Origin of the sequence: Georgenia phoenicis (assembly GCF_047302425.1) — a bacterium.
GTDB lineage: Bacteria > Actinomycetota > Actinomycetes > Actinomycetales > Actinomycetaceae > Oceanitalea.
The window spans coordinates 54892-110593 of the sequence record NZ_CP154855.1 but is presented as its reverse complement, the minus strand read 5'-3'; the positions used below and the strand labels follow the sequence as shown (position 1 = coordinate 110593).

General features: G+C 73.9%; 56 protein-coding genes, 2 tRNA genes and 1 pseudogene (2 of these 59 running past the window's edge). 38 read left to right on the top strand and 21 right to left on the bottom strand.

Annotated features, from left to right (window positions below; all coding sequences use genetic code 11):
- From ssd to AA0005_RS00575, 7 genes and pseudogenes are all read left to right on the top strand, one after another.
- Window positions 1-186: the 3' portion of a septum site-determining protein Ssd gene (ssd, locus tag AA0005_RS00605; RefSeq protein ID WP_413451504.1), read on the top strand. Its footprint begins 801 nt before the window's first position; 186 of the gene's 987 nt are visible here — the last part of the coding sequence; its start codon lies beyond the left edge, outside the window; it ends in the stop codon at window positions 184-186.
- Window positions 183-1334, top strand: a complete 1152-nt coding sequence (locus tag AA0005_RS00600; RefSeq protein WP_413451503.1) for a TadA family conjugal transfer-associated ATPase — start codon at window positions 183-185, stop codon at window positions 1332-1334. The genes ssd and AA0005_RS00600 overlap by 4 nt, the downstream gene beginning before the upstream one ends.
- Window positions 1331-1996, top strand: coding sequence for a hypothetical protein (locus AA0005_RS00595; RefSeq protein WP_413451502.1), 666 nt, complete (start codon window positions 1331-1333; stop codon window positions 1994-1996). Before AA0005_RS00600 ends, AA0005_RS00595 begins: the two co-directional genes overlap by 4 nt.
- Complete coding sequence (locus tag AA0005_RS00590) at window positions 1993-2541, top strand: type II secretion system F family protein (protein ID WP_413451501.1); 549 nt, start codon at window positions 1993-1995, stop codon at window positions 2539-2541. The genes AA0005_RS00595 and AA0005_RS00590 overlap by 4 nt, the downstream gene beginning before the upstream one ends.
- A 59-nt stretch (window positions 2542-2600) precedes the next feature.
- The gene (locus tag AA0005_RS00585; RefSeq protein ID WP_413453126.1) at window positions 2601-2879 is read left to right on the top strand and encodes a DUF4244 domain-containing protein; all 279 of its coding nucleotides are present in this window, start codon (window positions 2601-2603) and stop codon (window positions 2877-2879) included.
- A gap of 49 nt (window positions 2880-2928) precedes the next feature.
- Window positions 2929-3252 carry a TadE family type IV pilus minor pilin gene (locus tag AA0005_RS00580; protein WP_413451500.1) on the top strand — a complete coding sequence of 108 codons (324 nt, stop codon included), beginning with the start codon at window positions 2929-2931 and terminating at the stop codon, window positions 3250-3252.
- Window positions 3147-3584 (top strand): annotated as a pseudogene (locus AA0005_RS00575) (Rv3654c family TadE-like protein); the annotation flags it as partial. The gene AA0005_RS00580 and the pseudogene AA0005_RS00575, both read left to right, overlap by 106 nt.
- Window positions 3585-3618: 34 nt before the next feature.
- Here AA0005_RS00575 and AA0005_RS00570 read toward each other — a convergent pair.
- Window positions 3619-6030, bottom strand: coding sequence for a DEAD/DEAH box helicase (locus AA0005_RS00570; protein ID WP_413451499.1), 2412 nt, complete (start codon window positions 6028-6030; stop codon window positions 3619-3621).
- Between the two features lie 230 nt (window positions 6031-6260).
- Between AA0005_RS00570 and AA0005_RS00565 the strand changes: the two genes are divergently transcribed.
- The gene (locus AA0005_RS00565; RefSeq protein ID WP_413451498.1) at window positions 6261-8570 is read left to right on the top strand and encodes a sodium-translocating pyrophosphatase; all 2310 of its coding nucleotides are present in this window, start codon (window positions 6261-6263) and stop codon (window positions 8568-8570) included.
- Between the two features lie 81 nt (window positions 8571-8651).
- Here the strand turns inward: AA0005_RS00565 and AA0005_RS00560 are convergent, their stop codons facing one another.
- The 3 genes from AA0005_RS00560 to AA0005_RS00550 all read right to left on the bottom strand — a co-directional run bounded on the left by AA0005_RS00560 (window position 8652) and on the right by AA0005_RS00550 (window position 12123).
- The gene (locus AA0005_RS00560; protein WP_413451497.1) at window positions 8652-9092 is read right to left on the bottom strand and encodes a hypothetical protein; all 441 of its coding nucleotides are present in this window, start codon (window positions 9090-9092) and stop codon (window positions 8652-8654) included.
- Window positions 9089-9979, bottom strand: a complete 891-nt coding sequence (locus AA0005_RS00555; RefSeq protein WP_413451496.1) for a 3-methyladenine DNA glycosylase — start codon at window positions 9977-9979, stop codon at window positions 9089-9091. Before AA0005_RS00555 ends, AA0005_RS00560 begins: the two co-directional genes overlap by 4 nt.
- A gap of 116 nt (window positions 9980-10095) precedes the next feature.
- Entirely contained in the window at window positions 10096-12123 is a 2028-nt protein-coding gene (locus AA0005_RS00550) for a bifunctional metallophosphatase/5'-nucleotidase (protein WP_413451495.1), read from the bottom strand.
- A gap of 119 nt (window positions 12124-12242) precedes the next feature.
- On the opposite strand from AA0005_RS00550, the gene AA0005_RS00545 reads away from it, so the two are divergent.
- From AA0005_RS00545 to AA0005_RS00490, 12 genes are all read left to right on the top strand, one after another.
- Window positions 12243-13796 carry a methyltransferase gene (locus tag AA0005_RS00545; RefSeq protein ID WP_413451494.1) on the top strand — a complete coding sequence of 518 codons (1554 nt, stop codon included), beginning with the start codon at window positions 12243-12245 and terminating at the stop codon, window positions 13794-13796.
- A gap of 118 nt (window positions 13797-13914) precedes the next feature.
- Window positions 13915-14628, top strand: coding sequence for a YqjF family protein (locus tag AA0005_RS00540; protein ID WP_413451493.1), 714 nt, complete (start codon window positions 13915-13917; stop codon window positions 14626-14628).
- A 71-nt stretch (window positions 14629-14699) separates the two neighbouring features.
- A complete protein-coding gene (topA, locus tag AA0005_RS00535) occupies window positions 14700-17420 on the top strand; it encodes a type I DNA topoisomerase (RefSeq protein WP_413451492.1) in 2721 nt (906 codons plus the stop codon).
- A gap of 1 nt (window position 17421) precedes the next feature.
- Window positions 17422-17736, top strand: a complete 315-nt coding sequence (locus tag AA0005_RS00530; protein WP_413451491.1) for a hypothetical protein — start codon at window positions 17422-17424, stop codon at window positions 17734-17736.
- Window positions 17737-17745: 9 nt separating this feature from the next.
- Entirely contained in the window at window positions 17746-18765 is a 1020-nt protein-coding gene (locus AA0005_RS00525) for a Gfo/Idh/MocA family protein (protein WP_413451490.1), read from the top strand.
- A 71-nt stretch (window positions 18766-18836) separates the two neighbouring features.
- On the top strand, window positions 18837-19469 hold the full coding sequence (gene tmk, locus AA0005_RS00520; protein WP_413451489.1) for a dTMP kinase: 633 nt from the start codon (window positions 18837-18839) through the stop codon (window positions 19467-19469).
- Window positions 19466-20659, top strand: coding sequence for a DNA polymerase III subunit delta' (locus tag AA0005_RS00515; protein WP_413451488.1), 1194 nt, complete (start codon window positions 19466-19468; stop codon window positions 20657-20659). The genes tmk and AA0005_RS00515 overlap by 4 nt, the downstream gene beginning before the upstream one ends.
- 10 nt (window positions 20660-20669) lie before the next feature.
- The gene (locus AA0005_RS00510; protein ID WP_413451487.1) at window positions 20670-22208 is read left to right on the top strand and encodes an alpha/beta hydrolase; all 1539 of its coding nucleotides are present in this window, start codon (window positions 20670-20672) and stop codon (window positions 22206-22208) included.
- A 57-nt stretch (window positions 22209-22265) separates the two neighbouring features.
- Window positions 22266-22338 (top strand) — tRNA-Thr (locus AA0005_RS00505).
- 29 nt (window positions 22339-22367) lie between these two features.
- Window positions 22368-22565 carry a hypothetical protein gene (locus AA0005_RS00500; RefSeq protein WP_413451486.1) on the top strand — a complete coding sequence of 66 codons (198 nt, stop codon included), beginning with the start codon at window positions 22368-22370 and terminating at the stop codon, window positions 22563-22565.
- 86 nt (window positions 22566-22651) lie between these two features.
- The gene (locus AA0005_RS00495; protein ID WP_413451485.1) at window positions 22652-22987 is read left to right on the top strand and encodes a histone-like nucleoid-structuring protein Lsr2; all 336 of its coding nucleotides are present in this window, start codon (window positions 22652-22654) and stop codon (window positions 22985-22987) included.
- Between the two features lie 103 nt (window positions 22988-23090).
- Window positions 23091-23828 carry a phosphoglyceromutase gene (locus tag AA0005_RS00490; protein ID WP_413451484.1) on the top strand — a complete coding sequence of 246 codons (738 nt, stop codon included), beginning with the start codon at window positions 23091-23093 and terminating at the stop codon, window positions 23826-23828.
- A 57-nt stretch (window positions 23829-23885) separates the two neighbouring features.
- Here the strand turns inward: AA0005_RS00490 and phoU are convergent, their stop codons facing one another.
- Entirely contained in the window at window positions 23886-24563 is a 678-nt protein-coding gene (gene phoU / locus AA0005_RS00485) for a phosphate signaling complex protein PhoU (protein WP_413451483.1), read from the bottom strand.
- Between the two features lie 141 nt (window positions 24564-24704).
- On the opposite strand from phoU, the gene AA0005_RS00480 reads away from it, so the two are divergent.
- Genes AA0005_RS00480 through AA0005_RS00470 form a run of 3 tightly spaced genes read left to right on the top strand, consistent with a single transcriptional unit; the run spans window position 24705 to window position 27691 of the window.
- Complete coding sequence (locus tag AA0005_RS00480) at window positions 24705-25877, top strand: sensor histidine kinase (RefSeq protein ID WP_413451482.1); 1173 nt, start codon at window positions 24705-24707, stop codon at window positions 25875-25877.
- Window positions 25874-26572, top strand: coding sequence for a response regulator (locus AA0005_RS00475; RefSeq protein WP_413451481.1), 699 nt, complete (start codon window positions 25874-25876; stop codon window positions 26570-26572). Before AA0005_RS00480 ends, AA0005_RS00475 begins: the two co-directional genes overlap by 4 nt.
- A 42-nt stretch (window positions 26573-26614) precedes the next feature.
- Window positions 26615-27691: a phosphate ABC transporter substrate-binding protein PstS gene (locus AA0005_RS00470; RefSeq protein ID WP_413451480.1), complete on the top strand. Its 1077-nt coding sequence runs from the start codon at window positions 26615-26617 to the stop codon at window positions 27689-27691.
- Between the two features lie 9 nt (window positions 27692-27700).
- Here the strand turns inward: AA0005_RS00470 and AA0005_RS00465 are convergent, their stop codons facing one another.
- Entirely contained in the window at window positions 27701-28159 is a 459-nt protein-coding gene (locus AA0005_RS00465; protein ID WP_413451479.1) for a hypothetical protein, read from the bottom strand.
- A gap of 192 nt (window positions 28160-28351) precedes the next feature.
- Here AA0005_RS00465 and AA0005_RS00460 point away from each other — a divergent pair, with 192 nt between their 5' ends.
- Together AA0005_RS00460 and ispD are read left to right on the top strand one after the other, a co-directional pair.
- Window positions 28352-28834 carry a CarD family transcriptional regulator gene (locus tag AA0005_RS00460; protein WP_110851586.1) on the top strand — a complete coding sequence of 161 codons (483 nt, stop codon included), beginning with the start codon at window positions 28352-28354 and terminating at the stop codon, window positions 28832-28834.
- Between the two features lie 5 nt (window positions 28835-28839).
- The gene (ispD, locus tag AA0005_RS00455; RefSeq protein WP_413451478.1) at window positions 28840-29568 is read left to right on the top strand and encodes a 2-C-methyl-D-erythritol 4-phosphate cytidylyltransferase; all 729 of its coding nucleotides are present in this window, start codon (window positions 28840-28842) and stop codon (window positions 29566-29568) included.
- On the opposite strand, the gene AA0005_RS00450 is transcribed toward ispD, so the two are convergent.
- The 3 genes from AA0005_RS00450 to AA0005_RS00440 all read right to left on the bottom strand — a co-directional run bounded on the left by AA0005_RS00450 (window position 29555) and on the right by AA0005_RS00440 (window position 32289).
- On the bottom strand, window positions 29555-30346 hold the full coding sequence (locus tag AA0005_RS00450; RefSeq protein ID WP_413451477.1) for an RDD family protein: 792 nt from the start codon (window positions 30344-30346) through the stop codon (window positions 29555-29557). The two genes, ispD and AA0005_RS00450, sit on opposite strands and share 14 nt — an antisense overlap.
- A gap of 85 nt (window positions 30347-30431) precedes the next feature.
- Window positions 30432-30908, bottom strand: a complete 477-nt coding sequence (ispF, locus tag AA0005_RS00445) for a 2-C-methyl-D-erythritol 2,4-cyclodiphosphate synthase (protein ID WP_413451476.1) — start codon at window positions 30906-30908, stop codon at window positions 30432-30434.
- 19 nt (window positions 30909-30927) lie between these two features.
- The gene (locus AA0005_RS00440; RefSeq protein WP_413451475.1) at window positions 30928-32289 is read right to left on the bottom strand and encodes an MFS transporter; all 1362 of its coding nucleotides are present in this window, start codon (window positions 32287-32289) and stop codon (window positions 30928-30930) included.
- Window positions 32290-32362: 73 nt separating this feature from the next.
- Here AA0005_RS00440 and cysS point away from each other — a divergent pair, with 73 nt between their 5' ends.
- The 3 genes from cysS to AA0005_RS00425 all read left to right on the top strand — a co-directional run bounded on the left by cysS (window position 32363) and on the right by AA0005_RS00425 (window position 35804).
- Window positions 32363-33802 carry a cysteine--tRNA ligase gene (cysS, locus tag AA0005_RS00435; RefSeq protein WP_413451474.1) on the top strand — a complete coding sequence of 480 codons (1440 nt, stop codon included), beginning with the start codon at window positions 32363-32365 and terminating at the stop codon, window positions 33800-33802.
- Window positions 33802-34764, top strand: coding sequence for a 23S rRNA (guanosine(2251)-2'-O)-methyltransferase RlmB (gene rlmB / locus AA0005_RS00430; RefSeq protein ID WP_413451473.1), 963 nt, complete (start codon window positions 33802-33804; stop codon window positions 34762-34764). The genes cysS and rlmB overlap by 1 nt, the downstream gene beginning before the upstream one ends.
- Before the next feature lie 200 nt (window positions 34765-34964).
- Window positions 34965-35804, top strand: coding sequence for a DUF559 domain-containing protein (locus AA0005_RS00425; RefSeq protein WP_413451472.1), 840 nt, complete (start codon window positions 34965-34967; stop codon window positions 35802-35804).
- A gap of 345 nt (window positions 35805-36149) precedes the next feature.
- On the opposite strand, the gene AA0005_RS00420 is transcribed toward AA0005_RS00425, so the two are convergent.
- From AA0005_RS00420 to AA0005_RS00405, 4 genes are all read right to left on the bottom strand, one after another.
- Window positions 36150-37388, bottom strand: coding sequence for a DUF4032 domain-containing protein (locus AA0005_RS00420; protein WP_413451471.1), 1239 nt, complete (start codon window positions 37386-37388; stop codon window positions 36150-36152).
- A gap of 76 nt (window positions 37389-37464) precedes the next feature.
- On the bottom strand, window positions 37465-38592 hold the full coding sequence (locus AA0005_RS00415; protein WP_413451470.1) for an ABC transporter ATP-binding protein: 1128 nt from the start codon (window positions 38590-38592) through the stop codon (window positions 37465-37467).
- 180 nt (window positions 38593-38772) lie between these two features.
- The gene (gene otsB, locus AA0005_RS00410; protein WP_413451469.1) at window positions 38773-39630 is read right to left on the bottom strand and encodes a trehalose-phosphatase; all 858 of its coding nucleotides are present in this window, start codon (window positions 39628-39630) and stop codon (window positions 38773-38775) included.
- Entirely contained in the window at window positions 39627-41048 is a 1422-nt protein-coding gene (locus AA0005_RS00405; RefSeq protein WP_413451468.1) for an alpha,alpha-trehalose-phosphate synthase (UDP-forming), read from the bottom strand. Before AA0005_RS00405 ends, otsB begins: the two co-directional genes overlap by 4 nt.
- Window positions 41049-41153: 105 nt before the next feature.
- Here AA0005_RS00405 and AA0005_RS00400 point away from each other — a divergent pair, with 105 nt between their 5' ends.
- The 4 genes from AA0005_RS00400 to AA0005_RS00385 all read left to right on the top strand — a co-directional run bounded on the left by AA0005_RS00400 (window position 41154) and on the right by AA0005_RS00385 (window position 44343).
- Window positions 41154-42797 (top strand): protein kinase domain-containing protein, encoded by a 1644-nt coding sequence (locus AA0005_RS00400; protein ID WP_413451467.1) that lies wholly within the window; start codon window positions 41154-41156, stop codon window positions 42795-42797.
- Between the two features lie 40 nt (window positions 42798-42837).
- Window positions 42838-43320, top strand: a complete 483-nt coding sequence (locus AA0005_RS00395) for a hypothetical protein (protein ID WP_413451466.1) — start codon at window positions 42838-42840, stop codon at window positions 43318-43320.
- A gap of 91 nt (window positions 43321-43411) precedes the next feature.
- Complete coding sequence (locus AA0005_RS00390; protein WP_413451465.1) at window positions 43412-44182, top strand: thioredoxin domain-containing protein; 771 nt, start codon at window positions 43412-43414, stop codon at window positions 44180-44182.
- Window positions 44183-44270: 88 nt separating this feature from the next.
- Window positions 44271-44343 (top strand) — tRNA-Thr (locus AA0005_RS00385).
- 518 nt (window positions 44344-44861) lie between these two features.
- Here AA0005_RS00385 and AA0005_RS00380 read toward each other — a convergent pair.
- A complete protein-coding gene (locus tag AA0005_RS00380) occupies window positions 44862-45425 on the bottom strand; it encodes a TetR/AcrR family transcriptional regulator (protein WP_413451464.1) in 564 nt (187 codons plus the stop codon).
- A 119-nt stretch (window positions 45426-45544) separates the two neighbouring features.
- Here AA0005_RS00380 and AA0005_RS00375 point away from each other — a divergent pair, with 119 nt between their 5' ends.
- Together AA0005_RS00375 and AA0005_RS00370 are read left to right on the top strand one after the other, a co-directional pair.
- Window positions 45545-46387 carry an alpha/beta fold hydrolase gene (locus AA0005_RS00375; protein ID WP_413451463.1) on the top strand — a complete coding sequence of 281 codons (843 nt, stop codon included), beginning with the start codon at window positions 45545-45547 and terminating at the stop codon, window positions 46385-46387.
- A 109-nt stretch (window positions 46388-46496) separates the two neighbouring features.
- Entirely contained in the window at window positions 46497-47402 is a 906-nt protein-coding gene (locus AA0005_RS00370; protein ID WP_413451462.1) for a methyltransferase domain-containing protein, read from the top strand.
- Here the strand turns inward: AA0005_RS00370 and AA0005_RS00365 are convergent.
- On the bottom strand, window positions 47399-47950 hold the full coding sequence (locus AA0005_RS00365; RefSeq protein WP_413451461.1) for a hypothetical protein: 552 nt from the start codon (window positions 47948-47950) through the stop codon (window positions 47399-47401). The genes AA0005_RS00370 and AA0005_RS00365 overlap by 4 nt on opposite strands.
- 108 nt (window positions 47951-48058) lie before the next feature.
- Window positions 48059-48613 carry a TetR/AcrR family transcriptional regulator gene (locus AA0005_RS00360; protein ID WP_413451460.1) on the bottom strand — a complete coding sequence of 185 codons (555 nt, stop codon included), beginning with the start codon at window positions 48611-48613 and terminating at the stop codon, window positions 48059-48061.
- Between the two features lies 1 nt (window position 48614).
- Between AA0005_RS00360 and AA0005_RS00355 the strand changes: the two genes are divergently transcribed.
- The 3 genes from AA0005_RS00355 (at window position 48615) to AA0005_RS00345 (ending at window position 50503) form a co-directional block, all read left to right on the top strand.
- The gene (locus tag AA0005_RS00355; protein ID WP_413451459.1) at window positions 48615-48842 is read left to right on the top strand and encodes a hypothetical protein; all 228 of its coding nucleotides are present in this window, start codon (window positions 48615-48617) and stop codon (window positions 48840-48842) included.
- A gap of 37 nt (window positions 48843-48879) precedes the next feature.
- Complete coding sequence (locus AA0005_RS00350) at window positions 48880-49575, top strand: ribonuclease H family protein (RefSeq protein WP_413451458.1); 696 nt, start codon at window positions 48880-48882, stop codon at window positions 49573-49575.
- Between the two features lie 196 nt (window positions 49576-49771).
- A complete protein-coding gene (locus tag AA0005_RS00345) occupies window positions 49772-50503 on the top strand; it encodes a glycerophosphodiester phosphodiesterase (protein WP_413451457.1) in 732 nt (243 codons plus the stop codon).
- 15 nt (window positions 50504-50518) lie between these two features.
- On the opposite strand, the gene map is transcribed toward AA0005_RS00345, so the two are convergent.
- Entirely contained in the window at window positions 50519-51292 is a 774-nt protein-coding gene (gene map / locus AA0005_RS00340; RefSeq protein WP_413451456.1) for a type I methionyl aminopeptidase, read from the bottom strand.
- A 50-nt stretch (window positions 51293-51342) separates the two neighbouring features.
- On the opposite strand from map, the gene AA0005_RS00335 reads away from it, so the two are divergent.
- Entirely contained in the window at window positions 51343-52767 is a 1425-nt protein-coding gene (locus AA0005_RS00335) for an FGGY-family carbohydrate kinase (protein ID WP_413451455.1), read from the top strand.
- On the opposite strand, the gene flgN is transcribed toward AA0005_RS00335, so the two are convergent.
- From flgN to flgK, 4 genes are all read right to left on the bottom strand, one after another.
- Window positions 52764-53270, bottom strand: a complete 507-nt coding sequence (flgN, locus tag AA0005_RS00330) for a flagellar export chaperone FlgN (protein ID WP_413451454.1) — start codon at window positions 53268-53270, stop codon at window positions 52764-52766. The two genes, AA0005_RS00335 and flgN, sit on opposite strands and share 4 nt — an antisense overlap.
- A 147-nt stretch (window positions 53271-53417) precedes the next feature.
- Window positions 53418-53810: a flagellar assembly protein FliW gene (locus tag AA0005_RS00325; protein ID WP_413451453.1), complete on the bottom strand. Its 393-nt coding sequence runs from the start codon at window positions 53808-53810 to the stop codon at window positions 53418-53420.
- On the bottom strand, window positions 53807-54742 hold the full coding sequence (locus AA0005_RS00320; RefSeq protein ID WP_413451452.1) for a flagellin: 936 nt from the start codon (window positions 54740-54742) through the stop codon (window positions 53807-53809). Before AA0005_RS00320 ends, AA0005_RS00325 begins: the two co-directional genes overlap by 4 nt.
- A 16-nt stretch (window positions 54743-54758) precedes the next feature.
- Window positions 54759-55702 carry the 3' portion of a flagellar hook-associated protein FlgK gene (gene flgK / locus AA0005_RS00315; protein WP_413451451.1) on the bottom strand. It continues 478 nt past the right edge of the window, so 944 of the gene's 1422 nt are visible here — the last part of the coding sequence; the start codon falls outside the window, past its right edge; its stop codon occupies window positions 54759-54761.

The window sequence follows — 55702 nt, the reverse complement described above, 5'->3', positions numbered from 1 at the left end:
GCGGCAGGCACGCTGCTGCCCGAGGACGTCGCCGAGGTGTGCGCCCGGCCGCTGGCCGCGGTGCTGCGCCCCGAGCGCGCTTTCACGGCCGGCGTCGAGCGCGGCCTGGGCCCCGGGGACCAGCGGCGCGGTCCGCTGCTCGCCACGGGCCGGCGGCTGCTGCGGGCCGTGGGGCTGGGACCGTGACCACCGTTGCCGAGGTGCGGGCCGCCCTGGCCCGCGGCGAGGGGGAGGCTGACGGCGCACGGGTGAGCTCCGCCGTCGCCGGGCTGCCCGCCTCAGCCGCCCAGGGCTGGCGGGCGCTGCTCGAGCTCGACTCGCGCGCCCGCGCGGCACTCGTCGGGGCCGGCGAGCTGCAGGAGCTGCTCGAGGACCCCGCGGTCACCGACGTCCTCGTCAACGGGGAACGGGGGGTGTGGGTCGACCGGGGTCGCGGCCTGCAGCGGCATCCGGCGGAACTCGGCGGCGAGGCGGAGGTCCGGGCCCTGGCCACCCGGCTGGCGGCGGCGTGCGGGCAGCGGCTGGACGAGGCCTGCCCCGTCGTCGACGGCGCGCTGCCCGACGGCACCCGGCTCCACGCGGTGCTGCCGCCCGTCTCCGCGGAGGGCACCCTCATCAGCCTGCGGACCCAGCGCGGGCGGGCGCTGACGGTCGAGGAGCTCGTGGCCGGCGGGACCGTCGCACCGGCGCTCGCCGACGTGCTGCGCGGGCTCGTCGCCACCCGGGCCAACGTCCTCGTCAGCGGGGCCGCGGGCGCCGGCAAGACGACGCTCCTCGCGGCGCTGCTGTCCACCGTGGGCGAGCACGAGCGGATCGTGTGCATCGAGGAGGCGGTCGAGCTGCGCCCCGATCACCCCCACGTCGTCCACCTCCAGGTGCGCCGCGCCAACGTCCAGCAGGCCGGCGGCGTCGAGATGGCCGAACTCGTGCGGGCCGCGATGCGCATGCGCCCCGACCGCCTCGTCCTCGGTGAGTGTCGCGGGGCGGAGGTGCGGGAGGTGCTCGGCGCCCTCAACACGGGCCACGACGGCGGGTGGGCCACCGTCCACGCCAACGCCCCGGCGGACGTGCCCGCGCGGCTCATCGCCCTGGGCTCGCTCGCCGGGATGGGCGAGCACGCCGTCGCCGTCCAGGCGGTGAGCGCGCTCGACGCCGTCCTCCACGTCAGCCGCACGGAGAGCGGGAGGCGGCTCACCGAGGTCGGTGTCCTGGCCCGCCGCGGCCCCGACCTCGTGTGCGACACCGCGCTACGGGTCACCGCCCGGGGGGAGGTGCGGGAGGGCCCGGCCTGGCCGGTGCTCGCCGACCGCCTCGACCAGCGGGAGGGGCCGTGACCGTCCTCGTCCTGCTGGCGGCGCTCGCGGTCCTCGCCTGGGCGCCCGGCCGCCCGGCGTCGCGCCCGACGCGTCCGCGGCGCAGGTGGTCCCTCCCACGCCGGCACCGGCGGCGTCCGCCCGACCTCGCCGTCGTCGTCACCGAGGTGGCCAGCCGGCTGCGGACCGGTGCGACGCCCGCCGACGCGTGGGCGACGACGGTCGACAGGCTCCTGGGCCCCGCGCCGGGTGGCGAGCCGCCCGCGGACGACGGCGTGCCACCGGCGCTCACCCGGCTCGTCACCGCCTGCGCGGGCGACCCGGGCACCGCCGCTGCTGCGCGCACCGTCGTGGCGGCCAGCCGGCTCACCCACACGCTCGGCGCACCCCTCGCGGAGGTGCTCGAGCGCTGCGCCGCCACCGTGACCGAGGCGGAGCAGGCGAGCGACGCCCGCCGGACCGCTCTCGCCGGACCGCGCTCCACGGCCCGCATCCTCTCCGGGCTGCCCCTCCTCGGCCTGCTGCTCGGGGCCGGGCTGGGCGCCGACCCGCTCGGCTCGGCCACGGACGGCGGCTGGGGCAGCGCGAGCGTCGTCCTCGGTCTGCTCCTCCTGCTCGCGGGGCGGCGGTGGACCGCTGCGCTCGTCGGGGCGGCGCAGCGGGGAGGGACGGCCTCACGGTGAGCGGCGCGCTCGTGCTCGCGGCGGCGCTCGCCGCCCTGCCGTGGCTGCTCGCCCGGCCGGGCCCTCCGCGCGTGCCCCGGCGCCTGCGGCGCAGGGAGCGGGAGGCGCGGGTACCGACGGACACGGCCGTCCTCCTCGACCTCCTCGACGTCGCCCTCGCCTCCGGCACCTCGGTCCCCGGTGCGCTCGCGGCGCTCGGTGTGGCGAGCGCACCCGACCCGGCCGGGCCGCGGCTGAGGGCCGCGGGCACCGCGCTGCGTCTCGGGGCGACGTGGCAGGAGGCATGGGAGTCCTGTCCGCCGACCCTGCGCCCGCTCGCCGACGCCCTGGAACCCGCGTGGACCGACGGTGTGGATCCCTGCCCGCTCGTGCGTCAGGCCGCCGCCTCGATCCGTTCCCGGCGCCGCCAGGAGGCGCGGGAGGCCGCCGAGCGGCTCGGTGCCCGGCTCGTGCTCCCGCTGGGGCTGTGCTTCCTGCCCGCCTTCGTCCTGCTCGCGATGGCCCCCGTGCTCCTCTCGGGCGTCGGCTCCCTGCTGGCCCGATGAGCCCCAGACCGCGCTCGCGGGAGCCCCGTGCACAGAAGCGGCCCGCGGCCCGCCGCGGTGTGGTCGTGCCGTCCCACAGTGGACGCACCCGGCTGACTCGCAGCCGGACCGACGAAAGGACGACCATCATGCGCTGGGCACGAACCGCACGCGCGTCCCTGCAGGCCCGCCTGCGGACGCTTCGCCAGAGCGCCGAGGCCGGCATGGCCACGGCCGAGTACGCCATCGCCACGCTCGCCGCAGCGGGATTCGCCGGGCTGCTGCTCGTCATCCTGCGTAGCGCCGAGGTGCGGGGCTTCCTCCTCGGCATCATCCGCCAGGCCCTCCAGGTGGGATGACGTGGGCGGCCGGGCAGGACGGCGTCGCTCGCACCACGAACGGGGAGCGGTGACGGCCGAGCTGGCGCTCGTCCTGCCCGCCGTCGTCATGGTGCTGCTCGTGTGCTGCACCCTCGGGGCAGCGGTGCTCGGGCAGGTCCGCTGCGCGGATGCCGCCCGCGCCGGTGCCCGCGCGGCAGCGATCGGTGAGCCGGCGGCGGTCGTCCTGTCCGTCGCCCGCGAGCTCGCCGGGGCGGACGCGGAGGTGAGCATCGAGGCCGACGGTGCGTGGGTCGAGGTCGTCGTCTCCCGGCCGGTCGCCGCCGGCGTGCTCGGCGCGGGCACCCTCGAGGCCCGGGCCAGCGCCCGGGCCTGGGTGGAGCCGGGGCCGTGAGCGGGACGTCGGAGCCTGGCCGTGCGCGGGAGCGAGGCTCCGGCACTGTGCTCGGGATCGGCCTCGTCGCCCTCGCGCTCACCCTCACGGTCGTCGTCGCCACTCTCGGGCAGGTCGTCGCGGGACGGGGAGCCGCCCAGACGGCCGCCGACCTCGCGGCCCTCGCCGCTGCCGAGCGGCTGCAGGCACCCGGCGGTGGCGCGTGCGTGGTCGCGGCGAGCGTCGCTGCCGCGCACGGCACCACCCTGGTGGGCTGCGCCGTCGCGGGCGAGGACGTGACGGTCACCGTGGCGCGGGACGTCGGACCGGGTCTCGTCGCGCGGGCCGAGGCGCGTGCCGGGCCCGCCCACCGCGTCGGCGGAGCGGCTACGCGGGGCAGGCAGCGACGAGGAAGCGCAGCACGCGCACCGCCGCGGCCTTGTCGAGCGGGGAGTTGCCGTTGCCGCACTTGGGGGACTGCACGCAGCTGGGGCAGCCGTCGGCGCAGCCGCAGCCGGCCACCGCCCCGAGCGTCGCCGTCAGCCACTCGCGGGCCGCGCGGAAGCCGCGCTCGGCGAATCCCGCGCCGCCGGGGTAGGCGTCGTGGACGAAGACCGTGGGCACGAGCGTGTCCTGGTGCACGGCGGTCGACAGGCCGCCGAGGTCCCAGCGGTCGCAGGTCGCGACGATCGGCAGCAGCCCGATGGAGGCGTGCTCGGCCGCGTGGAGCGCCCCGGGAAGCACGTCCGCGGCGACCCCGGCCTCGGCCAGCGCCTCCGCACTCACCGACCACCACACCGCGCTCGTGCGCAGCACGCGCTCGGGCAGCTCGAGGGGGTAGGAGCCGACGATCTCCAGGCCGGGCAGGCGGCGCCGGTCGTAGCCGGTCACCTGGGAGGTCACCTCGACCATCCCGCGCGACCAGCGCACGGTGGCACCGGCCGGGTGGGGCCACTCGGCGTGCTCCTGCTCCTCGATGATCCGCACGGTCGTCGCACTGCGGGCCTTGGTCCGGTAGGACAGCTCCGGCTCGGCGTGGACGAGGGCGACGTCGTCGGCGAGCGAGTCGACGACGAAGGTGCGGCCCTGGTGGACGTAGACGGCACCCGGGTGGACGGTGCCGTCGGCGCGGGCGCCGTCGACCGTGCCGAGCACCCGCCCGGTGCCGGCCTCGACCACCTGCACCGGCTGGCCGTGCCCGCCGCGCAGGTCGGTGAGCGAGGAGGGCTGCTCGGGCCGGGCGAAGTTCCAGAACCAGCCGTTCGGCCGCCGGCGCAGGAAGTCCTGGGCGGTGAGCAGCTGGAGGAGAGCGTCGTCGGGCAGGCCGAAGCGGGGCAGGTCCGCCTCGGTGAGCGGCACCTCCGAGGCCGCGGCGCACAGGTGCGGGGCTAGGACGTAGGGGTTGGCGGGGTCGAAGGTCGTCACCTCGACGGCCTGTCCGAAGACGGACTCGGGGTGGTGGACGAGGTAGGCGTCCAGCGGGTCCTCCGAGGCGACGAGCACCGCGAGCCCGTCCCGCCCGGCGCGGCCCGAGCGGCCGGCCTGCTGCCACATCGACACGCGAGTGCCCGGCCAGCCGGTCATCACCACGGCGTCCAGCCCGGAGACGTCCACGCCGAGCTCGAGGGCGTTCGTCGTCGCCAGCGCGAGGAGGTCCCCCTCGCGCAGCGCCCGCTCCAGGGCCCGGCGCTCCTCGGGCAGGTAGCCGCCCCGGTAGACGGCCACCCGGTCGGACAGCCCGGTGCCGGCCAGCTGGTGCTGGACCTGCTCGGCCACCGCCTCCGCGCCGTACCGGGAGCGGACGAAGGCGAGCGTGCGCGCCCCGGCCCGTACCAGGCGGGCGACGAGTGTCGCCGCCTCGCTCGAGGCGCTGCGCCGCGGCCCGGCGGCCTCGAGCTCGGCCTGCTCCTCCGGCAGCGCGACCCCCTCACCGGGCCACTGCCGGCCCTCCCGGGTGAAGCCGGGCTGCCACAGGACGATCGTGCGGGTGCCGCTCGGGGCGGTGTCCTCGACGACGGCGTGCACCTCGGCGGGGTCCACGCCGATGAGCCGGGCGCCGGTCGCGGCCGGCTCGCCGGTCGTCGCCGAGGCCAGGACGACGGTCGGGCGGGCGCCGTAGTGCTCGGCCACGCGCAGCAGGCGGCGCAGCACGAGGGCCACGTGGGCGCCCAGCACCCCGCGGTAGGCGTGGCACTCGTCGACGACGACGAAGCGCAGGCCGCGCAGCAGCCGCTGCCAGCGCCGGTGGCTGGGCAGCATCGAGAAGTGGAGGAAGTCGGGGTTGCTCAGCACGATGTCGGCGTGGTCGCGGGCCCAGTCCCGCTCGGCGAGCGGGGTGTCGCCGTCGCAGGTCGTCGCCCGCACCCCGCGCAGTGACGCGGCCTGCAGGAGCCGCTCGAGCCCGGCGAGCTGGTCCGCCGCGAGCGCCTTCGTCGGTGACAGGTAGAGCGTCGTCGGCCGGCGGGCGTACCCGGCGATCCGGCCCGCGTCCGGTCCGGCAGCCGCCTCGGCGCCCTCCCGCACGGCGCTGATCGCTGGCAGCCACGCCGCCAGCGACTTGCCCGAGCCGGTGGCCGTGGCGATGACCGTGTGCCGGCCCGACCACACCGACTCCGCCGCCTCCACCTGGTGCTCCCAGGGCGCCTCCACGCCCAGCCGCCGGTAGCCCGCCACGAGGTCGGCGTCCGCCCACGCGGGCCACTGCCCCGTCCGTCCCTCGCGCGCCGGAAGGTGCTCGACGTGGAGCAGCCGGTCGTCGTCCTCGCCGAGCCGGCGCAGGAGGGGGAGGAGCTCACTCACCCGTCCATCATCGCCCCGCGCGGGCGACCAGGTGCTCCGGGCGCCTGGACCGTCGGACGAGCGGGCTCGTCCGACAGCGTGATTTCACGTCCGGCGTTGCCGGAACCCGCTCGCACGCCCCACCGACATGCGTAGACTCCGGCACGTCACTGCGCGGCGGTAGCGCCGCATGAACGCCACCGAGCGCTGACATCGCTGTGGGCGCCGGTGGGCACTGCCGAGGAGGGCGGATGCTCGAGCTGAGTGCGTCAAGTCTGGTCATTGTCGGGGTCATCGCCGGGGTCGCGGTCGTCGCGCTCCTCATCGCGGTGGTGCTACGGAAGCAGGTGCTCGCGGCCGACGAGGGGTCGGTCCGGATGCAGGAGATCGCCCAGGCGATCCAGGAGGGCGCCCGCGCGTACCTCAACCGGCAGTTCCGGACCCTGGCGCTCTTCGTCGTCGTCGTCTGTGCGCTGCTCTTCCTGCTCCCCGGCGACGGCGGGATCAAGGCGGGCCGTGCCGTCGCCTTCGTCCTCGGTGCCGGCTTCTCCGCCGCCATCGGCTACCTCGGCATGTGGCTGGCGGTGCGGGCGAACCTGCGCGTGGCCGCCTCCGCCCAGCACCCCGACGGCCGCCGGGAGGGCGCCCGCATCGCCTTCCGCACCGGCGGGGTCGTCGGCATGTCCGTCGTCGGACTCGGCCTCCTCGGGGCGGCCGGCGTCGTCCTCGTCTTCCAGGGCGACGCCCCCGCGGTCCTCGAGGGCTTCGGCTTCGGGGCGGCGCTGCTCGCCATGTTCATGCGCGTGGGTGGCGGCATCTTCACCAAGGCCGCCGACGTCGGCGCGGACCTCGTCGGCAAGGTCGAGCAGGGCATCCCCGAGGACGACCCCCGGAACGCCGCGACCATCGCCGACAACGTCGGTGACAACGTCGGCGACTGCGCCGGCATGGCCGCCGACCTCTTCGAGTCCTACGCCGTCACGCTCGTCGCCTCCCTCATCCTCGGCAAGGCCGCCTTCGGTGAGCAGGGCATGATCTTCCCGCTCGTCGTCGCCGCGATCGGCGCCGTCGTCGCCGTCCTCGGTGTGGCGATCACCCGGGTGCGCGGCGCGGAGGGTGCGCTCACCACCATCTACCGCGGCTTCTACGTCTCGGCGCTCGCGGGCGTCGTCCTCGCCGCGGTCGCCGCCTTCCTCTACCTGCCCTCGACCTTCGGGGCGATCAACGGCGTCAGCGCCGACCTCGTCGACCACGACGGCGACCCCCGCCTCATCGCCGCCGCCGCCGTCACCATCGGTGTCGTCCTCGCCGGCGTCATCCTCTGGCTCACCGGCTACTTCACCGGCACGACCTCCAAGCCCACGCTCCACGTCGCGAGCACCTCGCGCACCGGCGCGGCGACCGTCGTCCTGTCCGGTATCGGCGTCGGCTTCGAGTCGGCGGTCTACACCGCCGGCATCATCGCCGCCGCGATCTGCGGGGTCTTCCTCCTCGCCGGCGGCTCGGTGTGGCTGGCGCTGTTCCTCGTCGCGCTCGCCGGCTGCGGGCTGCTCACCACCGTGGGCGTCATCGTCGCGATGGACACCTTCGGGCCGGTGTCGGACAACGCCCAGGGCATCGCCGAGATGTCCGGGGAGGTCGGTCCCGAGGGCGCGCAGATCCTCACCGACCTCGACGCCGCCGGGAACACGACCAAGGCCATCACCAAGGGCATCGCCATCGCCACCGCGGTCCTCGCCGCGACGGCGCTCTTCGGCTCCTACGCCGACGCCGTGGGTCAGTCGCTGCAGGACATCCTCGACTCCGGCACCGAGCTGGCCGGCGGCATCGTCACCTCGATGCTCAGCTACGAGATCATCTCCCCGGTCACGCTCGTCGGCGTCATCCTCGGCGCGGCCACCGTCTTCCTGTTCTCCGGGCTGGCGATCGACGCCGTCACCCGCGCCGCCGGCGCGATCGTCTTCGAGGTCCGCCGCCAGTTCCGCGAGAACCCCGGCATCATGACCGGCGAGGTCCGCCCCGAGTACGGCCGCGTCGTCGACATCTGCACGCGCGACTCCCTGCGCGAGCTCGCCACCCCGGGCCTCCTCGCCGCCTTCGCGCCCATCGCCGTCGGCTTCGGGCTCGGCGTCGGGCCGCTCGCCGGCTTCCTCGGCGGCGCCATCGCCGCGGGCGTCCTCATGGCCGTCTTCCTCGCCAACGCCGGCGGCACGTGGGACAACGCGAAGAAGATCGTCGAGGACGGTCGGTACGGCGGCAAGGGCTCCGAGGCGCACGCCGCCGTCGTCATCGGCGACACCGTGGGCGACCCCTTCAAGGACACCGCCGGGCCGGCCATCAACCCGCTCATCAAGGTGATGAACCTCGTCGCGGTGCTCATCGCACCCGCCGTCGTCCAGCTGAGCGTGCCGGCCGACGCCAACCACGTGCTGCGCATCGGCATCGCCTCGGCGGCCGCCGCCGTCGCCTTCGGTGCGGTCATCGCCTCGCGGCTGCGCGCGGCGAAGGTCGACGAGGAGAACGAGGTCCGCACCGAGGTCGCCTCCTCACCCGCCCACTGACCCACCCCCCGACGCCGACAGCCGGACCTCGCCAGGCGAGATCCGGCTGTCGGCGCCAGGGAACGGGGACGGTCCAGCCGGTCAGCTCTCGTCGGGGGACGGCGCGGGGGCGAGCCGGGGGGAGTCGCAGCGGGCGAAGTCGCCGCTGCTGCCCGCGTGGTAGGAGAACTCCCGCCCCTGCGCGGCGAGCACGAGGCGGGAGCCGGGCACCTGGGCCTGGGTGTAGCTCATCCCCGGAGTCGGGCAGCCGAGCGAGCCGTCGGGCCACGTGACGTCCTCGTGGCTCACCACGGTGACGTCGGCCGCCTCGATCCCGAGGTGGGCGGCGAGGTCCGCGACCGCCGCCTCGACCTGCGGCGTGCGCTCCACCGGCGTCGCGGACGTGGCGGCCGGCGCGGGCGTCGTGGGCATCTCGTGGGACGACGGCGCCTCGCTCCCGCCGGGAGCCGGCTCGCCCCCGCACGCGGTGAGAAGGAGGACGACGACGGCGAGTGCGGCGGTCCGCACGTGCGTGGCACTCACAGCCCCAGCTCCTCCCCGACGGCGACGAGCCGCTCCCGCAGCGGTGCAGAGCGCTCGGCGAAGGCACGTTGCGCGGCGACGTACTCCGCGCGGCCCTCGGTCGTCTCGATGGCGACCGGGCTGTGACCGAGGGACGTGACGTCGTAGGGCGAGGCCCGCATGTCGAGGACCCGGATGTCCCGCGCCAGCTCCACGCAGTCGAGGAGCAGCTCGCCGGGACAGGCCGGCCCGAGCGTGATCGCGGCGTGCATGAGGTCCATGTTCGCGTGCAGGCAGCCGGGCTGCTCGAGCTCGGGCTGGGTCTCGCGGGTGGGCTGCAGCCGGTTGACCGGCCGGGCCTCCGGCGTGAAGAAGCGGAAGGCGTCGAAGTGCGTGCAGCGCACCGGGTGGGCCTCGACGACGGCGTCCGTGCCGTCCGGGCCCAGCCGCAGCGGCAGGTCGTGGCGCCGCTCGGCCGCGGGCTGGCGGTAGACCATCGCCCACTCGTGCAGGCCCAGGCAGCCGAGGTGCGGAGCGCGGGCCGCGGTGGCCCGCAGGATCGTGAGGAGCCGGCGCAGCGCCGGCCCGCGGTCGGTGACGAAGGCGGAGGCGTCCAGGCGCACCCCGCCCTCGGGGGTGCGCACGTGCCAGCGCCAGCCGGCGCGGACGGCCAGCAGCTCGTCGTCGCCGAGGAGCGTGACCCCGACGCCCGGGTGCCAGCGATCGAGGCGGCCCGCGCGGATGGCGTAGTAGTCGAAGAGGAAGTCCTCGATCGGGTGGTTCTCGCCGCGTGAGCGCCGCTCCCGGTGGGCACCGGTGAGCTCCAGGGCGCGCTGCCGGTGGCTCGACTCGCGCGCGAGCCACTCGGGCGCGGCCAGTGCCCGAGCGTTCACTGCCGCGACGGTCATGCCCCCAGCCTAGGCACCCCCTCCCGCCCCTCCCACCCCTGCGTCCCGGTCGGGAGCGGAGCTGTTGCGGTCACAGTTCCGCTCCCGACGGGGGAGTGGGGGAGGGGGCGGCGTGCCTATGCGCCCGGCCGGCGGCGGGCGAGGAGGGCGGCGCCGGCGGTGAGGGCGAGCAGGGCGAGGCCGGCGAGCGCGGCCACCGGGGCGCCGGTGTTCGGCAGGCTGCCGGGGCCGGCCGCGGGCGGCGGGGTCGTCGCGTCGGGGCCCGCGGGGGCCGTCGTCGGCTCCGCGGTGGTCGGCTCCTCCGTGGGCTCCTCGGTCGGCTCACCGGGCGTCGTCGGCTCCGGGGCGGGGAGCGGCGCGGTGACGAGCTGCCAGTTCTCGACGAAGAAGTCGTCCGGGTCGATGACCCCGCGCTCCTGGGCCCACTCGATGAGCAGCTGGCGGATCTCCAGGCGCTCGTCGTACACGACCTCGGCGTCCGCGACGTGCGGGAAGGCACCGCCGCCGCTCTGGCGGTAGTTGTTCACCGCCATGACGAACTCGTCGTCCGCACCCACCGGCGTGCCGTCCGGGTAGGTGAGGCTGGCGATGCGCTCACCGACCGGCTGGGAGACGTCGATGACGTAGTCCAGGCCGGAGATGACGTCGTAGTTGTAGTCCGGCACGCCCTCGGGACGGTCCGGGTAGACGGCGTTCGTGCCCGTCGCAGGGTCGAACTCCGCGCCCTCCTCGACCCGGTTGAAGTACCGGGCCGAGTACTCGAGGTAGTCGCGCAGCTCGGCACCGGTGAGGACCACCGCCGAGAGAGTGTTCTCGTAGATGTACAGGCCCGCGATGTCGGCGATCGTCACCTCCCCCTCGGGGAAGACGGCCGTGCGGGAGAAGGGTGAGGCCTGGGAGATGACCGTCCGCCCTGCGCGCTCTCCCTCGGGCAGTGCGGCCTCGACGGTCGTCTGCTGCACGTGGTTGATGAAGTCGATGATCGGAGTGTCCTCGTAGCGGGACGTCTCGGCCAGCAGCTCGGTCACCGACTCCGCGACCGGGGTGTTGACGTACTCGACCGTCGTCCCGTGCGCCTCGGTGAGCAGCTCGCGCAGCCCCTCGTCCTCCGCGTACTCGGTGCCGCGACGGGCCTGCGCCGTCGGCGCGACGCCCTCGCTCCAGTCGACCTCCCAGCCGCCCGCGGCGCCGGGGACGAGTGCGAGCGTGGTCTCGGTGACCGAGCGGGCCCAGTAGTCGGGCTGGGTCATGAGTACCTGCTCACCCGCGACGTTCGTGAAGAGCCGCTCGGGCACGTCCTGGTGGGTGTGGCCGGCGACGATGACGTCGATGCCGGGCACCTGCCGGGCGATGTTCCCGGTGACGTCCTCGTGCAGCGCCGTGCGGTCGTAGTCCTCGTCGCTCACGTTGCCGTCGCCGGTGTGCGCGATGACGACGACGACGTCGGCGAGCGCCTCCACCTCCGGCACCCACCGCTCGGCCGCCGTCACCATGTCCTGGAACTCGAGCACGCCCTCGACGTGCTGCTTGTCCCACACCCGCACGCCGGGGGTGACGAGGCCGAGGACGCCGACGGTCACGTCCTCACCGTCGATCCTCATGTTCACGAGCTCGTAGGGCTGGTGGTAGGGCTCGCCGGTCCCGACGTCGATGACGTTGGCCCCGAGCAGCGGGGCGTCGAGGTCGTCCTCGTACGCGGACAGGAGGTCGAGCCCGTAGTTGTACTCGTGGTTGCCGACGACCTGGACGTCGTAGTCCAGGGCGTTGAAGGCGGTGGCCATGGGATGAGTGACCTCGTCAGCGAGGACGGACTGCCGGCCCGCGCCCATGCCGTAGTAGTAGGTGAGCGGCGTGCCCTGGATCGCGTCGCCGTTGTCGAGGAGGAGGACGGACTCCTCGCCCCTCTCGGCGCGCACCTCCGCGACGGCGCTCGCGACGCGAGTGAGCCCGAGCGAGTCGTCGGCGGGGAAGGGGGCGTTGCGGAAGTAGTCCCAGTCGTAGACGTGACCGTGGACGTCAGTGGTGGCCAGCAGCGTGAGCTCGAGCCGGTCCGGGTCGGTGGGCTGGCCGACGGCGGGTGCTGCCGCCGCTGCCAGGAGGACGGCCGCCGTGGTCGCGGCGGGAACTGCCCTGCGTGTGCGCATGTGGTCCTTCCGGGTCGGTGTGGACGTGCTGCCCCGGGACCGGTCCGGCGCGCCGTGGGCAGACGCTGACGAGGCTAGCGGCCGCCTGTGACACGGGACACCCCCGTACCCTCGGGACCATGCCGAGCCCTCGTCCTCCCCGCCTGCCCGCCGACCTCGCCGACGGGCTGCGCTCCGACCTCGCCGCCGGCTACACCCTCGCGGCCGTCCAGGAGGCGCTCGGACCGGTCGCCGCGGCCGCCCTCCAGCGCGAGGAGCCGGTCGCCGCCCGCCGCGCCACCGAGGGCGCGAGCGACCCCGCCGCCGTCCTCGCCCGCCTCTTCCTCCTCGGCGAGCCGATCACCCGCACAGCGCTCGACACCGCCCTCCCGCGCACGACGACGGCGGGAGCCACCGCCGTCGGGCTCGTCACCCCGGCGGGGGAGGACGGTGCCGACGAGGTGCGCGCCGCCGTCGACCTGCGCCCCTACGAGGCGGCCGACGCAGCCGGGGAGGCCCGCTGGTGGGTCGCCTCCGACCTCGGGGAGCTCGCCACGCGCCGCAGCCTGCACGCCGACCACGTCCTCGGGATCGGGGGCGCCTCCCTCACGCTCGCCCGCATCACGGTGCGCGACCACCGCGCGCGGGTCCTCGACCTTGGCACCGGCTGCGGCATCCAGGCACTCCACGCGACCCGGCACGCCGACCACGTCCTCGGCACCGACATCTCCCGCCGCGCCCTCGACTTCGCCGCCTTCAACGCGGCCCTCGCCGGGACGCCGGTCGAGCTGCGCGAGGGCTCGCTGCTCGAGCCGGTGGCCGGGGAGCGCTTCGACCTCGTCGTGTCCAACCCGCCCTTCGTCATCACCCCGCCCGCGGCCCACGCCGCGGGCCTGCCCGTCATGGAGTACCGCGACGGCGCGATGCCCGGCGACTCGCTCGTCGCCGACCTCGTCTCCGGGCTCGGCGAGCACCTCGCCCCGGGCGGCGTGGCCCAGCTCCTGGGCAACTGGGAGCACCACGCGGGTGAGGACTGGCGCGAGCGGGTGAGCGGCTGGCTCGAGGCGGCCGGCACCGACGGATGGGTGGTCCAGCGCGAGGTGCAGGACCCCGCCGAGTACGCCCACACCTGGCTGCGCGACGGCGGCCTGCGGCCCGGCACCGAGCTCTTCGATGCGGCCCTGGCCGCGTGGCTCGACGACTTCGCCGCGCGCGGTGTCGAGGCGGTCGGCTTCGGCTACCTCCTGCTGCGCCGGCCCGCGGACGGCTCGCGCCCGGCCTGGCGGCGCGTCGAGGAGCTCACCGCACCCCTCCAGGGACCGCTCGGCGGGCACCTCGCCCAGGTGCTGGCCACCCAGGAGTGGCTCGCGGCGACCGACGACGCCGCGCTCGCGGAGCAGCGGCTGCGCGCGGCCGAGGACGTCACCGAGGAGCGCCACCTGCGCCCCGGGGAGCCCGACCCGCGCGTGCTCCTGCTGCGCCAGGGCGGCGGCTTCGGGCGCACCGTGCAGCCGGGCTCGCTCGTCGCCGGGGCCGTCGGCGCCTGCGACGGCGAGCTCACGGTCGGCCAGATCGTCGGTGGGCTCGCCGTCGTCCTCGACCAGCCCGCCGACGCCGTCGCCGCCGAGGTCCTCCCCGCCGTCCGCGACCTGCTCCTCGACGGCTTCCTGGTCCCCGAGCCTGCCTCCACCTGAACGAGCGCAGGGGAGAGCGCCGAGCGCGGGTGGCACACCGGGCGCGCTCGGCGTTCTCACGTGCGGTGGCGCGGCAGGGGCAGCGGGGGAGGCCTCCCGCAGGGAGTACGTTCGCCGCATGGACCTGCCGCGCCCGCACACGTTCCGGGCGGTCAACCTCCAGGGGTGGCGTGACCTCACCTTCCTCCACTGGTCCTATCCGCCGGAGGTCGTGCAGGCGCTGCTGCCCGAGGGCCTGAGAGTCGAGACGGTCGACGGCCGGGCCTGGGTGGGTGTCGTCCCCTTCCGGATGGACGCCGTCCGGACACCGGGCCTGCCGCCGCTGCCGCACCTCTCCTCCTTCCCCGAGCTCAACTGCCGCACCTACGTGCGCCACGCCAACGGGACGAGGGGCGTCTGGTTCTTCTCCCTCGACGCGGCGCGGCTGTGGATCGTCGCCGCGGCGCGAGTCCTCGGCCTGCCGTACCTCTGGTGCCGCGGGCACGTCGACGGCGCGGTACCCGGCACGGTCCGCTACCGCAGCGACCGGCTCGTGCCCTGGCGCGCGCCGGTCCGGCTGCGCGTCGAGGTCGAGACCGGTGAACCGATCGCCAGTCCCGACGCGCTCACCGTCTTCCTCACCGCCCGCTGGTGGGCCTTCACGCTGCGGCTGGGCCGGCTGTGGCAGGTCCCCGTGGAGCACACGGACTGGCCGCTGCACGAGGCGCGCGCCGTCGTCGTCGATGCCGAGGGGCTGCTCCGGGCGGCTGGGCTGCCCCCGCCGGCCGGCGCCCCGCTCGTCCACTTCTCCCCCGGGGTGCGCACCCGCCTGGGCCTGCCCCGGCCGAGCTGACACCGACGCTCGCCAGCCCCATCGGGTACCGTCACCCCGACACGCCCCTGTGGACAGAAGGAAGGTAGGCGGTGACAGGTTCCCGCAAGCTCGTGATCGTCGAGTCGCCCGCGAAGGCGCGCACCATCGGCGGATATCTCGGGCCGGAGTTCGACGTCGAGGCCAGCGTCGGACACATCCGCGACCTGCCTCAGCCCTCCGAGCTGCCCGCGGAGATGAAGAAGGGCCCCTTCGGGAAGTTCGCCATCGACGTCGAGGGCGACTTCGAGCCCTACTACGTCGTCGACGCCGACAAGAAGAAGAAGGTCACCGAGCTCAAGCGCGCGCTCAAGGAGGCCGACGAGCTCTACCTCGCCACCGATGAGGACCGCGAGGGGGAGGCAATCGCCTGGCACCTCCTCGACGTCCTCAAGCCCAAGGTGCCGGTCAAGCGGATGGTCTTCCACGAGATCACCAAGGAGGCCATCACCCGCGCGCTGGAGAACACCCGCGAGCTCGACGAGCGTCTCGTCGACGCCCAGGAGGCGCGCCGCATCCTCGACCGCCTCGTCGGTTACGAGGTCTCCCCGCTCCTGTGGCGCAAGGTGCGCCCCCGCATCTCCGCCGGGCGCGTCCAGTCCGTCGCCACGCGGATGGTCGTCGAGCGGGAGCGCGAGCGGATGGCCTTCCGCGCCGCGTCCTACTGGGACGTCAAGGGCACCTTCACCGGCGACGACGGCGGCGGCACCCGCCCCTTCGAGGCGCGTCTCGTCGCGCTCGACGGCGCGAAGGTCGCCACCGGCCGTGACTTCGGCGACGACGGCCAGCTGACGGCCGCCGCCCGCAAGGGCGGCGTCGTCCACCTCGAGGAGGCGACGGCGACCGCGCTGGCCGAGGCCCTCGAGCAGGCGCCGGCCCGGGTCGCCTCGATGGAGACCAAGCCCTACACCCGCCGTCCGGCGGCGCCGTTCACCACCTCCACGCTCCAGCAGGAGGCCAGCCGCAAGCTGCGGATGAGCGCCCGGGAGACGATGCGCACCGCGCAGGGGCTGTACGAGAACGGCTTCATCACCTACATGCGTACCGACTCCTCGGCGCTGTCGCAGCAGGCGATCGCGGCGGCCCGGGCGCAGGCGACGGAGCTGTACGGCGCGGAGTACGTGCCGGCCAAGCCGCGGTTCTACGCGCAGAAGTCCAAGGGCGCGCAGGAGGCCCACGAGGCCATCCGCCCCGCCGGTGACTCCTTCCGAACCCCCGGCCAGGTGGCCGGCCAGCTCACCGGCGCGCAGTTCCGCCTCTACGAGCTCATCTGGAAGCGCACCGTCGCCTCGCAGATGGCCGACGCCACCGGCTCCACCGCGACCGTCCGCCTGCGGGCCGAGGCGGCGCTCGCAGACGGCACCCGGCAGGCCGAGCTCAGCGCCTCCGGCACCGTCATCACCTTCCGCGGCTTCCTCGCCGCCTACGAGGAGGGCCGCGACGCCGAGCGCTACGAGTCGGGCGCGCAGGACAAGGAGACCCGGCTTCCGCAGCTGGCCGAGGGCGACCCGGTCGGCACCGAGTCCGTGCGCGCCGAGGGCCACGAGACCACCCCGCCGCCGCGCTACACCGAGGCGAGCCTCGTCAAGGCGCTCGAGGAGCGCGGCATCGGCCGGCCCTCGACCTACGCGGCGACGATCTCCGTCATCACCGACCGCGGCTACGTCGAGCGCCGTGGTCAGGCCCTCGTGCCGACCTGGCTCGCCTTCTCGGTGGTCCGGCTGCTGGAGGAGTACCTGCCCCGGCTCGTCGACTACGACTTCACCGCCGCGATGGAGGGCGACCTGGACCAGATCGCCGCCGGCCAGGAGGACCGCGTCCAGTGGCTCGCCCGGTTCTACCGTGGGGAGGGGGAGCGGGAGGGGCTGCGCACGCAGGTCGAGAACCTCGTCGACATCGACGCGCGCGCCGTCAACAGCATCGACATCGGCGAGGGCATCACGCTGCGCGTGGGCCGCTACGGCCCCTACCTCGAGTCGAGCGAGGAGGAGGGCAAGCGCGCCTCCGTGCCCGACGACGTCGCTCCCGACGAGCTCACCGTCGAGAAGGCCCGCGAGCTGCTCGCCGCCAGCGCGGAGGACGGGCGCGAGCTGGGGACCGACCCGGAGACCGGTCACACGATCATCGCCAAGACCGGCCGCTACGGGCCCTACGTCACCGAGGTGCTGCCCGAGCCGAAGGAGGCGCCCGCCGCCGAGGGCGCCAAGAAGCCGGCGAGGAAGAAGGCCGCGCCGAAGCCGCGCACAGCCTCGCTGTTCAAGACGATGCAGCTGGAGACCGTGAGCCTGGAGGACGCGCTGCGGCTGCTGTCGCTGCCGCGCGTCGTCGGCACCGACCCCGAGTCCGGTGAGGAGATCACCGCCCAGAACGGCCGCTACGGCGCCTACCTCAAGAAGGGCACCGACTCCCGCACCCTCCCCGAGGGCGAGGACCAGATCTTCGAGATCACGCTCGAGGAGGCCCTCGAGCTGTACAAGCAGCCCAAGCGCGGCCGCGGGGCCACCGCCAAGCCGCCGCTGCGCGAGCTCGGCGAGGACCCGGTGAGCGGCAAGCCCGTCGTCGTCAAGGACGGCCGCTTCGGCCCGTACGTCACCGACGGGACGACGAACGCCACCCTCCGCAAGGACGACGACGTCGAGACCGTCACCCCCGAGCGCGCCTACGAGCTGCTCGCCGAGAAGCGCGCCAAGGGGCCGGCCAAGAAGACGACGACTCGCAAGACGCCCACCCGCAAGCCGGCGGCCAAGAAGGCGCCCGCGAAGAAGAAGGCCTGAGATGCCCCCGACTCCGCAGCCGAGCATCAACCCGCGGCACTTCCTCGTCATGGCGACGGTGAGCGGCGTCGTGCTCGCCACCACCGTGCTCCTGTGGGTCTTCGAGGTCGTGCCCTTCGGGGTCTTCATCGGCGTGGTCGCCGCCCTCGCCGTCGGCCAGACGGTGGGCGTCGTCCTGCTGCAGCGGGGCGCGAGCCAGCGGCACCGGCGCGCCTCGGACCTCACCGCCCAGGGCGGCGCCTCGACGATCGGCCCGGACAGCCCGGCCGCCCGGTACGGCTACGACCCGATGAGAGAGGTCGACGGGGGCCGCTAACCTCCTCCCATGACCTCGACGCTCGAGCTGACCTCCGCCCCCGACCCGCTCGACGCGCCCCCGCTGCGCTGGGGCATCCTCGGTGCGGGCGGCATCGCCCGCACCTTCGCCCGGCAGGTGCCCGCCCACAGCAGCGGCCGCGTCGTCGCCGTCGGGTCCCGCGACGGGGCCAAGGCCGGTGCCTTCGCGCAGGAGCACGGGATCACCCGCTCCCACGCCGGCTACGACGCGCTCGTCGCGGACGAGGACGTCGACGCCGTCTACGTCGCCACCCCGCACAGCGAGCACCGCGACCACGCCCTGCTGGCGATCGAGGCCGGCAAGCACGTCCTCGTCGAGAAGGCCTTCACCCGCAGCGCAGCCGAGGCCCGGGAGGTCTTCGCGGCCGCCGAGGCCCGCGGCGTCTTCGTCATGGAGGCGATGTGGACGCGCTTCCTGCCGCACGTCGTCGCGATCCGCGAGCTCGTGCGCAGCGGCTCCATCGGCGACGTCGTCGCCCTCCACGCCGACCACGGGCAGCGCCTGGACCACGATCCCGCCGGGCGGCTGCTCAACCCCGAGCTCGCCGGCGGGGCGCTCCTCGACCTCGGCGTCTACCCCGTGTCCTTCGCCCACGACCTGCTCGGCACGCCCGACTCCGTCGTCGCCGCCGGCTCACTCACCGAGACCGGTGTTGACGGCCAGGAGACCGTGCTGCTGCAGTACGGCGCCAAGGCACAGGCCGTGTGCTCCTCGACCCTCTGGGCCGCGACGCCCTGCCGGGCCGCCATCAGCGGGACCGAGGGCACCATCACGATCGACGGGCCCTTCTACGGCGCGACGAGCTTCACCGTGAGCCGCGGCGACGAGCAGATGACCGTCCGCCCCCGCCACGAGGGCGGCTTCCAGTACGAGGCCGCCGAGGTCGCCCGCTGCGTCGCCGAGGGCCGCCGGCAGTCCGCGACGATGAGCTGGGAGGACACCCTCGCCGTCATGGGGACGATGGACGAGGTCCGCCGCCAGCTTGGCGTCGTCTACCCCGGCGAGTAACAACCCCGCTCTCGGCGAGGGGAGTGTGGGTGAGGGACTGGGGTGTCGTGGGGGCTCGTTAGGCTGAGGCGGTGACGACGACCCAGGCAGCGCCCCTGTTCATCGCCCTCGAGGGCGGGGACGGGGCGGGCAAGAGCACCCAGGCCGAGCTGCTGCGCGACTGGCTCGAGAGCCGGGGCCGCGAGGTCGTCCTCACCCGCGAGCCCGGCGGCACGGACCTGGGCCGCACCCTGCGCCGCGAGGTCCTCCACGGCGAGGACCTCGACCCGCGGACCGAGGCGCTCCTCTACGCCGCCGACCGCGCCCACCACGTCCACACGCTCGTGCGCCCCGCCCTGGCGCGCGGCGCCGTCGTCGTCACCGACCGGTACATCGACTCCTCGGTCGCCTACCAGGGCGCCGGCCGCGGCCTCGGCCACGACGAGATCCGCGAGCTGTCCGCCTGGGCGACCGGCGGCCTGCTCCCCGACCTCACGGTCGTCCTCGACCTCGACGCCGCCACGGCCGCCGCCCGCCGCTCCGGTGAGCCCGACCGCCTCGAGCGCGAGCCGAGCGCCTTCCACGAGGAGGTGCGCGCGAGCTTCCTCGCCCTCGCGGCCGCCGAGCCGGCCCGCTACGCCGTCGTCGACGCCTCCCTCGCCCCGCAGGACGTCCACCGCGAGGTCCGCGCCCGCCTCACGCCGCTGCTGGAGGAGTCCCGATGAGCGTGTGGGACGACGTCGTCGGCCAGCACGAGGCCGTCGCGGTGCTGCGCTCCGCCGCCCTGGCCGCCCGGGGCATCGCCGACGGCGGCGACTCCCGCGGCACCGGCATGACCCACGCCTGGCTCATCACCGGCCCGCCCGGCTCGGGCCGCTCGGTGGCGGCCCGCGCCTTCGCCGCCGCCCTCGCCTGCACCGACCCGCACGAGGTGGGCTGCGGGCACTGCCACGGCTGCACGACCACCCTCGCCGGCTCCCACGCCGACCTCCAGGTCATCACCACCGATCGGGTGAGCTTCAAGATCGAGGACATGCGTCCGATCGTCTCCGACGCCCAGCAGGCGCCCTCCCAGGGCCGCTGGCGGGTCATGCTCATGGAGGACGCCGACCGCATGGTCGAGCGCACCTCCAACGTCCTGCTCAAGGCCATCGAGGAGCCGCCGCCGCGGACGGTGTGGCTGCTGTGCGCGCCAAGCCCGCAGGACCTCATCGCCACGATCCGCTCCCGCTGCCGCACCGTCTCCCTGCGGGTCCCGGCGGCCGAGGACGTCGCCGAGCTGCTCGTGCGCCGCGACGGCATCGAGCCGCGGATCGCGCTCATGGCGGCACGCGCGGCCCAGAGCCACGTCGGGGTCGCCCGGCGCCTCGCCACCGACCCCCAGGCGCGGGAACGACGGCGCTCCATCCTCACCGTGCCGAGCCGCATCCGCGGGGTCGGGGACGCCGTCCTGGCCGCCGCGGACCTCGTCGAGCTGGCCCAGGCCGAGGGCAAGGCCGCCACCGAGGAGCGGGACGCCGCCGAGCGCGCCGAGCTGCTGCGCACGCTGGGCGCCGAGGGCGAGACCCGCCTGCCACCGGCGGTGCGCTCGCAGGTCAAGCGCATGGAGGACAACCAGAAGAGCCGGGCCACCCGCGCCCAGCGCGACGTCCTCGACCGCGCGATGGTCGACCTCCTGTCCCTCTACCGCGACGTCCTCGTCGTCCAGCTCGGCGCGGACGTGCCGCTCGTCAACACCGACCTCGAGACGGAGGTGCGGGCCCTCGCCGCCGACTCCAGCCCCGAGCAGACCGTGCAGCGGATGGACGCCGTCGGCACCGCCCGCACGCGGCTCGCGGCCAACGTCGCGCCGCTGCTCGCCGTCGAGGCGATGATGGTCGGGCTGCGCCCGCAGGCCGGTCCGGCCCGTCTGTAGAGTGGCGCCGGTGAGCCGGATCCTGCGCGCAAGCCTCGCCCTCGTCACCGTCACCGCCCTCGTCGCCTGCAGCACGGGCGACCAGCCCGACGACGTCGGCGCGACGGCGGAGGAGACACGCACCGCCCGCGCCGAGGAGCCGCTGCCCGAGGTGCCGGCCGAGCTCGCCACGTTCTACGAGCAGTCCCCCGAGTGGGAGGAGTGCGGCAACGACTTCGACTGCACCGACGTCACCGTCCCCCTCGACTGGGACGCGCCGGACGGCGAGACCATCACCCTCGCCGTCAAGCGGCGCGCCGCGGGGGACGAGCCGGTGGGATCGCTCCTGGTCAACCCCGGCGGCCCGGGTGGCTCGGGGATCCAGCTCGCCGAGGCCGCCTCGATGATGTTCTCCGGCGAGCTCCTCGACGGCTACGACGTCGTCGGCTTCGACCCCCGCGGCGTGGGCGCCTCCACCCCGGTGGAGTGCGTGAGCGACGCCGAGCTCGACGAGATCCGCTCCGAGGACTACGACACGAGCACCGAGGAGGGCGTCGCCGCCTTCACCCAGGCGGCCGCCGAGCTCGCCGCGGCCTGCGAGGCCAACAGCGGCGAGCTGCTCGCCCACGTCGACACGGAGAGCGCGGCCCGGGACCTCGACGTCCTGCGCCACGTCCTCGGCGAGGCGCAGCTGGACTACCTCGGCTTCTCCTACGGTACGCACCTGGGCGCCGTCTACGCCGAGCTCTTCCCCGAGCACGTCGGCCGGATGGTGCTCGACGGCGCGATGGACCCCTCCCTGGGCAGCGACGACATCGTCCGCGGCCAGGCCGAGGGCTTCGAGCGGGCGATCCGCGCCTACGCCGAGGACTGCCTCGCCGGCTCCGACTGCCCGCTGAGCGGCGACGTCGACACCGCCGTCGGGCAGGTGCAGGACCTCCTCGAGCTGGCCTCCCACACGCCGCTGCCCACGGGCACCGACCGGGAGCTCACCGCGCCGCTCATGTTCTCCGGCATCATCATGCCGCTCTACGACGACGCCTACTGGATGCTCCTCACCTCCGCCCTGGACGCGGCGATGAACCAGCAGGACGGCTCCCAGCTCCTCCTCCTCGCCGACCTGTCCGCCGAGCGGGAGGACGACGGCACCTACGCGACGAACTCCAACGAGGCGAACATCGCGATCAACTGCATCGACTACCCGGTCGAGGGCGGTCCCGCAGAGTGGCAGGAGCAGGCGGCGGAGCTCGCGGAGATCTCCCCGACCTTCGGCCCGGCCCTCTCCTACGGCGACGTCACCTGCGACGCGTGGCCCTACGAGCCCACCGTCGAGCGGGCGCCCGTGACCGCCGCCGGTGCCGAGCCCATCGTCGTCATCGGCACCACCGGTGACCCCGCTACCCCGTACGCGTGGTCCGAGCAGCTTGCCAAGCAGCTCGAGTCCGGTGTCCACGTCACCTACGAGGGTGAGGGGCACACCGCCTACGGCCGCGCCGGGGACTGCATCACCGAGGCCGTGGACGGATTCCTCCTCGAGGGGACCGTCCCCGAGGACGGCCTCGTCTGCTGACTTTGGTCCACGGGGCTCGCCCCGGTACAGTGGTCCGCGCTGCCCCGCGCGGGCCGCGCCGCCTTAGCTCAGTCGGCAGAGCGTCTCACTCGTAATGAGAAGGTCGTGGGTTCGATTCCCACAGGCGGCTCCGTCTTCACCCGCACGTACCATGGAGCCATGGACTACGTCGTGGCACTCATCCCCTCCATCGGCCTGGCAATCGTCTTCGTCGTCGTGCTGCGCGCGATTCTCTTCGCCGACCGTCGTGAGCGTGCGGCAATTCGCCAGCTCGAGAACGAGGCGGAGAAGTCCTCTTCACCCGTCGCACATCACGGCATTGCGGAACAGCGTGACAATTCTGATTCCCCGAATTAGTGTGTGCGCATCGCTATTCGGCAGGGAGTAGCGGGAGCGAGCATCGCTGCGGCCCGAACGGGCCGAAAGTACAGGAAGAGAATCAGATGGTGCAGAAGGTCATGGTCACTCTTATCGACGACGTTGACGGGACCCCCGCGGACGAGACGGTCCTCTTCAGCCTGGACGGCGTGAACTACGAGATCGACCTCACGACCGACAATGCCGCCAAGCTGCGCGACGCGCTGGCCCCCTGGGTCGGCCACGCCCGCCGCGCCGGTGGGCGCCGCACCGGCGGGGGCCGCTCGAGCCGTCGCTCCAGCGGTGGCGGCAACAGCGACGCCGCGAAGGTGCGCGAGTGGGCGCGGGCCAACGGCTACACGGTCTCCGACCGCGGCCGTATCCCGGCCGAGGTCACCGAGGCCTACGCCAAGGCCAACTGAGCCCGACGCGCAGGGCCACGGACCACCCGGTCCGTGGCCCTTCGCGCGTCCACGGGACGAATGGCCCCGCGACGCCGCGCGCCCCATGAGCGATGATGGGAGCATGACATACACCCTTGTGCTGCTCCGCCACGGCGAGAGCGACTGGAACGCGAAGAACCTCTTCACCGGCTGGGTGGACGTCCCGCTCTCCGAGAAGGGAACCGAGGAGGCGCTGCGCGGCGGTGACCTTCTCGTCGACGCCGGAATCGAGCCCGACGTCGTTCACACCTCTCTTCTGCGCCGGGCCATCATGACGGCGAACCTCGCGCTCGACCGCGCAAACCGTCACTGGATTCCGGTGAAGCGTCACTGGCGCCTCAACGAGCGTCACTACGGTGCCCTGCAGGGAAAGAACAAGAAGGAGATCCGGGAGGAGTACGGCGAGGAGCAGTTCATGCTCTGGCGTCGTTCCTACGACGTCCCACCGCCGGCCATCGAGCTCGGCTCGGAGTTCTCCCAGGACACCGACCCGCGTTACGCCGGTGAGCCGATTCCCACCAGCGAGTGCCTCAAGGACGTCCTCGAGCGCGCCCTGCCGTACTGGGAGTCCGACGTCGTGCCGGATCTCAAGGCGGGCAAGACCGTCCTCGTCGCCGCGCACGGCAACTCGCTGCGCGCGATCATCAAGCACCTCGACGGCATCGACGACGAGACGATCTCCGGCCTCAACGTGCCCACCGGCATCCCGCTCCTCTACGAGCTGGACGAGAACCTCAAGCCGACCACCCCCGGTGGTCGCTACCTCGACCCCTCCGCGGCGGAGGCGGCCATCGCCGCGGTCGCCAACCAGGGCAAGTAGGACCGCAGGGACGACGAAGGGGGCCGGCTCAGCCGGCCCCCTTCCGTCGTGCTCGGGTCAGTGGTCACGCGCGCCGTCGTCGCGGGCCACGGAGTTCGTCAGGTCGCCGGTGACGAGGTAGCTCGTGCGGCGGGCGACCGAGACGCCGTGGTCCCCGAAGCGCTCGAAGTAGCGGCCCAGGAGTACGCCGTCGACCATCTGCTGCTTGGTCATCTCCACCTCGGGGTCGAGGAGGATGGTGAAGGTCTGCTTGTGCAGGGCGTCCAGGGCGTCGTCGTCCCGCTCGACGCCCGCGGCCAGCTCGAGGTCACGGGTGGCGAGCAGGTCGCTCACCTGATGGGCCACCTTCGTCGCCGCGGCGCCCATCTCGGCGAAGATCTCCTGCATGGCCGGGCTGGGTGCCACCTCGGGGTAGCGCCCGCGGGCGACGTAGGCGATGTGGCGGGCGAGGTCGCCCATCCGCTCGATCGTCGCCGACATCCGCAGCGCCGCGATGACGACGCGCAGGTCGGTGGCGACCGGCGCCTGCCGGGCCAGCAGCGAGATGCACTGCTCGTCCAGGCTCCGCTCGATCTCGTCGATCTCCTCGTCGGCGCGGATGACCTGCTCGGCCAGCTGGAGGTCGGCGGTCTGGAGCGCGGTGGAGGCCTTCTCGATCGCGTCGATGACCAGCCGGCTCATCCGCTGCAGGTCCTCACCGACCTGGGCCAGCTCCTGCATGAAGATCTCGCGCACGTTTCGCTCTCCTCGGTCTCGTCGTGATCCAACCGTAGCGTTCCAGGCAGCGGTGAACGACAGGTGGCTGCCCGGTGAACGCCCGGAGCCGGGGCGGACGGCCTGGTCCGGGAGGGCGCGGAGGGGCTTACCCTCGGACACGTGGAGGGGATCTGGCCTTTCGTCGTCGTCGCCCTGGTGGGGCTCGGCCTCGGTGCCCTGGTGCGCGGGTTCTTCCCGTCGCGGCCCCGCCGCGCCCCGGCCGTCACCCCCGCCGCCGACGGCGTGAGCAAGGACGCGCGGCAGCTGCTGCGGGCGCTGCGCTCCTCCGTCCTCGTCCTCGACGCGGGCGGCTCGGTCCTCCAGGCCAGCCCCTCGGCCTACAGCTACGGCCTCGTGCGCTCCGGGCGCGTCGCGCTGCCGGCCGTCGCCGAGCTCGTCGAGCGCGTCCGCGCCGACGGGCAGGCGCACGAGCGTGAGCTCAGCCTGCCGCGCGGACCGCTCGCCGGCGCCGGCGAGATGATCCTCCAGCTGCGCGTCGTGCCGCTGTCGGAGGGGCGGGTGCTCGTCGTCGCCGACGACCACACCGGTGCCCGGCGCCTGGACCAGGTGCGGCGCGACTTCGTCGCCAACGTCTCCCACGAGCTCAAGACGCCGGTCGGGGCGCTGGCCCTGCTCAGTGAGACCCTCGAGGAGGCCGCCGACGACCCGGCCGCCGTCCGGCGCTTCACCGCGCAGATGCGCCGCGAGTCCCGCCGCCTCACCGCCCTCGTCCAGGAGATCATCGACCTCTCCCGCCTCCAGGAGCCGGATGCGCTCGTCGACTCCGAGCTCGTCGCGGTCGACACCGTCATCGCCGAGGCAGCCGACCGGGTGCGGGTGGAGGCCGAGTCCCGGCGGATCACCCTCGCCGTCGGCGGCGAGCAGGGCCTGCACGTCTTCGGCGACGCCGACCTCCTCACCACCGCCGTGCGCAACCTGCTCGACAACGCGCTGCGCCACTCCGACCCCCTGGGACGGGTGTCGGTGGGCGTGGCGCGGGACGCCGGGAACGTGCGTATCGCCGTCGTCGACCAGGGTGAGGGCATCCCGCCCGCCCAGCAGGAGCGGATCTTCGAGCGCTTCTACCGCGGCGACCCCGCCCGGGCGCGGCGCACCGGAGGGACCGGCCTGGGCCTGAGCATCGTCAAGCACGTCGCCGCCGACCACGGCGGGGAGGTCGAGCTGTGGTCCAAGCCCGGTGCCGGCTCGACCTTCACCCTCGTCCTGCCCCTCGCCGACCCGCCGACGACGGCGGCACCCACCCCCACGACAGGAGCCCCCGCACAGCCATGACGACGATCCTGCTCGTCGAGGACGAGGAGTCCTACCGCGAGCCGCTCACCTACCAGCTCGAGCGCGACGGGTACGACGTCGTCGCCGTCGACAACGGCACCGACGCGCTCACCGCCTACGCCCGCTCCGCCCCGGACCTCGTTCTCCTCGACCTCATGCTCCCGGGGATGTCCGGCACCGAGGTGTGCCGCGAGCTGCGCCGGCAGGGCAGCACCCCGGTCATCATGCTCACCGCCAAGGACGACGAGTTCGACAAGGTCCTGGGCCTCGAGCTCGGCGCCGACGACTACGTGACCAAGCCCTACTCCTACCGCGAGCTCGTCGCCCGCGTGCGGGCCGTGCTGCGCCGTGGCGCCGAGCCGGCGGCGGAGGAGGCCGGCGGGGTGCTCGAGGTGGGACGGGTGCGCATGGACGTGGGCCGCCACGAGCTCCACGTCGACGGCGAGCCCGTGCGGATGCCGCTGCGGGAGTTCGAGCTGCTCGAGGTTCTCCTGCGCAACGCCGACCACGTCCTCACCCGGGGCCAGCTCATCGACCGGGTGTGGGGCGCGGACTACGTCGGGGACACCAAGACCCTCGACGTCCACGTCAAGCGCATCCGCGCGAAGATCGAGCGCGACCCCTCGGCGCCCGAGACGCTCCTCACCGTCCGGGGCCTGGGGTACAAGCTCGTCGCACCGGAGCGGACCCCGTAACCTGTCGTCTTGCTGCTGGATGCCTGAACGACAGGGAGCGGGATGATCAAGGGCACGGGACGACGGATCGCGGCCGGGACGGTGCTGGTCGCGCTCACCGCCGCCGGCTGCGGCGGTGACTCCGCCTCGATCGCCGGGGCGGGTGCCTCCTCCCAGGAGATCGCCATGCAGGCCTGGCTCGCCGGCCTGCACGACCTGCGGCCCGACATCCTCGCCTCCTACGACCCCACCGGGTCCGGTGCGGGCCGGGAGATGTTCATCACCGGCGCCGTCGACTTCGCCGGCTCCGACGCGCACCTCGACGACGAGGAGGCCGTCGAGGCCGCCGAGCGCTGCGAGGGCGGGGAGGTCCTCGAGCTGCCGCTGTACATCTCGCCGATCGCCGTCGCCTACCACCTGCCCGAGCTCGGCGTCGAGCACCTCCAGCTCGCGCCGGAGGTCATCGCCCGGATGTTCGACGGCCAGATCGAGCGCTGGGACGACCCCGCGATCGCCGAGACCAACCCCGGCGTGGACCTACCCGACCTCGCCGTCGTGCCCGTCAACCGCTCCGACGACTCCGGGACCACCGAGAACTTCACCGAGTACCTCGCCGAGGCGGCGGGGGAGGCGTGGCCGCACGAGCCGAGCAGCACGTGGCCGCGCAGCGGCACCCACTCCGGCCAGCAGAACGTCGGCGTGGTCTCCACGCTCGAGGCCGCCGAGGGCACCATCGGCTACGTCGACGCCTCCCAGGTGACCGAGGAGCTCGGCACCGTCGCGGTGGGCGTGGGCGAGGAGTTCGTGCCCTTCTCCCCGGAGGCGGCGGCCGCCGTCGTCGACGCCTCCCCGGCAGCGGAGGGAGCGACCGACACCCGGCTCATCATCGAGCTCGACCGGGCGACCGAGGCGTCGGGCGCCTACCCCGTCGTCCTGGTCTCCTACACGATCGCCTGCACCCGCTACGACACCGCGCAGAAGGCCGACGCCGTGCAGGCGCTGCTCAGCTACATCGCCAGCGAGGACGGTCAGGAGCGTGCGGCGTCACCCGAGGTGGCCGGGGCGGCGCCGATCTCCCCCGAGCTGCGCGAGCGGGTCATGGCCGCCGTCGACCGCATCGAGGGGCCTGCCGGCGACTGACCCCGCCCGTCACGGCACGTAGTCGGCGTACTGCGGGAGCGTGGAGTCGAGGACGGGGACGTTCGCGGAGACCGTGCCGAAGCCGCTGACCTCGACCAGGCCCTCGGCGACGGCGCCCGGGGCGACCGGCGTCTGCGGGACGACGACGACCTCGTCGACGCCGAGCACGACGTGCTCGTCCGCCTCGAGCGGGACGCGGATCCCGCCGTCGCCGATCGTCACGGAGAAGACGACGTCCTCCTGGCTGTCGTTGACGAGCGTGCCGAAGACCTGGCCCTCCTCGCCCTCGTCCTCGGCGAGGACCATGAGGTTCTCGGCCCGGATGTCCTCGGTGACCTCGACCCGCACGCCGTCGCCCGCGTTGTAGAGCTCGGCGGTCTGGATGGGGGTCATCACGCTGCAGCCGGCGACGAGCGCGGAGGCGCCGAGCACTGCGGCGCCACGAAGCAGGTGGTGGAAGCGGGCCAAGACGGTCTCCTTCGTCGACGTGTCCCCCCCAGGCTACCGGGCCCGGGGAGCTCATCGCGCGGTCGCCCCACGCGATCCCGGCCACGTGCCCGCGCACCCTCACGGCCGTGCACAGGTATGCGGAACCCGCGGAATGGCGCCATTTCAGCGTGCTAGAATGAGTATTCCTCGCGACCAAGGAGCATGACCACTATGACCTTCACCGTCGGTGAGACCGTCGTTTACCCCCACCACGGAGCCGCCCTCATCGAGGCGATCTCGAAGAAGGTCATCAGGGGCGAGGAGAAGCTCTACCTCAAGCTCCGCGTGGCCCAGGGCGACCTCACCATCGAGGTCCCCGCGGACAACGTCGACCTCGTCGGTGTCCGCGACGTCGTCGGCAAGGAGGGCCTCGAGCGGGTCTTCGAGGTGCTGCGCGCGCCCTACACCGAGGAGCCGACGAACTGGTCGCGTCGGTACAAGGCGAACGTCGAGAAGATCGCCTCCGGTGACGTCATCAAGGTCGCCGAGGTCGTGCGCGACCTCTCCCGCCGCGACCAGGACCGCGGCCTGTCCGCCGGCGAGAAGCGCATGCTCGCCAAGGCCCGCCAGATCCTCGTCTCCGAGCTCGCACTCGCCGAGCGCACGGAGGAGGACAAGGCCGAGGCCATGCTCGACGACGTCCTCGCCTCCTGACCCACGTGCGCTGCGCCGCGGTCCTCACGGCTGCCGGCTCCGGCACCCGCCTCGGGCACACGCTGCCCAAGGCGCTCGTCCCGCTGGGCGGGACCCCCCTCGTCCTCCATGCGGCGCGCGGGCTGGCCGCCTCCGGGGTGGTCGACGGCGTCGTCGTCACGGCCCCTGAGGCCCACCGCGAGGAGCTCGCCGCGCTCTTCCCGGGCGACCGGGTGCCCGGCACTGCGGTTCCCGTCCGGGTGGTCGTCGGCGGGGCGACCCGGCAGGCCTCAGTCGCCGCCGGTCTCTCCGCCCTCGACGACGTCGCGCCCGGCTGCCGGGCCGTCCTCGTCCACGACGCCGCGCGCTGCCTCGCCGGCCCCGAGCTCGTCCGCCGCGTCGTCGCCGCCCTCGCGGCCGGTGCCGGCGCCGTCGTGCCCGGGGTACCCGTGACGGACACGGTCAAGCGGGTGGTCGACCTGCCCGACGGTGGGATGCGGGTCGTCGAGACGCCCGAGCGGTCCGCGCTGCGTGCCGTCCAGACGCCGCAGGGCTTCGCCCGTGAGCTGCTCGAGCGGGCGCACCGGCTGGGCGCCGAGCGCGCCGACGACGAGGCCCGCGCCGTCTCGGACGACGCGGGCCTGGTCGAGCTGCTGGGCGAGGAGGTCCTCCTCGTCCCGGGTGAGGCGGCGGCGCTGAAGATCACCACCCCCGCCGACCTCGAGCTGGCGGAGCGGCTGCTCAGGCCGTCCTGACCACCCGGGTGCCACCGGCGAACTTGTCGTGCCAGCCCTGGCGGGTGGCGGTGTTGCTGCTGATCGTCACGGCGATCGCGATGACGGCGGCGAGCTGGAGCAGGCTGCCGAGCCAGCCGAGGAGTGGGACGAGGGACAGGAGGCTCAGCGCCGTCCAGGCGTTGCGCTTGAACGCCTCGGCCGTCGTGGGCGTCGCCCCGCCGGCGCCGACCGTCCGCACCTTGAGGAGCATCTTGCCGAGCGTCTGGCCCCTGGTGGACTCGAGGACGACGAAGTAGGCGACGGTGATCGCCGTGGTGATGAGGGTGGTCAGCGCGATGGCGCCGTAGTCCACGCGGCCAGTGGTGAGGAGGGTGTTGACGGCATCCCTGCCGAAGATGCCGTTGATGATCCCGTTGACGATGCCGAGGATGATGAAGTCGATGAGCCGGGCGAGGAACCGGGTGCCGAGCTCGGCCGGCTGGCCGGCGGTGGAGTAGGCGGGCGCCGGCTGGGCGTAGTACGGGGGCTGCTGGCCGTAGGGCTGCTGGCCCGGAGGCTGCTGGCCGTAGGGCTGCTGACCGGGCTGACCGTACGGCGACTGGCCATAGGGCTGCTGCCCGTACTGCTGGCCATACGGCTGCTGGCCGGACGGCGGCTGCTGGCCGTACAGGCCGCCCTGCCCGGGCGGCGGGGGCGGCGGGGTGGAGCCGTGCGGGGGAGGGGTCGAGCCCGGCGGGGGCGGAGGGGTGGAGCCCGGGAACTCTCCGGACGAGCCTCCGGGGGGCGTCTCGCTCATGTCAGGCCTTTCGCTGGTCGGGTCCCCGCCATGCTAGTGACCGGCGGCACATCGGTGACTCACCCGCCCACACACCGGGCGGGTGTCAGCGGGCGACGAGCGCGGTCGCGACGGCGAGCAGCCCCTCCCCGCGCCCCGCGAAGCCGAGTCCGTCCGTCGTCGTCGCCGACAGGCTGACGGGTGCGCCGAGGGCACGGCTCATCGCCTCGGCCGCCTCCTCGCGCCGGCGGCCGATCCGCGGGCGGTTCCCGACGACCTGGACGGCGACGTTCCCGATCTCGTACCCGGCCTCGCGGACGAGGGCCGCGGTGGCCGCGAGGAGCTCGGCCCCCGAGGCGCCGGCCCAGCGCGGGTCGGCGGTGCCGAAACGGGAGCCGAGGTCCCCCAGGCCCGCCGCGGACAGGAGCGCGTCGCAGGCGGCGTGCGCGGCGACGTCGCCGTCGGAGTGGCCCTCCAGGCCCACCTCACCCGGCCACTCGAGGCAGGCGACGTGGAGCGGGCGGTCGCTGCCCTCGGGGGCGAAGGCGTGGACGTCGGTCCCGATCCCGGTGCGCGGCAGCATGGCGCCAGGGTAGCGAGGCTCAGGCCGGCGGCGGCTCGTGCAGGGCGCTCTCGCTGCGCACCCGGCTGCGCACGGGCAGCAGGAGGAGCAGGCCGAGGGTGAGGACGGCGACGACGCCGAGGATGCCCCAGTACTCCGCGTCGGCGGCGCTCTGGCCGGTGACGCCGGCGCCGACAGCGATGGCGAGGGAGAAGGCCGCGGGGGCGAGGAAGCTCACGGCCCGGCCGGTGGTGGCGTACAGGCCGAAGAGCTCACCCTCCTTGCCCTTGGGGATGAGGCGGGCGAGGAAGGTGCGCGAGGCGGACTGGGCCGGGCCGACGAAGACGCACAGGAGCAGGCCGAGGGACCAGAAGACGACGGCGCCGCGCTCGTGGAGGAAGAAGACGCCGAGGCCGGCGAGGATCATCGCGACGAGCGAGCCGACGATGACCCGCTTGGGGCCGAGGAGGTCGTCCAGCGCCCCGAAGGTGATCGTCGCCACCCCCGCGACGAGGTTGGCGGCGACGCCGAAGACGATGACCTCACCGGGCGCGAAGCCGAAGACCGTGGCGGCGATGACCCCACCGAAGGTGAAGACGCCCGCCAGGCCGTCGCGGAAGATCGCGCTGGCACCGAGGAAGAAGACGGTGTGGTGGTCCTGCCGCCACACGTTCGCCACCGAGCGGAACAGCAGCCGGTAGGAGCCGATGACGCCCAGGCGGGGCATCGTGCCGCGGGAGGAGCGGTCGTCGCGGACGGTGAGGATCACCGGCAGGGAGAAGACGAGGGTCCAGCCCGCGCAGATGAGCATCGCCACGCGCACGTCCATGCCGTTCTCCGAGGTGATCCCGAAGAGCCCGACGTCCGGGCTGATGAGGCCGAAGTAGACGATGAGGAGGAGGACGATGCCGCCGATGTAGCCCAGCCCCCACCCGAGGCCGGACACCCGGCCGACCGTCTGCGGCGTCGAGAGCCCGTTGAGCATCGCGTAGTAGTTGACCGAGGCGAGCTCGAAGAAGATGTTGCCCACCGCGAGGAGCACCAGCCCCAGCCACAGGTTCTCCGGCCCGGGCGCGACGAAGAACAGGGACGCGGAGATGACGACGACGACCATCGTGTTGACGGCCAGCCAGAAGGTCCGCCGCCCCGAGCGGTCCGAGCGCAGGCCCGCCACCGGGGCGCACACGGCGATGAGGGCCCCGGCGCCCGCGAGCACCCAGCCGAGCTTCTGCGAGGCGCCGGCGCCGAAGAGGTCCGCGTTGGTGATGTAGACGGTGAAGACGAAGGTCGTGATGACGGCGTTGAAGGCGGCCGAGCCCCAGTCCCACAGGCTCCAGGCGTAGACGGGCCAGCCGAAGCGGCGGCGCTGCGTGGGGCGTGGCGTCACGGGCACTGTGGTCACCAGCGCACCGTAGCGCCCCGGCGTGACGTCCGGCACCGAAGCACGCGGGCTGTGCGCCGGTAGCCTGGGGCACGTGAGCCTGCGACTTCATGACTCCGCCACGCGGTCAGACCGCGAGCTGGTGCCCCTCGTCCCCGGACGGGTGAGCATCTACCTATGCGGTGCCACCGTCCAGGGGGCGCCCCACGTGGGTCACCTGCGCTCGGCGATCGCCTTCGACGTCCTCGCCCGGTGGCTGCGCCGTCGGGGCCTGGAGGTGACGCTCGTCCGCAACGTCACCGACGTCGACGACAAGATCCTCACGAAGTCCGCCGAGGCCGGCGTCCCCTGGTGGGCGTGGGCCTACCGCTTCGAGCAGGAGTTCACCGCCGCCTACGACGCCGTCGGGGTGGGCCGGCCCACCTACGAGCCGCGCGCGACCGGCCACGTCACCGAGATGGTCGCCCTCATCGACCGGCTCGTCGAGCGCGGGCACGCCTACCGGGGCGAGGGCGCGAACGTCTACTTCGACGTCCGCTCCTTCCCCGAGTACGGCGGCCTCACCCGCCAGCTGCTCGAGAACATGTCGACCCTCGACGAGGAGGAGGCGGGCGACAAGCGCGACCCGCGCGACTTCGCCCTGTGGAAGAACCCCAAGGACGGCGAGCCCGAGTCCGCCGCCTGGGACACCCCCTACGGGCGGGGGCGGCCCGGCTGGCACCTCGAGTGCTCGGCCATGGCCCACCGCTACCTCGGCGAGAGCTTCGACATCCACGGCGGAGGCATCGACCTGCGCTTCCCCCACCACGAGAACGAGATCGCCCAGTCCCGCGCCGCCGGCTACGACTTCGCGCAGCTGTGGATGCACAACGCCTGGGTGACCGTGGGCGGGGAGAAGATGAGCAAGTCGCTCGGCAACTCCCTCGTCGTGTCCGCCGTGCTCGAGCGGGTGCCCGCCGTCGTCCTGCGCTTCGCCCTGGGCACCGTGCACTACCGCTCGACCGTGGAGTTCTCCGACGACTCCCTCGCGGAGGCGACGAGCACGTGGGAGCGGCTCTCCGGCTTCGTCACCCGCGCCGTCGAGCGGGTGGGGCAGGTGCCGGCCGACGAGGTGACGGGCCGGCCGGTCTCCGCGCTGCCGCCCGCCTTCGTCGCCGCGATGGACGACGACCTCAACGTCTCCGCCGCCCTCGCCGCCGTGCACGAGCAGGTGCGCACGGGCAACAACGCGCTGGCCGCGGGGGAGGACAGCGTCGTGTGGCAGGCGCAGCTGCAGGTGCGCTCGATGCTCGACGTGCTCGGGCTCGACCCGCTCGCCGCGCCGTGGACCACCGGCAGCCGGTCGGACGACGCCGCCCGCGAGGCGCTGGACGTGCTCGTGCCCGCGGTGCTCGCCCAGCGCGCGGAGGCACGCCGCACCAAGGACTGGGCCCGCGCCGACGCGCTGCGCGACCAGCTCCAGGCCGCGGGCATCATCATCGAGGATTCACCCGACGGCGCCAGATGGCAGCTCGGGACGAGAGGAGGCCGTTGATGGCCGGGAACTCCAAGCGCCGCGGCGCAGTACGCAAGGCTGGGTCCAAGAAGGGCGCGACCGTCGGCAGCGGCGGCAAGGGCCGCCGGGCGCTCGAGGGGCGCGGGCCCACGCCCAAGGCCTCCGACCGTCCCTACCACCCGGCAGCGGCCCGCAAGGCGGCCGCCGAGAAGCGGGCGGGCGGCGGTGCGCCGGCGCGCAAGCCGGCGGCGCGGTCCGGCAGCGGGCGTGAGCTCGTCGCGGGCCGCAACGCCGTCCTCGAGGCGGTGCGGGCCGGCATCCCGATCGACCACGTCTACCTCGCCGCGCGCGTCGACACCGACGAGCGCCTGGGTGAGGTGTTGCGCACGGTGACGGCGCGCAACACCCCGCTCCTCGAGGCGAGCAAGAGCGACCTCGACAAGCTCACCGACGGTGGCAACCACCAGGGCATCGCCATCCAGGTGCCGCCCTACGAGTACGCCGACCCTGCCTCCCTCCTCGACCGTGCGGCCGGGCGGGCCCCGCTCATCGTCGCGCTCGACGGCGTCACCGACCCGCACAACCTCGGCGCGGTGCTCCGCTCCGCCGGCGCCTTCGGAGTGGACGGCGTCCTCGTCCCCGAGCGGCGCTCGGCCGGGGTGACCGCGACCGTCTGGAAGGTCTCGGCCGGGGCCGCTGCCCGCGTCCCGGTGGCGCGGGCGACGAACCTCGTGCGGGCGCTGCAGGAGTACAAGAAGGCCGGCTGCTTCGTCGTCGGGCTCGACGGTGAGGCACCCACGACGGTGGCCGAGCTCGAGCTGGCGACCGAGCCGCTCGTCGTCGTCGTCGGCTCCGAGGGCAAGGGCCTGTCACGGCTGGTGCGCGAGACCTGCGACTCCATCGCCGGCATCGCGATCTCCTCGAGCGTGGAGTCGCTCAACGCCGCCGTGGCCACGGGCATCAGCCTCTACGAGATCGCCCGCATCCGCGCCACCCGCTGAGCCGCCGCTGCGCCGGCTCCGTGCCACAAACGCCCGTCCTGGCGGTCTCGGCCTCGGCCGGCGTCCCGGAACTCCGGGACCTGCCGCGGCTGACGTGCGGCGCTTGTGGCACGCTCCCCAGGGGCGCCCCGCTCCACCGCCGTCCCCAGCGTTCGCCTCGGCTGCCGCAGGGGTCGTCCTGAAGCGGTCACTGTGCATCCATGGATGCGCTGCAGCAGCTGGTGTCGTTGGGCGGGGTGGCGCGCAGCGGGGAGCTGCGCTGCAGCCCCAAGGAGCTCGCCGCACTACGGAGCACAGGAGGGGTGCGTGACCTCGGCTCCGGCTGGCTGGCGGTCGACGGGGCCGCACCGGCACTCGTCGCGGCGCGGCGGCTCAACGGGACCATCACCTGCGTGAGCGCGGCGGACCACTACAGGCTCGCGGTCCTCAACGAGCCGGACGAGCCGCACGTCGCCCTGCCGCGTGCGCGTGGGGTCCGACCAGGCCGGGCACGGGTCCACCGCGAGAGCCGGTGGACGAGGGTGGCCGGCCCCCTGCCGGTAGCGCCGCCGGCGGAGGCCATGGCGCGCGTGCTGCGCTGCCTCCCACTCCAGGCGGCCGTGGTGACGGTGGACTCCGCGCTCAACAAGCGCCTCGTCACCGTCGAGGAGGTCTACCCGTACCTCGTCGGCCCTGGGAGCGCGCGAGCGCGGGAGGCGCTCGCCCGGTGCGATTCCGGGAGCCGGTCACCGATCGAGACCCTGGCACGGCTCGAGCTCGAGGCGGCCGGGCTCACGGTGGTCTCCGCCCCGTCGATCGCTGGGGTGGGTGAGGTGGACCTGGTGGTCGAGGACATCGTCGTGATCGAGTGCGACGGCTTCGCCTACCACTCGGGCTGGCGGGAGTACCGGGAGGACCGCAGGCGCGACCGCGCGCTGGTCGCGCTCGGTTACCGCGTCCTGCGGTTCACGTGGGAGGACATCATGGCGAACCCGGCGATCGTCGTCACTGCGGCGCTGGCGGCGTTGGCGGCGCCACAACGGAGTGTCTCGCGAGGCTGAGCAAGGAGCTGAACCGGCGGACGGCCCGACCGGCGGACCGGCGGCGGCGCTGGACGTCGCGCGACGGGCCGGCGTGGCGGGGAGCGTGCCACAAAAGGGGAGTCAGCCGAGGCTGGTCGGGGCGCCGACCAGGCGTTTCGCAGGGCTGGACGACCGGCCCAGCGTCGCTTGTGGCACCCTCCCGGGCCGGCAGTTTGCGGCGGGCGGTCCGGCGTGGCGGGGAGCGTGTCACAAAGGGAGTCAGCCGAGGCTGGTCGGGGCGCCGACCAGGCGTTTCGCAGCGCTGGACGTCCGGCCCAGCGTCGCTTTGTGGCACCCTTCCCGCACCGGCCGCCGGCCGGGGGGCTAGAAGTCGTCGAAGCGGGGGGTGTCGGTGTCGAGGAAGGAGCGCTCGTCGGGGCGGTGGCGCAGGACGGAGTCGATGTAGGACTGGACCGCCTCGTGCAGGGGGACGTCGCGGCGCTGCTGCTCGGAGATGAACCAGCGGTGCTCGAGAACCTCGTGGAAGACCTCCGCGGGCTCGAGCTTCCCCTTGAGCTCGCGGGGGATGGCGCGCACGGTGGGCTCGAAGACCTTGGCGAGCCAGTCGTGCGCGACGAACTCCTCCTCCTCGCCCTGCCGGTCGGTGGCGGCGCGGTAGGCGTCGAGGTCGTTGAGCATGCGGCGCGCCTGGTTCTCCTGGACGTCCAGGCCGGTCAGGCGCATCATCCGGCGGTGGTGATGGCCGGCGTCGACGACCTTCGGCTGGATATGGACGCTCGTGCCGTCGACGTCGGTCGTCATTGACAGCTCACCGACGTCGAAGCCCAGCTCGTTGAGCCGCTGGATGCGGGCGGCGACCCGCCAGCGCTCGCCGGTGTCGAAGGACTCGGACTCGGTGAGCTCACGCCACAGGGTCGTGTACCGCTCGACGATCCGGTTGCCGACCTCGATGGTGTCGACGTCCTCGTCGAGGATCTCACCGGCCTGGAGGTCCATGAGCTCGCCGATGATGTTGGTGCGCGCGATGTCGAGGTCGTACTCGCGCTGGCCGACGGTCAGCTCGGGCTGGAACTCACCGGTCTCCGCGTCCACGAGGTAGGCGGCGAAGGCGCCGGCGTCCCGGCGGAACAGCGTGTTCGACAGCGAGACGTCACCCCAGTAGAAGCCGAGCAGGTGGAGCCGCACGAGCAGCACCGCCGCGGCGTCGATGAGGCGGGTGGCGGTGTCCGGGCGCAGGTACTGGGAGAACAGCGCGCGGTAGGGCAGGGAGAACTGCAGGTGCTCGGTGACGAGCACGGAGTCCAGCGGCTCGCCCTGGGGCGTCGCCCGGCCGGTGATGACGGCCAGCGGCTGCACCGAGGGCGCGTCGAGCCGGTTGAGGTTGCGGAGCATCTCGTACTCGTGGAACGCCACGGTCTCGCCGATCTCCTTGACGGCGATGACCCGCCCGGAGAGCCGGACGAAGCGCACGACGTGGCGGGAGATACCGCGGGGCAGCGCCGCGAGCACCGACTCCGGCCAGTCCTCCAGCGCCACCTCCCACGGGAGGTCGAGGAGGGCAGGATCGAGCCGCGCAGCGGTGATCTCCAGGGACTGTGCCATCAGGTCCGACTCCTCGTGACGTGCCGCAGGGGCGAACCCGACGGTATCGGGTTCGCCCCTGCGATGCGTTGACGCGTCAGCCGGGCAGCCGCTCGCCGGACGACACGGCGAAGTTGTGCTGCTCGCCGGTGCGGATGCGGGCGTGGATCGTGTCACCCTTCATCGGCACGTCGCGCGGGTCGATGCGGACGATGATCTGCGACTCGCCGGCACCGGACGTGATGTGCTCCGCGAGCTCCTTCGAGCCCGCCAGGCGGCCGTAGACGAAGGCGTCGGAGCCGAGCTCCTCGACGAGGTCGACCGTCACCGGGATCGCACCCTCGGTCCCGGCGGACACGCGGTCCAGGGACTCGGGGCGGAAGCCGACGACGATCTCGCCCTTGTCGTCGCTGCTCAGCGCGCTGAGCGTCTCGCGGGTCAGCGGCATGCGCACGTCGCCCAGGACGGCGGCGCCGTCCTCGACGCGGAAGGTGCCGAGGTTCATGGCGGGGGAGCCGATGAAGCCGGCGACGAAGACGTTCGCGGGACGGTCGTACATGTCGCGCGGGGTGCCGACCTGCTGGAGGACGCCGTCCTTGAGGACCGCGATGCGGTCACCCATGGTGAGGGCCTCGGTCTGGTCGTGGGTGACGTAGACCGTGGTGACGCCGAGGCGGCGCTGCAGCGAGGCGATCTGCGTGCGGGTCTGCACGCGGAGCTTGGCATCGAGGTTCGACAGCGGCTCGTCCATGAGGAACACCTGCGGCTGACGCACGATCGCGCGGCCCATGGCCACACGCTGACGCTGACCACCGGAGAGGGCCTTGGGCTTGCGGTCGAGGTACTCGGTGAGGTCGAGGATCTTCGCTGCCTCCTCGACCCGCTGCCGGATCTCCGCCTTCGGCTTGCCCGCGATCTTCAGCGCGAAGCCCATGTTGTCCGCGACGGACATGTGCGGGTAGAGCGCGTAGTTCTGGAAGACCATCGCGATGTCGCGGTCCTTGGGCTGGACGTCGGTGACGTCGCGGTCACCGATGAGGATCCGGCCCGAGTTGACGTCCTCGAGGCCCGCGAGCATCCGCAGGGAGGTCGACTTGCCGCAGCCCGAGGGGCCGACGAGCACGAGGAACTCGCCGTCGGCGATCTCGAGGTTGAGTGCGTCGACGGCCGGGCGCTCCGTGCCCGGGTAGACGCGGGTGGCGTTGTCATACGTGACTGATGCCATGGTGGTGTACATCCCTTCACCGGCAGGTACGTGCCGGACGATCCGTTGTGAAGAGTGCCAGGTGTCTGCCTTGACACTGGCCCGTCCGCGGAGATCGGTGACCACCGTGGCTGGGCTGGGGCCAGTGTGACACACGCGCAGTGTCCCGCGGCACAGGCGCAGGTCCCGGTGTGGGCGAGGTCACACGCTCTCGCGCAGCTCCAGGAGGCGCAGGAGGACGGCGGCCATCTCGTCGGGGTCGGCCACCCGGTACCCGGCCGCCGTCGGTCCGTCGCCCACCTTGATCCCGACGTCGTCGGGGCCGAGGACGGCGAAGGCGTCCTCGTCGGTGACGTCGTCGCCGGCGAAGAGCACCGCCTGGGGGGCGACGTCGGCACGGAGCTCGGCGACGGCGTCGCCCTTGGTCGAGTGGACGACCGCCATCTCGACGACGGACTTGCCCTCCTGCACCCGCAGGCCCGGCCGGGTCGCCGGCCCCGCGAGGACGGCCGCGGTGAGGGCGGCGGCGTCCTCGGGACTGCACTGCCGCGAGTGGACGACGACGGAGGCCGGCTTGGTCTCGACCCAGGCACCCGCGTAGCGCTCGGCGAGGGCGGTGGCCTCGCGCAGCACCTCGGCGCGCAGGGTCGCCTGCTCGTCGCTGAGGACGAGCGGCTCGGTGACGAGCTCGGGCTCCCCGGCGAGGGACAGACCGACGTGGCCGCGCTGGGCGCCGTGGCTGCCCACGATGCGCGTGCCGACGGGCACCTCGGCGAGGGAGACGAGGGAGGTGGCCTCGCGGCCGGAGATGAGGGCGAGGTGCACGCCGGGCAGGGCGTCGAGGCGGGCGAGGGCCTCGACGGCGGCCGGGACGACGCGCGAGTCCGCGGGGTCGTCGACGAGCGGGGCGAGGACGCCGTCGAAGTCGAGGGCGACGAGCACGGAGGGCTGGGCGGCGAGGTCGCGCAGCGCCTGGTCGAGGATCTCCTCGACGTGCTGGACGAACACGGGGACGTCGACCCCCGGGCCGGGGACCCCGGGGTCCTGGTTCTCGCTCATGCCTCGCTCCTCCCGGTGGACAGCGCGCTGAGGAAGTCCTGGGCCCAGCGCTGGACGTCGTGCTCGACGACGCGGCGCCGCAGCGCCCGCATCCGCCGTCGTCGTTCCCGCGGCTCCATGCCGATGGCCCGCATGATCGCCGTCTTCGTGCCGTCGATGTCGTGCGGGTTGATGAGCAGTGCCTGGCCGAGCTCGTCGGCGGCACCGGTGAACTCGCTGAGCACGAGGACGCCCCCGAGGTCGCGGCGGGCCGCGATGTACTCCTTGGCCACGAGGTTCATGCCGTCACGCAGCGAGGTGACGAGCATGACGTCGGCCGCGAGGTAGAGCGCGGCCATCTCCTCCGCGGGGTAGGAGTGGTGCATGTAGTGGACGGCCGGCTTGCCGAGGACGCCGTAGTCGCCGTTGATGCGCCCGACCGTCACCTCGATCTCGTCGCGCAGCTGGCGGTACTGGTCCACGCGCTCGCGGGAGGGGCTGGCGATCTGGACGAGAGTCGTCTCCGGCGGCGTGACGCGTCCGTCGGCGAGCAGCTCGCCGAAGGCCTTGAGCCGGTGGCGGATGCCCTTGGTGTAGTCGAGGCGGTCGACGCCGAGGAGGAGGACGTCGGGGCTGCCGAGCTCCTGGCGGATCTCCACGGCCCGCTGCTTGACCGGCTCGCTCTGCGCGAGCTCGTCGAAGGACGCGGTGTCGATCGAGATGGGGAAGACCCCGGCGCGCACGCGGCGCTCGGGGCGCGACCACCGTGCCCCCACGGTGACGGCCCGACCCTTGGTGGTGAGCGGCGTCAGGCGCCGCACGGCCCGCATGAAGTTCGAGGCGTCCGAGGAGCGCTGAAAGCCGATGAGGTCGGCGCCGAGCAGCCCCTCGACCACCTGCCGCCGCCAGGGCAGCTGGGTGAAGATCTCCACGGGCGGGAAGGGGATGTGGTTGAAGAAGCCGATCTTGACGTCGGGGCGCAGCATCCGCAGCACCGAGGGGACGAGCTGGAGCTGGTAGTCGTGCACCCACACGGTGCCGCCCTCGGCGACGGCCTCGGCCGCGGCGGCGGCGAAGCGGCGGTTGACGGCGACGTAGGCGTTCCACCACTTGCGGTGGTACTCCGGTGGGACGATGACGTCGTGGTAGAGCGGCCACAGGGTGCCGTTGGAGAAGCCCTCGTAGTAGTCGGCGATCTCCTGCTCGCTCAGCGCGACCGGCCACACGCGGATGCCGTCGGCCTCGAAGGGGTCCAGGGCGAGGTCCGGGCTCCCGGCCCAGCCCACCCAGGCACCCTCGTGCTGGCGCATGACCGGCGCGAGCGCCGTCACCAGCCCGCCGGGGGAGCGTGACCAGTCGACCGAGCCGTCGGGGCCCAGGGTGATGTCGACGGGAAGGCGGTTGGCGACGACGACGATCGAGTGCTCACCGGCAGGCATCAGGTGTTCAGTCCTCCTTGGGAAGTTCTTTGCCGAGGCTACCCGGGGCGGGTCCGAGCGGCACGGGGGCGGGGCGCCGGGCCCGGCGCTGGGTAGGTTGTCGTCATGCAGGGGATCGACGGCTACCACCTCGTGCGGCGCATCGGCGCCGGCGGGATGGGCACGGTGCACGAGGCGGTCGACGCCGACGGCAACCGGGTGGCGGTCAAGGTGCTCCACGAGTCGATCGCTGCGGACCCCGCCGCCCGCGAGCGGCTGCGCCGCGAGGTCGAGCTGCTCCACCGCGTCCGCGGCCGGGGCGTGGCCCGGGTCCTGGACGCGGAGGTCGACGGCGTCACGGCCTTCGTCGTCACCGAGCTCGTCGACGGGCCCACCCTCGAGGACGACGTCCGAGACCACGGGCCGCTCGAGGCCGAGGACCTCGCCGCCCTGGCGCACGGACTGGCCGCCGGCCTGCGGGCCATCCACGCCGCGGGCGTCACCCACCGCGACCTCAAGCCGGGCAACGTCATGCTCGCCGCCGACGGGCCCGTCATCATCGACTTCGGCATCGCGCAGGTGGCCGACGACGTCCGCCTCACGCAGACCGGCATGGTCACCGGGACCCCGGGCTACCTCGACCCCGACGTCATCGCCGGCGCGGACCCCGGCCCCGACGGCGACTGGTGGGCGTGGGCCGCCGTCCTCACCTTCGCGGCCACCGGCCGCCCGCCCTTCGGGCGCGGGACCATCCAGGCGGTGCTCGGCCGGGTGAGCACCGGCGTCGTCGACACCGATGGTCTGCCCGACGACGTGGCGGCGGTGCTCGCGGCGGCGCTCGACCCCGAGCCGGCGCGGCGCCTGCCGCCCGCGGACGTGCTCGCCGCGCTCGACGGCGACTGGGACCGCCCGGCGCTGCGGGCGCTGCTCGCCGGCCCCGCGCCCGCCGTCGTCCCGCAGACCCACGTGCTGCCGTCCGCACCGCCGCCCCCGGTTCAGGAGACGCGGGTGTTACCACCCGCACGGCCCTGGCAGGGGCAGTCGGAGCCGGCCTGGCAGGCGGCGCCCGAGCCCTGGCAGCCGGCTCCCGAGCCGGCGTGGCAACCCGAGCAGCCCTGGCAGGCGGCTCCCCTCGAGCACTCCCCGCTCGCCCCGGTGCAGCCCCCGCCCGGCTGGGGCGGCGTCGCGCCGCTCGAGCCGCCGGAGTGGGTCCGCCCGCCCCGGCGGCGCAGCGGCACGGTCGCCGCGCTCGGGCTCGGCCTCAGCGCGCTCGCGCTCCTCGCCCCGGGAGCCTGGCTCGTGGGGCTCGCGGTGCTCGTCGTCGTCCTCGGGGCAGTGGGACGCGGGAACGAGCGGCTGCGAGCGGTGCGGACGCGGCGCGGCCCGCGCCGCTCCGACGCCGCCCGGGCGTGGCTGGGCGCCCCCGTCCACCTGCTGTGGGCGGCCGGTGCGGCGCTGCCGGGAGTGATCCTCGCCGTCGTCGTCGCGGGTGGGGGCTGGTGGGCGGCGTACGCGGCCGGGGTGCCCACCGACGGCGCCGCACCGGTGCTGCTGTGGGGGGCGGCGGCCGCAGGGATGGCGCTCGCGTGGGTCGCCCCGCCGTCCGGGGCGGCGCGGGAGGGGGCGCGCGTCGTGCTCGGCGGACTGCCCCGGCCGGGGCGGCTCGCGCTCGTCCTGCTGGCGCTCGCGACGGCGGCCGCGCTCGCCGTGGTCGTCGTCAGCGGCAGTGCACCGCAGCCGGCCTGGGCCCCGCTGCCGGAGCCCGTCTGATTCCTCGCCAGTGGGCAGGTGCGGCACGTACGCTGAGCCGGTGCCCCGCTCCCGCCTGCTCGCGCGCCCCGGCCTGCTCCTGGCCGTCGCCGTGCTGCTGCCCGCCGCCGCGGCGCTGCTCAGCGGCACGGTGCGGGTGACCCGGTGCGTGGCCGTCCCCGACGGCGTGGCCCAGGTGGGACTGGGCCTCGCGCTGCTCCGGCCCGCGGAGGAGTGCCCGACCACGGGTCTCGCGCTGGGCGGGGAGGGCGAGCAGGTGCTCGCCGTCGTCGTCATGCTCACGCTGCCGATGCTGCTCCTGCACGCCGGCGTCCTTGCCGGCACCTGGGGCGTGGGCGCCGCGGTACGGCGCTCGCTGGCCCGGCTGGCGCGCCTCACCCCGTGGCGGCGGACCCCGGCGCCGCGCGCCCTCGTGGTGCCTGCCCGCCTGCGCACCGCCGTCGGGACCCTCAGGGTGCCGGCGCGGCGCACGCCCACGGCCGTCCCGCTGCTGCGCGGACCACCGGCGGCCCTGCCGGCCTGAGCCCGTCCCTCCCGCCGCGGGACGAGCACGCCGGCTGCACGGCGGACCCACCCCACGGGCGCCCGGCGCCCGCCCCCAGCCAGGAGAACCCATGTCCAACGCCAAGGTGAACAAGCAGCAGGAGCGCCGCGAGGCCGCGCGCGAGCAGGCCCGCAAGCTCCGCGAGGCGCAGCAGCGCCGGGAGAAGCGCAACCGGCTCCTCATCATCGCCGGTGTCATCGTCTTCATCGCGGTCGTCGCCGCCGCCCTCTTCTCGATCATCAACTCCCGCAACGCCGACCCGCTCGAGGGTGTCGACTCCCAGCCGGCCGGCGCCATCGAGAACGGCGCGATCCAGCTCGGCCCCGACGGCGTCGGCTCGGCGGCCGAGGGCGCACCCGTCGTCGACGTCTACCTCGACTACCTGTGCACCCACTGCTGGACCTTCGAGAACGTCAACGAGGGGGTGCTCGAGGAGCTGGCCGCCAACGGTGAGGCGACCGTGAACTTCCACCCGATCGCCTACATCAGCGGCTCCGACTTCAACGTCCGCGCCGCCAGCGCCCTGGGCGAGGTGGCGACGCAGTCCCCCGAGCACTTCGGGAAGTTCAACGCCGAGCTCTTCGCCGCGCAGGGCGAGGGTGGGGCCACCCCGCTGAGCGACGAGCAGATCGCCGACGTCGCCCGCGAGCTGGGCATCGCCGAGGACGTCATCGAGACCTTCGCCGACACCCGCTACAGCGACTGGGTCCAGGGCGTCACCGAGCAGGCGCGCCGCGACGACATCGGCGGCACGCCGACCATCCTCATCGACGGCGAGCCGTTCACCGGCTGGCAGCAGCCCGGTGCCCTCGCCCAGGCCGTGGCCGACGCCGCAGCCTGACCTGCGACAGCGCCGCACGCGGCGTCTGGCAGACTTCTCGGGGCGGGGCCCGCGCGGCCCCGCCCCGTGGGCGGGTCCTCCCGCCCACGCCGCCTTAGCTCAGCTGGTAGAGCACCCGCCTTGTAAGCGGACGGTCGTCGGTTCGAGTCCGACAGGCGGCTCCGACAACCCGATCGACGTCTTACCTCAGTGGCCCTGCGGGACCGGGGGTGACAGGCGCCGGCCCGATGCCGGACATGGCGTCGTCCTCGCGATCGTGCCGCCACCGCCGAGGTAGTCGAACCACGACATCACGCGAGAGGCTGTGAACCTCTCCCGTCAGGAGGTTCGCCTGGTGTCGGCGATGCGCTGCAAGCCCGGAGGGACGGGCTTGCCCAGCCGCTGGTGCGCCTTGACCGAGATCTGAGCGGGCGAGCCCCGCCTCGGACAGCACCAGGCTGTCGGACGCCGCCGACTCCACTGCCCAACGCAGCAGCCGCATCGTCTCTTCCCGGCGGCGCCACTGGTCCGCCTCCTTGTCTCCCCGGCGTGAGACCCACTGGCCGAGGAGCACACCGAGGAAGGCGAGCACCGGGGTGGCGACCGCAACGGCGACGGTGACGGCAGGCATCACGGTTGAGGCTACCGGTTGCCCGGGGCGCGAGAGCCGGTTCCGGTTGCCCGTCCGGGCGCGCCCGCGCTACGCCGCGAGCGAGGCGTCGATGAGCACCTCAGCGGCGCTGCGGGCCTGCGCGGCGACGGCCGGGTCGCCGGAGATCGCGGCCGTGCTCTGCGCTCCCTCGGCCAGCAGCGACAGCTGGTCGGCGAGCAGCGCCGGGGCACCGAGCTCGGCGACGAGGCCGGCCATGTACCGCTGGAAGCCCGCCTTGTGCGCGCGGATGATCTCCGCGGCCTCGGGGTCGTTGCCCCCGATCTCCCCGAAGGCGTTGATGAACGCGCAGCCGCGGAAGCCCTCGGTGCCGAACCACTCCTCGAGGTAGGAGTAGACCGCGAGGAGCCGCTCGCGCGCGCTCGGCCCCGCGGCGTCCACCCGTGAGGTGACGCCGCTCTTCCACGCCTCGTGCCGACGGGCGAGCACCGCCTTGACGATGTCGTTCTTCGAGGGGAACAGCGCGTACAGCCGGCGCAACGACACCCCGGCCGCGGCGCGCAGCTCGGCCATGCCGACGGCCGCGTACCCCTTGGCGTAGTAGAGCTCGTCGGCTGCGGCAAGGATCCGCTCTCGTGCCTGTCCGTCATCCACGGCTCCAGCCTACTTGACGCGAGAACGATCGTTTTCTACTGTCGTCCACATCGGCGAGAACGATCGTTCTCGCTTCGTCCGAGGCTCGTCAGGAGCCTCCTGCCGCAAGGAGCGGAAGCATGGGATACATCAGCGTCGGCACCGAGAACAGCACCACCGTCGAGCTCTACTACGAGGACCAGGGTGCGGGGCAGCCCGTCGTCCTCATCCACGGCTACCCGCTGAACGGGCACAGCTGGGAGCTGCAGACGCGTGAGCTGCTCGCACAGGGCTACCGCGTCATCACCTACGACCGCCGCGGGTTCGGCCGCTCCTCCAAGGTCGGCGCGGGCTACGACTACGACACCTTCGCCGCGGACCTGAACGCCGTCCTCGAGGCGCTCGACCTGCGTGACGTCGTCCTCGTGGGCTTCTCCATGGGGACCGGCGAGCTCGCCCGCTACGTGGGTCGCTACGGCCACGACCGCATCGCAAAGCTGGCCTTCCTCGCCTCGCTCGAGCCCTTCCTCGTCCAGCGCGAGGACAACCCGGAGGGCGTGCCGCAGGAGGTCTTCGACGGGATCGTCGCCGCCGCCAGGAAGGACCGGTATGCGTGGTACACCGACTTCTTCGCCGACTTCTACAACCTCGACGAGAACCTCGGCACCCGGATCAGCCAGCAGGCGGTCGACGCCAGCTGGAACGTGGCCACCTCCAGCGCCCCGGTCGCCGCCCACGCGGTGGTGCCCACGTGGATCGAGGACTTCCGATCCGACGTCGACGCCGTCCGCGAGAGCGGGAAGCCCGTCCTCATCCTCCACGGCACCGCAGACCGCACCCTGCCGATCGACACCACCGCCCGCCGCTTCCGCACGCTGGTCCCGGCGGCCGAGTACGTCGAGCTCGAGGGAGCCCCGCACGGGCTGCTGTGGACGCACGCCGATGAGGTGAACGCCGCCCTCACCGGCTTCCTCTCCCGCTGATCGTCTCCCCGGGCAGCGGTGGCCGGGTCGCCACTGCCCGGGGGTCCCGGGCCGCCCGCCTCCGGGGCCCTTGTCAGCCCGCTCGGGGCATCGCCTCTAGGATCGCCTGATGCTCGACGAGAGGCGGTCGCCGACCCAGGGAAGCCTGACGGTCGCCGTTCCCACCCGCCTGGACGCCACCCACGACGACGACGTCTACCTCGCGCGGATGGCCTCCGCCGCGGACGACAAGGCGCGGCTGCTGGAGCTGGCGGACACCTCCGGGCTCGTCGTCGACGTCGGGTGTGCCGACGGCGGCCTGCTCCGGGCAGCGCGGACCGCCGGCATCTGCGACGCCGTCGGGATCGAACCGGTCGCCTCGCTCGTCGCCCGGTGCCACGAGGCGGATCTCGACGTGCGCCAGGGCTTCGCCTCCCAGGTGCACGAGATCGTCGGGGAGGGGGCGGCGTCCGCCGTCGTCGCGTCCTCGGTGCTGCACGAGGTCTTCTCCTACGGCAACGAGGTCCCCGCCGTCGGGCGGCTCGAGTCGGTGGACGAGGCGCTCGCGTCCTTTGAGCGGGCGCTGCGGCCCGGCGGCACGCTCGTCGTCCGCGACGGCGTCATGCCCGACGGCCACGACGTCCCGGAGGTCGTCACGGTGGCCGACGATGCCGACGTCGAGCGCTTCCTGGCCCACTCCCCGTTCATCGACCCTCGCGGGGACCGGGTCGTGCGGCTCGAGCGGATCGGCGAGCGCACGTGGGTGGGGGACCGGTCCAGCGTCATGGAGCTCGCCCTCACGCTGAACTGGGGGCCGGTCTCCTTCGAGCGGGAGGTCGCCGAGTGGTACGGCGTCCACACCCTGGCGGCGTACCCGTGGGTGGCCGCGCGCCACGGCTTCGAGCTCGTCTCCGCGAGGGCGTACACGCAGGAGGGGTACCGCGCCGGCGTCGCGGCCTACGTGAGCTTCACCAGCGGCTGGTTCCCCTGTACCAACGCCGTGTGGGTGTACCGGCGGGTCTCATCGGGCTCCTAGAAGTCGAAGCAGTAGCCGGCGATGGCGTTGACCGTGGTCTCGGTGTCCGCGGCGGCCTGCTGTGCGTCAGTGATGTCCTGAGCGCTGGCGGACCGCGTCAGCGTGTCGGACAACGACTCGAGGTGCCCGCGGACCTCGGCGGGGGCCGTCGCGGCGTACTCGTCGATCTTGGCGGACGTGGTCGACAGGACCTCGAGCGCCTCCTCGGGGTTCGTCACGGCGTTGCCGTTGAGCATGAGGTTCATGACGCTGTCCTCGCGGTCCCCGAACATGGCGTCACAGGTGGCCTCGTCGGCGCCCTCGGCGTACTCGACGGCGCCGAGCATGTCCCGGGCCTTGTCGGCCTCCTTCTCGCTCAACGGGCCGATGTCGCTCGAGGGCTCCTCCGTGGGCGGCGCGGTCGTCGCGTCCTCGGAGGGCTCGGGCTGGGCCTGGGTGGTGCTGGTGCTGGGCTCCGGCGCGGCGTCCTCGTCGCCGGAGCTGCAGCCGGCGAGGAGGAGGGTGAGGGCGGCGGTCAGGGCGGCGATGCGGCGCGTGGTGGTGAGCATGGGTCCCGTCGCTGGTCGAGGAGCACCGTCCGTGGTGCGCGTGTGCGGACCTCGATGCTACGTCCCGCCCCAGGTGCCGAGGCAAGGACCGTGAGCTGACCGCGTCGCTCAGGCTGAGTCGCGGACGATTCCTGGGACGACGAGCTCGGCCCAGCGCAGCCGGGCCGCCTCGGACTCCTCGGTAGGCATGGTCGACATCAGCAGGTAGATGTCGGCCGTGGTGGTGCCCGGGCGGATCTCGCCGGCTGCGGTCCCGAGCTCGAGGAGCCGGCTCAGCGCCTCGTCCAGGGCGCCGAGCGCCTCACCGGCGTCCGTCAGGTCCAGGGAGCGCGCCGTCTCCTTGAGGATGCGGCTGTCCGCCTGGGAGTGGACCGACGCGCGCAGGAGCTCGCGCACCTCCTCGGCGGCGGACGCGCCGTCGGCCACGCGGGTGGCGGCGGCCCGCAGCTCGTCGGTGAGCGTCACCAGGTGCTGCTCGAGGGTGGCGGCGACGAGGTCCGCCTTGGTGGGAAAGTGCCGGTAGAGCGTCCCGACGGCGACGCCCGCGGCGCGGGCGATCTCGCCCATCGACACCTCGGGCCCGACGGCGGTCAGCTGGGCGTGCGCGGTCTCGAGGATGCGGGTGCGGTTGCGGACCGCGTCGCTGCGCTGCTGCTTGCTCATCGTGCCTCTTCCGCTCGCCGGCGCGGGCGTCCGACCGGTCGAGGCCGACTCGCTCACGCCCCCGGAGGTCGTGGTCGACACGGTGGTCAGGGCGGCGACGGCGTCGCGCCTGCGCACCCGCTACGCCGTCGGGAGCGGGGCACGGGCCACGATCCTCGCCCGGCGCCTGCTACCCGACCGCGCCTACGACGCCCTCCTCGCGCGGGTGGTGGGCGTCGCCCGTCGGTGAGGGAGGATGGAGGGCCGCCAACCGAAGGGACTCATCCGTGGCCGCATGGTCGACACAGACACAGCTGGGCAAGCAGGTCGGGCTCGACGCCCGGCAGGTGGGGACGCGGCTCACCGAGCTCGGGCTCAAGTCCGGCTCGACGGCCACCGAGGCCGCCGTGTCCCAGGGCCTGGCGAAGAAGACGACCATGCGCGACGGCACGGAGTTCTACGTCTGGTCCACCGCGGAGGTTCTCGCCCTCCTCGGCGGCCCGCGCGAGACGGCGCCGACCGCACGGCCGGCGTCGAAGGACCACTCCGCCTTCGACCACGTCTACGCCACCGACGGCTCGGCCATCCGCAACCCGGGCCCCACCGGGTGGGCGTGGGTCAACCAGCGCACCGGGGAGACCGGCTCCGGTGGGCTGAGCCAGGGGACGAACAACATCGGCGAGCTGCTCGCCCTGCGCTACGCCCTCGAGCACGCCGGCCCGGACGGTGACCTCCTCGTGCGCGCCGACTCGCAGTACGTCATCAACATCGCGACGACCTGGGGGCGCGGCTGGCAGCGGCGCGGCTGGAAGAAGGCCGACGGCAAGGTGCCCGAGAACCTCGAGATCGTCCAGACGATCCTCGCGCTCCTCGACGCGCGCACCGGCCGCACGGAGCTCGAGTGGGTCAAGGGCCACGCCGGCGACACCTACAACGAGATCGTCGACCAGCTCGCCAACGCCGCGGCCCGCGCGGCGGGCTGAGGCCGCCCGCGACAACGCTCTGGAGCGGCGCCGATGAACGGCGTATGAACTCTTGCGGACGAGTTCGTGAGCCCGGGCGGAGGGCGGCGCTCGCCGCCCAGTCGGCCGGTAGCGTCACCGGTGTGCTCGAGGTCGTCGAGCTCAGACCGGGACCTCCCCGCAAGCCCGGGCCCACGAGCAGAACGAGGAGTCACCTGTGATCGTCGTCGGACACCGCGGCAACTCCGCCGCCGCACCGGAGAACACCCTCGCATCGATCGCCTCCGCCGTGGCCTGCGGGGCGGGCGGCGTGGAGATCGACGTCCAGCTCAGCCTCGACGGTGTGCCCGTCGTCATCCACGACGACACCCTCGACCGGACGACCGACGGCTCGGGCCCGGTCTCGGCCACCCGCAGCGAGGAGATCACCTCCCTGGACGCGGGCTCGTGGTTCGGCCCGCAGTACGCGGGCGAACCCGTGCCCCTGCTCGCCGACGTGCTCGACCTTCTCGTCGCGGCCGATCACGTCCAGCTCCTCCTCGAGCTCAAGAGCGCCTGGGGTGCCGACGACGTCCGTCGGGTCACCGAGGCCGTCGAGGACCGCGAGCTGGGGCGGCGGGTGGTGCCGCAGAGCTTCTCGGTCGCGACGGTGGCGGCGCTCGCGAGCGTCAGCCCGGGACTGCCGCGCGGACTGCTCGTCACCGAGCTGGACGACGGCGTGCTCGACCTGTGCCGTGACCTCGGGGCGAGCGCCTGCAACCCGCACGGGGCGGCGCTGCTCGCGCGCCCGGAGCTCCTCGCGCGGGCGCATGACGCGGGCCTGACGGTCACGCCGTGGACGCTCAACGAGCCCGAGCACTGGGCTGCGGCCCGGGAGCTGGGGGTCGACGGCGTCACCACCGACCGCCCCGCCGAGCTCGTCGCCTGGGCCACCGCCCCTGCCGCCTGAGGGGGCGGCGGGCGGTCAGTCGGTGGAACGTGCCGTGAGCACGAGCGGACCGTCCTCGGTGACGGCGACGGTGTGCTCGCTGTGCGCGCCACGTGAGCCGTCGGTGCTGCGCAGCGTCCAGCCGTCGGGGTCGGTGAGGAGCTCGTCGGTCCCGGCCATGAACCACGGCTCGATCGCGACGACGAGACCGGGGCGCAGGCGCAGGCCGCGCCCGGCCCGGCCGTCGTTGGCGATGTGCGGCTCCCCGTGCATGGTGCGGCCCACGCCGTGGCCGCCGAACTGCGTGTTGACGCGGTAGCCGTAGTCGGCGGCGACGGCGCCGATCGCCGCGGAGATGTCACCGATCTTGTTGTCGACGACGGCGGCCGCGATCCCCGCCTCGAGCGCGACCTGCGTCGCCTCGATGATCCGCAGGTCCTCCGGACGTGGCTCACCGACCACGACACTGAGCGCGGAGTCGGCCACCCAGCCGTCGACGCTCGCGGCGAAGTCGACCGACAGCAGGTCCCCGTCACGCAGGCGGTAGTCGTGCGGCAGCCCGTGGAGCACGGCGTCGTTGACGGAGGTGCACAGGACGTAGCCGAAGGGCCGCGCGCCGAAGGAGGGGTGGTAGTCGATGTAGCAGGACTCCGCGCCCTCCTTGCGGATCATCTCGTGCGCGAGGGCGTCGAGGTCGAGCAGGTTGACGCCGACGTCCGCGCGGCGGCGCAGCTCCTCGAGCACCGAGGCGACGAAACGGCCGGCCGGGCGCATGGCCTCGACCTCGGACGGGGTCTTGAGCTCGATCACCGCCTCAGCGTACGTCCCGTGCCGCGCCCGGTCCGGTGCAGACTGGGCGGATGCGCTTCCTGGGGCTGGACGTCGGGACGACGAACCTCAAGGCCGTCGTCGTCGAGGTCCGCGGGGGCCGCGCCACCGCCGTCGCGCACGCCGCCGCTCCCACGCCGGCGGGCGGGCTCGCGCTCCAGCAGGCCGCCGCCCGGCTCGTCGCCGAGGTGGGGGCCGACGTGTCCGCCGTCGGGATCGCGTCGATGGCCGAGACGGGCGTCCCGCTCGACGACGACGGCATCCCGTTGGGCGACCTCGTGCGCTGGGACCCCTCGCGGGCTGCTCGTCACGCCGCCTCCCTGGCAGCGACCCACGGCGCCGACGCGCTCTTCGGCGCCACGGGGGTCCGCCCCAGCGGCAAGGTGCCCCTCGCCGTGTGGGCGCAGCTGCGCGAGGAGGAGCCGGACCGCTGGGCCGCGATGGCGCGCTGGGCGGGCGCCGCCGACCTCCTCGCGCTCGCCCTCACCGGCCGGCTGCGCACCGACCACACGCTGGCCGGCCGCACGATGGCCTACCGGCTCCCCGCGCCCGGGGACCCGGTGCCCCGCGCCTTCGACGCGGACCTGCTCGGCGCCGTCGGCCTGCGCCCCGAGCAGCTCCCGGAGGTCGTCACCCCCGGCACCGTCGCGGGGCACGTCGGCCGGGAGGGGGCGTGGGGACTGCGCCCGGGCACGCCGGTCGTCCTCGCCGGGCACGACCACCCGGTCGGCGCCTGGGCGGCGGGGGTCCGCGAGCCGGGGGACGTCGCGGACAGCGTCGGGACCGCGGAGTCGGTCGTCCGGGTGCTCGGGCACCGGCCCGACCCCTGTGCCGTGGCCGCCGCCGGCATGAGCCTCGTGCGGACGGTCGAGGGCCGGCGCGAGGCGCTGGTCGCCGGCTCGTCGAGCGCGGGCGCCACGCTCGCGTGGTGGGCCGAGCGCGTCGGGGGCTTCGCGGTGCTCGCCCCGCAGCTCGAGGCGGCCGCCACCCGCCGGCGCTCGACAAGTGCACCGCTGCTCCTGCCCTACCTGCACGGGCGCCAGTCGCCGCGTCCGGGCCTCGCGGCGCGCACCGTCGTCGTCGGTCACGGACCCGAACACGACGACGTCGACCTCGCCGCCGCCGTCGTCGACGGTCTCGCGCTCCAGGCCCGCTGGATGCTCACCGCCCAGGCGGCGCTCGCGGGGGCCGACCCGGCCGCCGGTGAGGTCCACGTGCTCGGCTCGGCGGCCGAGCCGGGCTCGGCCTGGCTGCGGGCGAAGGCGGCAGCGGGGCCCGCCGCGCTGCGGGCGGTCACGGAGCGGGAGCCGGTGGCCGTGGGGGCGGCGATGCTCGCCGCTCACCGGACCCGGCTGGCCGAGGTGCGCCCGTTGGACTCCGCGCCGGTGGGCGAGGGCGCTGAGCCGGTCTACGACGTGCTGTACGAGCGCTTCGTCGCCGCGGCGCAGGGAGCCTAGGCGAGGAACGCGAGCAACTCCTGCGGCAGGACGCCGCTGCGCGAGTCCGCGGCCTGCCGGCCGAGCCGTTCGAGCTCGAGCTCGATGACCGCGTCGGTGAGCCCGGCGTCCGCGTCGGCGAAGGTCTCCATGCCGGCCGCGCCCACGTCGGCCGCGGCGGGGCGCTTGTCGTCGCCCAGCCGGACGATCGAGTCGACGAGCTCACGCATCGCGGTGTGGTGCTCGCGGAAGATCTCGCCCCACGGCATGGGGGCCAGCTCGGCGACCGCGCGCAGCGTCGCGGTACCCGGCAGGCCGAGAACCTGGGTGGCCGCCGCCGACTCCGCGGCGCGTGCCAGGTCCGCCTGGCGGAGCTGCTCGAGCGCAGCCTCGACCTCCCGGCCCGCGAGCGGCAGACGGCTGGTCCGGCCGGTCTCGACGAGGGCGCGCTCGGTCTCCAGGCGGTGCAGCAGCACCTCGAGCAGGTCGCGCTCATGCCAGAGAAAGTCGGAAAGCGCGCGCATGGTCACGCCCTTCTGCGGTCGAGGAGAGCGCCACGCCACGGGGGTGGGCGGTGCTCGGGAGGAGGCGGGGACTCCGGTGTGTCAGAGACTAGCCGCCACCACTGACGCCGTCCCTTCGGACAGCGCGTCCCGGACGCCCGCCGGGCGCTACCGGGGGAGCGGTGCGCGCAGCGGCTGGTCGCTGTTCTCCAGGATCGTCTGCAGCGCGGCCCCGGTCTCGAGGTCGACGAGCACCGGCGCCAGGAGGTTGGCGGTCGGCGCCTCGCCCTCACCGGGACGGACGACGACGAGGACGGCCGGGTCGCTCGTCCCGAGCTCCGCGAGCACCTCCTCGGACACGCGGGGGGCGTAGTCCGGGAAGAAGGGACGCGGGTCGAGGAGGAAGAGGCGCACGCCGTCGGCGTCCACCGCCCGCAGGGAGTACAGCTCGTCCGTGACGGCGCTGAGCGCGAACTCGGTGAGCGGGCTCAGGCCCGGGGGCGGGGTGACGAAGTGGAGCGCGGACTCGGTGGTCACAGCGGTCATGGTCAGCTCGCTCATCGCAGGAAGTCCAGCAGGCTGGGCTGCAGCACCCGGGAGGTGGCCCCGAGTGCGGCCTGGTAGCCGACCTCCTGGAGCTGGATGTCGACGATCGTCTCGGCGAGGTCGGCGTCCTCCACGGAGGACAGCTGGTTCGTCAGCGTGATCTTGCGGGTGTCCAGCGCCTCCTGCGCCTGCATGACCTGCTTGTGGCGGGTGCCGACGCTGCCGACCTCGCTGAGGAAGGCGTTCATCCGGGAGTCGATCTCGGTGAGGTACTTCCCGACGTCCGGGTCGCCCGCCTCGACCTTGTCGGCGACGTGACGTAGGAGGCTGAAGACCGACATTCCTACCGGCTCCCCGTCGGCGCCGAGCACCAGGTCACCGTTGGCGTCGACGACGTCGACCCCGAAGACGTCGGACCCGGTCGAGTCGACCCGTACCTTGACGGTGTCAGACACCTGTCGCAGCACCGGGGTGCCCGCGTTCTCGGCATACGTGAACGTGCCCGCGTCGGTGCGGCTGTACGCCGCGCCAGTCGAGCTGCCGGCGAAGACGGAACGGCCGAGGTAGGTCGTGTTGGCCGTCTCGAAGAGGCTGTCGGCCGTGGCGCGCAGCTCGGAGGCGATCGCGGACAGCGACATCTGGCCCTGGGAGCCGGTGTTGGAACCCTGGACGGTGAGGTTGCGGGCGTTGCGCAGGCTCGTGAGGGCGTCGCCGAGGGCGCTGTCGATCGTGGTGAGCCAGCTGTTGCCGTCGGCGGCGTTACGGGCCTGCTGCGCCGTCGCGCGCTGGTCCGAGCGCAGCCGCATGGCGTCGACGGTGCCGGCCGGGTCGTCGGAGGGCTTGGTGATGACCTTGCCGGTCGTCAGGCGCTCCTGGAGGCGGGCCATCTCGGAAAGGTTGGACTGGAGCTGGTTGAGGGACGCCCGCTGGAGCCCCTGCTGTGTCACGCGGCCGATCATCGGACTACCTTCCCACCACGCCGGTACGGTTGATCAGGGTGTCGAGCATCTCGTCGATGGTCGTCATGACGCGTGCGGCCGCCTCGTAGGCCCGCTGGTACATGACGAGGTTGACGCTCTCCTCGTCGAGGTCGACGGCGGTCTGCGAGAGCAGCTGGGACTCCGCGGACATCCGCGTGGTCTCGGCCGCCTGCGCGCGACGGGTCGCCGCGCGGCTGTTGACACCGACCTCGGTGACGGCACTGGCCCAGTGGTCGCGGGCGCCTCCCAGCTCGGAGATCTTGGCGGCGAGCGATCCGTCGACCTGGTTGGCCTTGCCGGTGATGATCTGGTCGGTGTGGGTGAGGGCGACACTGAGTCCGACTGCGGCGGGCGTCGTGCCGCCTGCGAGAGCGAAGAAGTCGCGGGTGGTCCCGTCCGCCGCCGCCTCCGAGGAGTGGAGCCCGTTGACCTCGGCCGCGAGCGTGGTGGCCAGCTCGTTGTAGGTCGTCGCCATGTCGACGATCGGCCCGTCCGGGGCGGCGGCCTCGAGGAGTCCGGCGATCCGGCCACCGGTGGCGCCGGCGGGGTGGCCGGAGTCGGCCCACACGAGACGTGCGGGGCCGCTCTGGGCGTCCCAGCCGCCGGCCGGCTCGGCACCGGAGGCGGCGAGGGTGGCGAGGGTCTGGCTGCCGTGGACGGCGACGGCGTAGGAGCGGTCACCGCGCACGAGCGCGTTCCCGCCGAGCATGACGTCGACGCTCCCGTCCGGGCGCTCCCGCACCTCGCCACCGACGAGGGCGGCGAGGCCGTTGAGGAGGACGCCGCGCTGGTCGATCAGCGTGTTCGGGTTGTCACCGGCCACCTGCGCGTCGCGGATCCGGCCGTTGAGGTCGGCGACGGCGATGGCGGTCGTGTTGATGTCGTCGGCCAGGGCGTTCGTCTGCTCGCGGGTGCTGTTCCACTGCG

Bases quoted from the DNA above. Each gene is read 5' to 3' on its own strand.
- AA0005_RS00565 (WP_413451498.1), top strand. From the start codon at position 6,261: ATGCTCGAGCTGAGTGCGTCAAGTCTGGTCATTGTCGGGGTCATCGCC.
- AA0005_RS00555 (WP_413451496.1), bottom strand. From the start codon at position 9,979: ATGACCGTCGCGGCAGTGAACGCTCGGGCACTGGCCGCGCCCGAGTGG.
- AA0005_RS00550 (WP_413451495.1), bottom strand. From the start codon at position 12,123: ATGCGCACACGCAGGGCAGTTCCCGCCGCGACCACGGCGGCCGTCCTC.
- AA0005_RS00545 (WP_413451494.1), top strand. From the start codon at position 12,243: ATGCCGAGCCCTCGTCCTCCCCGCCTGCCCGCCGACCTCGCCGACGGG.
- AA0005_RS00540 (WP_413451493.1), top strand. From the start codon at position 13,915: ATGGACCTGCCGCGCCCGCACACGTTCCGGGCGGTCAACCTCCAGGGG.
- AA0005_RS00530 (WP_413451491.1), top strand. From the start codon at position 17,422: ATGCCCCCGACTCCGCAGCCGAGCATCAACCCGCGGCACTTCCTCGTC.
- AA0005_RS00525 (WP_413451490.1), top strand. From the start codon at position 17,746: ATGACCTCGACGCTCGAGCTGACCTCCGCCCCCGACCCGCTCGACGCG.
- AA0005_RS00515 (WP_413451488.1), top strand. From the start codon at position 19,466: ATGAGCGTGTGGGACGACGTCGTCGGCCAGCACGAGGCCGTCGCGGTG.
- AA0005_RS00500 (WP_413451486.1), top strand. From the start codon at position 22,368: ATGGACTACGTCGTGGCACTCATCCCCTCCATCGGCCTGGCAATCGTC.
- AA0005_RS00495 (WP_413451485.1), top strand. From the start codon at position 22,652: ATGGTGCAGAAGGTCATGGTCACTCTTATCGACGACGTTGACGGGACC.
- AA0005_RS00490 (WP_413451484.1), top strand. From the start codon at position 23,091: ATGACATACACCCTTGTGCTGCTCCGCCACGGCGAGAGCGACTGGAAC.
- AA0005_RS00475 (WP_413451481.1), top strand. From the start codon at position 25,874: ATGACGACGATCCTGCTCGTCGAGGACGAGGAGTCCTACCGCGAGCCG.
- AA0005_RS00470 (WP_413451480.1), top strand. From the start codon at position 26,615: ATGATCAAGGGCACGGGACGACGGATCGCGGCCGGGACGGTGCTGGTC.
- AA0005_RS00460 (WP_110851586.1), top strand. From the start codon at position 28,352: ATGACCTTCACCGTCGGTGAGACCGTCGTTTACCCCCACCACGGAGCC.
- AA0005_RS00450 (WP_413451477.1), bottom strand. From the start codon at position 30,346: ATGAGCGAGACGCCCCCCGGAGGCTCGTCCGGAGAGTTCCCGGGCTCC.
- ispF (WP_413451476.1), bottom strand. From the start codon at position 30,908: ATGCTGCCGCGCACCGGGATCGGGACCGACGTCCACGCCTTCGCCCCC.
- rlmB (WP_413451473.1), top strand. From the start codon at position 33,802: ATGGCCGGGAACTCCAAGCGCCGCGGCGCAGTACGCAAGGCTGGGTCC.
- AA0005_RS00425 (WP_413451472.1), top strand. From the start codon at position 34,965: ATGGATGCGCTGCAGCAGCTGGTGTCGTTGGGCGGGGTGGCGCGCAGC.
- AA0005_RS00420 (WP_413451471.1), bottom strand. From the start codon at position 37,388: ATGGCACAGTCCCTGGAGATCACCGCTGCGCGGCTCGATCCTGCCCTC.
- AA0005_RS00415 (WP_413451470.1), bottom strand. From the start codon at position 38,592: ATGGCATCAGTCACGTATGACAACGCCACCCGCGTCTACCCGGGCACG.
- otsB (WP_413451469.1), bottom strand. From the start codon at position 39,630: ATGAGCGAGAACCAGGACCCCGGGGTCCCCGGCCCGGGGGTCGACGTC.
- AA0005_RS00405 (WP_413451468.1), bottom strand. From the start codon at position 41,048: ATGCCTGCCGGTGAGCACTCGATCGTCGTCGTCGCCAACCGCCTTCCC.
- AA0005_RS00400 (WP_413451467.1), top strand. From the start codon at position 41,154: ATGCAGGGGATCGACGGCTACCACCTCGTGCGGCGCATCGGCGCCGGC.
- AA0005_RS00390 (WP_413451465.1), top strand. From the start codon at position 43,412: ATGTCCAACGCCAAGGTGAACAAGCAGCAGGAGCGCCGCGAGGCCGCG.
- AA0005_RS00375 (WP_413451463.1), top strand. From the start codon at position 45,545: ATGGGATACATCAGCGTCGGCACCGAGAACAGCACCACCGTCGAGCTC.
- AA0005_RS00370 (WP_413451462.1), top strand. From the start codon at position 46,497: ATGCTCGACGAGAGGCGGTCGCCGACCCAGGGAAGCCTGACGGTCGCC.
- AA0005_RS00365 (WP_413451461.1), bottom strand. From the start codon at position 47,950: ATGCTCACCACCACGCGCCGCATCGCCGCCCTGACCGCCGCCCTCACC.
- AA0005_RS00360 (WP_413451460.1), bottom strand. From the start codon at position 48,613: ATGAGCAAGCAGCAGCGCAGCGACGCGGTCCGCAACCGCACCCGCATC.
- AA0005_RS00335 (WP_413451455.1), top strand. From the start codon at position 51,343: ATGCGCTTCCTGGGGCTGGACGTCGGGACGACGAACCTCAAGGCCGTC.
- flgN (WP_413451454.1), bottom strand. From the start codon at position 53,270: ATGCGCGCGCTTTCCGACTTTCTCTGGCATGAGCGCGACCTGCTCGAG.
- AA0005_RS00325 (WP_413451453.1), bottom strand. From the start codon at position 53,810: ATGAGCGAGCTGACCATGACCGCTGTGACCACCGAGTCCGCGCTCCAC.